This window comes from Bacteroides pyogenes (assembly GCF_014196225.1).
In the GTDB taxonomy this organism is placed as follows: Bacteria; Bacteroidota; Bacteroidia; order Bacteroidales; family Bacteroidaceae; genus Bacteroides; species Bacteroides pyogenes_A.
The window spans coordinates 173,014-230,684 of sequence record NZ_JACIDI010000004.1 but is presented as its reverse complement, the minus strand read 5'-3'; the positions used below and the strand labels follow the sequence as shown (position 1 = coordinate 230,684).

Annotated in this window: 41 protein-coding genes and 2 pseudogenes (2 of these 43 only partly in view); 24 read left to right on the top strand and 19 right to left on the bottom strand. The window is 51.0% G+C overall.

The features are described from left to right. From GGR07_RS04290 to GGR07_RS04280, 3 genes are all read right to left on the bottom strand, one after another. Positions 1-1,101: the 5' portion of an ABC transporter permease gene (locus GGR07_RS04290; RefSeq protein WP_122056475.1), read on the bottom strand. 141 nt of this gene lie to the left of the window's left edge; 1,101 of the gene's 1,242 nt are visible here — the first part of the coding sequence; it begins with the start codon at positions 1,099-1,101; the stop codon falls past the left edge of the window. Between the two features lie 12 nt (positions 1,102-1,113). Then, positions 1,114-2,373 carry an ABC transporter permease gene (locus GGR07_RS04285; protein WP_034543040.1) on the bottom strand — a complete coding sequence of 420 codons (1,260 nt, stop codon included), beginning with the start codon at positions 2,371-2,373 and terminating at the stop codon, positions 1,114-1,116. A gap of 168 nt (positions 2,374-2,541) precedes the next feature. Further along, positions 2,542-3,258, bottom strand: coding sequence for an ABC transporter ATP-binding protein (locus GGR07_RS04280; protein WP_021646076.1), 717 nt, complete (start codon positions 3,256-3,258; stop codon positions 2,542-2,544). Between the two features lie 233 nt (positions 3,259-3,491). Between GGR07_RS04280 and GGR07_RS04275 the strand changes: the two genes are divergently transcribed. Beyond that, positions 3,492-4,472 carry an ROK family protein gene (locus GGR07_RS04275; RefSeq protein ID WP_034543078.1) on the top strand — a complete coding sequence of 327 codons (981 nt, stop codon included), beginning with the start codon at positions 3,492-3,494 and terminating at the stop codon, positions 4,470-4,472. 350 nt (positions 4,473-4,822) lie between these two features. Here GGR07_RS04275 and rplS read toward each other — a convergent pair whose 3' ends face one another. After that, a complete protein-coding gene (gene rplS / locus GGR07_RS04270; RefSeq protein ID WP_021646074.1) occupies positions 4,823-5,176 on the bottom strand; it encodes a 50S ribosomal protein L19 in 354 nt (117 codons plus the stop codon). A gap of 164 nt (positions 5,177-5,340) precedes the next feature. Here rplS and GGR07_RS04265 point away from each other — a divergent pair, with 164 nt between their 5' ends. The 3 genes from GGR07_RS04265 to GGR07_RS04255 all read left to right on the top strand — a co-directional run bounded on the left by GGR07_RS04265 (position 5,341) and on the right by GGR07_RS04255 (position 10,155). Beyond that, a complete protein-coding gene (locus tag GGR07_RS04265; RefSeq protein WP_034543043.1) occupies positions 5,341-6,126 on the top strand; it encodes a 5'-nucleotidase C-terminal domain-containing protein in 786 nt (261 codons plus the stop codon). A gap of 22 nt (positions 6,127-6,148) precedes the next feature. After that, positions 6,149-6,979, top strand: coding sequence for a bifunctional metallophosphatase/5'-nucleotidase (locus tag GGR07_RS04260; RefSeq protein WP_021646072.1), 831 nt, complete (start codon positions 6,149-6,151; stop codon positions 6,977-6,979). Between the two features lie 317 nt (positions 6,980-7,296). After that, positions 7,297-10,155, top strand: coding sequence for a glycoside hydrolase family 3 N-terminal domain-containing protein (locus GGR07_RS04255; protein ID WP_122056687.1), 2,859 nt, complete (start codon positions 7,297-7,299; stop codon positions 10,153-10,155). Here the strand turns inward: GGR07_RS04255 and GGR07_RS14150 are convergent. The 3 genes and pseudogenes from GGR07_RS14150 to GGR07_RS04245 form a co-directional block, all read right to left on the bottom strand. Further along, a pseudogene (locus GGR07_RS14150) lies at positions 10,148-10,870 on the bottom strand (DsrE/DsrF/DrsH-like family protein); the annotation flags it as partial. The gene GGR07_RS04255 and the pseudogene GGR07_RS14150 overlap by 8 nt on opposite strands. An 86-nt stretch (positions 10,871-10,956) precedes the next feature. Beyond that, a pseudogene (locus GGR07_RS04250) lies at positions 10,957-12,598 on the bottom strand (FAD-dependent oxidoreductase); the annotation flags it as partial. Positions 12,599-12,971: 373 nt separating this feature from the next. Next, complete coding sequence (locus GGR07_RS04245; RefSeq protein ID WP_034543045.1) at positions 12,972-13,196, bottom strand: hypothetical protein; 225 nt, start codon at positions 13,194-13,196, stop codon at positions 12,972-12,974. A gap of 199 nt (positions 13,197-13,395) precedes the next feature. Between GGR07_RS04245 and GGR07_RS04240 the strand changes: the two genes are divergently transcribed. From GGR07_RS04240 to GGR07_RS04220, 5 genes are all read left to right on the top strand, one after another. Further along, positions 13,396-16,059 (top strand): DUF5689 domain-containing protein, encoded by a 2,664-nt coding sequence (locus GGR07_RS04240; RefSeq protein WP_021647355.1) that lies wholly within the window; start codon positions 13,396-13,398, stop codon positions 16,057-16,059. A gap of 73 nt (positions 16,060-16,132) precedes the next feature. Continuing rightward, positions 16,133-17,335 carry a DNA/RNA non-specific endonuclease gene (locus GGR07_RS04235; protein WP_081724027.1) on the top strand — a complete coding sequence of 401 codons (1,203 nt, stop codon included), beginning with the start codon at positions 16,133-16,135 and terminating at the stop codon, positions 17,333-17,335. Positions 17,336-17,348: 13 nt separating this feature from the next. Then, positions 17,349-18,380, top strand: a complete 1,032-nt coding sequence (locus GGR07_RS04230; protein ID WP_021647357.1) for an endonuclease/exonuclease/phosphatase family protein — start codon at positions 17,349-17,351, stop codon at positions 18,378-18,380. A 15-nt stretch (positions 18,381-18,395) separates the two neighbouring features. Continuing rightward, complete coding sequence (locus GGR07_RS04225; protein WP_021647358.1) at positions 18,396-21,143, top strand: carboxypeptidase-like regulatory domain-containing protein; 2,748 nt, start codon at positions 18,396-18,398, stop codon at positions 21,141-21,143. 22 nt (positions 21,144-21,165) lie between these two features. Next, positions 21,166-22,158 carry a DUF5689 domain-containing protein gene (locus tag GGR07_RS04220; protein WP_034543047.1) on the top strand — a complete coding sequence of 331 codons (993 nt, stop codon included), beginning with the start codon at positions 21,166-21,168 and terminating at the stop codon, positions 22,156-22,158. 599 nt (positions 22,159-22,757) lie between these two features. On the opposite strand, the gene GGR07_RS04215 is transcribed toward GGR07_RS04220, so the two are convergent. From GGR07_RS04215 to prfB, 5 genes are all read right to left on the bottom strand, one after another. Next, positions 22,758-25,313, bottom strand: coding sequence for an outer membrane beta-barrel family protein (locus GGR07_RS04215; RefSeq protein WP_034543085.1), 2,556 nt, complete (start codon positions 25,311-25,313; stop codon positions 22,758-22,760). 571 nt (positions 25,314-25,884) lie between these two features. After that, positions 25,885-27,180 carry an MgtC/SapB family protein gene (locus GGR07_RS04210; protein ID WP_034543053.1) on the bottom strand — a complete coding sequence of 432 codons (1,296 nt, stop codon included), beginning with the start codon at positions 27,178-27,180 and terminating at the stop codon, positions 25,885-25,887. 51 nt (positions 27,181-27,231) lie between these two features. Continuing rightward, positions 27,232-27,699, bottom strand: a complete 468-nt coding sequence (locus GGR07_RS04205; protein WP_034543087.1) for a CYTH domain-containing protein — start codon at positions 27,697-27,699, stop codon at positions 27,232-27,234. Positions 27,700-27,785: 86 nt separating this feature from the next. Next, the gene (locus tag GGR07_RS13870; protein WP_021647366.1) at positions 27,786-27,920 is read right to left on the bottom strand and encodes a hypothetical protein; all 135 of its coding nucleotides are present in this window, start codon (positions 27,918-27,920) and stop codon (positions 27,786-27,788) included. 157 nt (positions 27,921-28,077) lie between these two features. Then, a protein-coding gene (gene prfB / locus GGR07_RS04200; protein ID WP_122056472.1) for a peptide chain release factor 2 occupies positions 28,078-29,182 on the bottom strand; the annotation gives its coding sequence in 2 pieces (ribosomal slippage) (positions 28,078-29,118 and positions 29,120-29,182; 1,104 coding nt in all). A gap of 86 nt (positions 29,183-29,268) precedes the next feature. Between prfB and GGR07_RS04195 the strand changes: the two genes are divergently transcribed. Continuing rightward, complete coding sequence (locus GGR07_RS04195) at positions 29,269-32,187, top strand: M16 family metallopeptidase (protein ID WP_034543055.1); 2,919 nt, start codon at positions 29,269-29,271, stop codon at positions 32,185-32,187. 358 nt (positions 32,188-32,545) lie between these two features. Here GGR07_RS04195 and GGR07_RS04190 read toward each other — a convergent pair whose 3' ends face one another. After that, positions 32,546-34,351 (bottom strand): AMP-dependent synthetase/ligase, encoded by a 1,806-nt coding sequence (locus tag GGR07_RS04190; RefSeq protein WP_034543057.1) that lies wholly within the window; start codon positions 34,349-34,351, stop codon positions 32,546-32,548. Between the two features lie 110 nt (positions 34,352-34,461). Between GGR07_RS04190 and GGR07_RS04185 the strand changes: the two genes are divergently transcribed. After that, positions 34,462-35,529 carry a M20 family metallo-hydrolase gene (locus GGR07_RS04185; protein ID WP_021647372.1) on the top strand — a complete coding sequence of 356 codons (1,068 nt, stop codon included), beginning with the start codon at positions 34,462-34,464 and terminating at the stop codon, positions 35,527-35,529. 73 nt (positions 35,530-35,602) lie between these two features. Continuing rightward, a complete protein-coding gene (locus tag GGR07_RS04180) occupies positions 35,603-36,307 on the top strand; it encodes a hypothetical protein (protein WP_021647373.1) in 705 nt (234 codons plus the stop codon). Positions 36,308-36,723: 416 nt separating this feature from the next. On the opposite strand, the gene GGR07_RS04175 is transcribed toward GGR07_RS04180, so the two are convergent. From GGR07_RS04175 to dut, 4 genes are all read right to left on the bottom strand, one after another. Continuing rightward, complete coding sequence (locus GGR07_RS04175; protein ID WP_021647374.1) at positions 36,724-38,025, bottom strand: murein hydrolase activator EnvC family protein; 1,302 nt, start codon at positions 38,023-38,025, stop codon at positions 36,724-36,726. Then, positions 38,022-38,585: a DUF4292 domain-containing protein gene (locus GGR07_RS04170; protein WP_034543061.1), complete on the bottom strand. Its 564-nt coding sequence runs from the start codon at positions 38,583-38,585 to the stop codon at positions 38,022-38,024. Before GGR07_RS04170 ends, GGR07_RS04175 begins: the two co-directional genes overlap by 4 nt. Continuing rightward, entirely contained in the window at positions 38,582-40,345 is a 1,764-nt protein-coding gene (locus GGR07_RS04165; RefSeq protein ID WP_039973082.1) for a tetratricopeptide repeat protein, read from the bottom strand. The genes GGR07_RS04170 and GGR07_RS04165 overlap by 4 nt, the downstream gene beginning before the upstream one ends. Before the next feature lie 660 nt (positions 40,346-41,005). After that, on the bottom strand, positions 41,006-41,440 hold the full coding sequence (gene dut, locus GGR07_RS04160; RefSeq protein WP_021647377.1) for a dUTP diphosphatase: 435 nt from the start codon (positions 41,438-41,440) through the stop codon (positions 41,006-41,008). A gap of 137 nt (positions 41,441-41,577) precedes the next feature. On the opposite strand from dut, the gene GGR07_RS04155 reads away from it, so the two are divergent. Next, a complete protein-coding gene (locus GGR07_RS04155) occupies positions 41,578-42,921 on the top strand; it encodes a deoxyguanosinetriphosphate triphosphohydrolase (RefSeq protein ID WP_021647378.1) in 1,344 nt (447 codons plus the stop codon). Here GGR07_RS04155 and GGR07_RS04150 read toward each other — a convergent pair. After that, entirely contained in the window at positions 42,893-43,906 is a 1,014-nt protein-coding gene (locus GGR07_RS04150) for a GNAT family N-acetyltransferase (RefSeq protein WP_021647379.1), read from the bottom strand. The genes GGR07_RS04155 and GGR07_RS04150 overlap by 29 nt on opposite strands. A gap of 28 nt (positions 43,907-43,934) precedes the next feature. Then, entirely contained in the window at positions 43,935-44,753 is an 819-nt protein-coding gene (locus tag GGR07_RS04145; protein WP_034543088.1) for a 1-acyl-sn-glycerol-3-phosphate acyltransferase, read from the bottom strand. Between the two features lie 173 nt (positions 44,754-44,926). Here GGR07_RS04145 and GGR07_RS04140 point away from each other — a divergent pair, with 173 nt between their 5' ends. The 11 genes from GGR07_RS04140 to murC all read left to right on the top strand — a co-directional run. Continuing rightward, positions 44,927-45,343: a hypothetical protein gene (locus GGR07_RS04140; RefSeq protein ID WP_147298125.1), complete on the top strand. Its 417-nt coding sequence runs from the start codon at positions 44,927-44,929 to the stop codon at positions 45,341-45,343. A 469-nt stretch (positions 45,344-45,812) separates the two neighbouring features. Further along, a complete protein-coding gene (gene mraZ / locus GGR07_RS04135) occupies positions 45,813-46,277 on the top strand; it encodes a division/cell wall cluster transcriptional repressor MraZ (RefSeq protein ID WP_021647383.1) in 465 nt (154 codons plus the stop codon). Next, positions 46,270-47,202 carry a 16S rRNA (cytosine(1402)-N(4))-methyltransferase RsmH gene (gene rsmH / locus GGR07_RS04130; RefSeq protein ID WP_021647384.1) on the top strand — a complete coding sequence of 311 codons (933 nt, stop codon included), beginning with the start codon at positions 46,270-46,272 and terminating at the stop codon, positions 47,200-47,202. Before mraZ ends, rsmH begins: the two co-directional genes overlap by 8 nt. 9 nt (positions 47,203-47,211) lie before the next feature. Beyond that, on the top strand, positions 47,212-47,541 hold the full coding sequence (locus GGR07_RS04125; protein ID WP_021647385.1) for an FtsL-like putative cell division protein: 330 nt from the start codon (positions 47,212-47,214) through the stop codon (positions 47,539-47,541). Positions 47,542-47,610: 69 nt separating this feature from the next. Further along, the gene (locus GGR07_RS04120) at positions 47,611-49,737 is read left to right on the top strand and encodes a penicillin-binding protein (RefSeq protein WP_122056686.1); all 2,127 of its coding nucleotides are present in this window, start codon (positions 47,611-47,613) and stop codon (positions 49,735-49,737) included. Between the two features lie 84 nt (positions 49,738-49,821). Next, entirely contained in the window at positions 49,822-51,273 is a 1,452-nt protein-coding gene (locus GGR07_RS04115; protein ID WP_034543062.1) for a UDP-N-acetylmuramoyl-L-alanyl-D-glutamate--2,6-diaminopimelate ligase, read from the top strand. A gap of 35 nt (positions 51,274-51,308) precedes the next feature. Then, the gene (gene mraY, locus GGR07_RS04110; RefSeq protein WP_021647389.1) at positions 51,309-52,577 is read left to right on the top strand and encodes a phospho-N-acetylmuramoyl-pentapeptide-transferase; all 1,269 of its coding nucleotides are present in this window, start codon (positions 51,309-51,311) and stop codon (positions 52,575-52,577) included. A 25-nt stretch (positions 52,578-52,602) separates the two neighbouring features. Next, on the top strand, positions 52,603-53,970 hold the full coding sequence (gene murD, locus GGR07_RS04105) for a UDP-N-acetylmuramoyl-L-alanine--D-glutamate ligase (protein ID WP_021647390.1): 1,368 nt from the start codon (positions 52,603-52,605) through the stop codon (positions 53,968-53,970). Positions 53,971-53,995: 25 nt separating this feature from the next. Then, entirely contained in the window at positions 53,996-55,291 is a 1,296-nt protein-coding gene (locus GGR07_RS04100) for an FtsW/RodA/SpoVE family cell cycle protein (RefSeq protein WP_021647391.1), read from the top strand. A 42-nt stretch (positions 55,292-55,333) separates the two neighbouring features. Continuing rightward, the gene (gene murG / locus GGR07_RS04095) at positions 55,334-56,503 is read left to right on the top strand and encodes an undecaprenyldiphospho-muramoylpentapeptide beta-N-acetylglucosaminyltransferase (RefSeq protein ID WP_021647392.1); all 1,170 of its coding nucleotides are present in this window, start codon (positions 55,334-55,336) and stop codon (positions 56,501-56,503) included. Positions 56,504-56,616: 113 nt separating this feature from the next. Continuing rightward, a protein-coding gene (gene murC / locus GGR07_RS04090; protein ID WP_034543063.1) for a UDP-N-acetylmuramate--L-alanine ligase crosses the window boundary here: on the top strand, positions 56,617-57,671 show its 5' portion. Its footprint extends 346 nt past the window's final position; the window shows 1,055 of its 1,401 coding nt (coding positions 1-1,055); it begins with the start codon at positions 56,617-56,619; its stop codon lies beyond the right edge, outside the window.

Sequence of the window (57,671 nt, the reverse complement as noted above, 5' to 3'; positions counted from 1 at the left end):
GCCGCCGGCATTGGCATTCATCTCTACCACATGCAGCACCATCACGGCAAAGGAGATGCCGCACATGCCTGCGATAGTAGTGAGCACGATGCTTTCGGAAAGAATCTGCTGCAATATATCCTTCGGGCGCGCTCCGATGGCACGGCGGATACCGATTTCGGTCGTGCGTTCTTTCACGGTCACCATCATAATGTTCGACACGCCGATGGCTCCTGCCAGCAATGTCCCCATCCCCACCATCCAGATCAATATCCGGATACCGGTAAACAGGTTATCGACCATCGAGAACATGGCTTCGGCATTCAGATACATGAGCGCCTGCTTGTCATCCGGAGCGATGTAATGCGCTTTTTTGATGATCTGTTCCATCCCGGGCTGCACATCAGACACCTTCACACCCCGCTTCACGGTGAAGCAAAGCACATCTATCCGGCTTCCCAGATTATACGTCTGCTGCATAGTGGTAAAAGGGAGAACCACCGCTTCCGAAGCCCGCCCTTGTATGCTCATATTCCCTTCGGAAGCAGACATGCCGATAACGCGGTAATAGATGCCGTCCAACCGTATATACTTGCCGCAAGGATCCTCACCCGGGTTGAAAAGGCTTTCATATACCCGCTTCCCGATCACACAGACTTTACGCGCCTCATGGATATCCACGTCGTTGATATACCGTCCGTACCTCATATCCTGCGGTTCGATATGAAGATAATCGGGATACAGTCCCTTTACGTTGCAATCGTATTTCTTCTCTTGATACACCGCTTTACCTCCCCAACTCGATACGCTCGGGGTAATGACATCCACCTCTTTCACCTGCGAGCGGATCCGTTCGATATCCGCCGTTTCCAATTCCCACCAACGTCCTTTGCGGAACCCTTTGTACGCCTCGCCTGTTCTCCGGGCAGCCAGAAAGCCTGAGTTCGTGGCAAACCCTTCGAAGTTTTTCTTCATCATGTCTTGCATTCCCTGTCCGCCCCCGATAAGAGCCACAAGCATAAAGATGCCCCAGAACACGCCGAAAGCCGTCAGCAGGCTTCGCGTTTTGTTTCTCGTAATGGTGAGGAGAATTTCCTCGAATGTATCTCTGTCTATTTTCATACTGCTTTCGAACTAATCGGCCCTTAATGCTTCAATCGGCCGGATTCTCGCAGCTTTCCTCGCAGGGAACAATCCCGCCAGCGTGCCGGCTATAATCAGTGTCAAGGTGGCCTGTACCGCAATTCTCAAATCGACCGTCGGATCGAGAAAGACCGTTGTCGTCCACATTCCCGTATCCATTGTCTGCTTGCCGAAAACATTGTTCATCCACTCCGTTGCGCCGATACCCGCTACCATACCGACGTATCCGAAAATCGTGGTGATGGTTACGCTCTCTACGATAATGAGTCGGAGAATCGAGAAAGGTTTGGCGCCAAGCGCCTTGCGGATGCCGAATTCGCGCGTACGCTCTTTCACGGTGATCAGCATGATGTTGGATACCCCTACAATGCCGCTCAACAGTGTAAAGATACCGATCACCCAAATAGCCGTGCGCAATATCCCCATTCCTTTTTGCTGTTGCAGGTATTGCGTAAACCGATTCCAGATCCACAGCGCGCTCTTGTCGGCAGGGTCGAAGCGATGGTTGGCGGCAATCACTTTGCGATACCGCGTTTCGAAAGCCTCGTTCTGCTCTACCGATTCCAGCCCTTTGGTGGTCATCACTATATTGCTCAGCTTGTCCCCTTTGTTATAAATGGTCTGCAAGGTAGTGAAAGGGATATAAGCGTCTCTGTCTCCGCTGTCGCCCTTATCGTCATAGATGCCCACTATCCGGTAAGTAACGCTGCCCGCATTCACCGTCTGCCCCACAGGCTCGACACGCGCCTTGCCGAACAGAATTTCCGCAGTTTTCTTATGTATCACCGCCACCTTCCGGCGCTCTTTGATGTCTACTTCGTTGATGAACCGCCCCTCGATAATCTTTACCGCTTCCACCTCCGTATAATTCGGGAAAACTCCTCCAAGATCGAGGCTTACGTATTCGGAACCGAAACTCAGGTTCACACTGCCCTGCCAGACAATGCCGCCCGCCTTGATCACATGGTCGGGGAAGTGCTCGGAAGTCGCGTTCAGGTCTTTATTGTCGAGCCGGATGAATCTTCCTTCCTTCAATCCGTCATAAGACCTGGTAGTTGTGCCGGGATAAATCTTGATGGAGTTCATCGCACGCTCCGAAGAAGATTCTTCGAACGCATGAATCAACCCGTTTCCCGCTCCGAGCAACACAATCAGCATGAAGATTCCCCATGCCACGGCAAACCCCGTGAGGAATGTCCGCAGCTTGTTTCTCCGGATCGTACTGAATATTTCTTGCCAAAGGTCTATCATTTCGATTTTTCTGTGATTTTCTGTTTTCAAACTAGTCCGCACCTTCCGGCCCGGTTTTTATCGACTCATGAAACCCATTCCTTTGGAACGGATGCAGCTTCATCTTCTCTCATCGACCCCGCTGAACTCCCGTCTGCTTTTTCCTATTCATGCAGATGCGGGCTCGCGCTATTTCATCAACCCGCCAGCTCCGAAAGGAGAAGAGTCGTGCGCGGAGTTCTCTTCTATCCGTTCGATGATACCGTCTTTGATGTGGATAATGCGGTCCGTCTCGTTGGCCACTCCGCTTTCATGAGTCACCACTACGATGGTCATCCCGGTTCGGTGCAAATCTTTCAATATCTGCATCACCTCTCCCGAAGTCTTGCTGTCCAACGCTCCGGTCGGTTCGTCGGCAAGGATGATTTGCGGCTGCGTAATCAACGCCCGTGCAATGGCTACACGCTGTTTCTGTCCTCCGCTCATCTCGTTGGGCATGTGATGCGCCCAGTCTTTCAAGCCCAGCCGGTCGAGGTATTCCAATGCCAGCATATTCCGCTTCTTGCGTCTCATTCCCTGATAGAACAGGGGAAGCGCCACATTCTCCACCGCATCTTTGAAAGGAATCAGGTTGAACGACTGAAAGATAAAACCTATCATCCGGTTGCGGTACTCCGCCGCTCTCGTCTCGCTCAGGTTTTTGATCAGTACGCCGTTCAGGCAGTAATCACCGGTATCGTAATTATCCAATATCCCCAGTATATTGAGCAAGGTCGATTTCCCGGAGCCCGAAGCCCCCATAATCGAAACAAACTCACCCCGCCCGATTTCGAGATCGATGCCCTTGAGCACATGCAGAGGAGCACCGTTATAATAGGTTTTGTTGATGCCTGTCAGATGAATCATTATTTTTAAGCTTTTAGATATCTTTTATCCGTATGTTTTTCAAAGTTCGGCAATCTGCACTTCAGTATGTGCATGAGAGTTGTCAACTTTCCCATTAGACGAAAGCAATATACGAAAAGTTGCAAAGGAGCCGAACTTTTTTTAAAAAACATTTTGCTAACTCAATCTTCTTTGCGTAATTTGTGAATTATAATTAAGGAATAATTAACTAACCCTATAAATATAAAAGTATGATGAATTCAACCATGGAAAAACCCTACGTAGTAGGTATTGACATAGGCGGAACGAATACCGTCTTTGGAATTGTGGATGCGCGTGGGACCATCATTGCCAGCGATTCTATCAAGACTGCCGGGTACCCCACTGCCGAAGAATATGCGGACGAAGTATGCAGACACCTTCTTCCGCTGATCGTGGCTAATGGCGGTGTGGATAAAATCAGGGGCATCGGCATCGGTGCGCCCAACGGAAACTATTATACCGGAACCATCGAATTTGCTCCCAACCTGCCTTGGAAAGGAGTCATTCCGCTGGCCGCCATGTTCGAAGAAAGACTGGACATACCCACGGCGCTTACGAACGACGCCAATGCCGCAGCCATCGGCGAAATGACTTACGGCGCAGCGCGCGGTATGAAAGATTTCATTATGATCACACTGGGAACGGGCGTAGGTAGCGGCATCGTCATCAACGGACAGATGGTATACGGCCACGACGGGTTTGCCGGCGAGCTGGGACACGTCATCGCACGCCGCGAAGGACGCGTATGCGGCTGCGGACGCAAAGGCTGCCTGGAGACTTATTGCTCGGCCACAGGCGTAGCCCGCACTGCACGCGAATTGCTCGCCGCACGCACGGAACCGAGTTCGCTACGCGACATTCCGGCGGAAAGCATCACATCCAAAGACGTGTACGACGCAGCCGTAAAAGGCGACAAACTGGCGCAGGAGATTTTCGAGTTTACCGGCAACATCCTGGGCGAGGCATTGGCAGACGCCATCGCTTTCTCCAGCCCGGAAGCAATCGTACTGTTCGGCGGCCTCGCCAAATCGGGCGACTACATCATGAACCCGATCAAAAAGGCTATCGAAGATAATGTGCTCAACATCTACAAAGGGAAGACCAAATTGCTCGTTTCCGAACTCAGGGATTCGGACGCCGCCGTTCTGGGAGCCAGCGCACTGGCCTGGGAGTTGAAAGACCTGAAAGAATAAAGAGGCGAACCCGCCCGAAACGGACCAAAAGGATGATTTCGCGGACATGCAGCAGGATAAAATACAGTCCGCCTAAACTCCCGAGACGGACAAACAGGACGACTTCGCGTCTTCCGGTTTGAAACGGCAAACCACAGCAAGGGGCTGTCCGAAAAGCGAACCGCCCTCCAAAAGTCGGGTACAAAACTTTTGGAGGGTACTTCAAAGCCGGACAGCCCCTTACATTTTATACATCTTTCTAGCCGGACACCTTTTTTCAAACAGCCGATTAAGGGGATATTCCTCAACACCCACAAAAAAAGGAAACCCCTTTCGGAATTTCCTTTTCTATCTCGAACGAAGAGCAGGGATTAACCCAAAACTCTTTTTTCTTTGATTCTGGCTTTCTTACCGGTAAGAGAACGCAGGTAATATAGCTTAGCGCGACGAACTTTACCTACCTTGTTCACTTCGATTCTATCGATAGCCGGTGATTCGAGCGGGAAAATTCTTTCTACGCCGATTGTTCCTGACATTTTACGCACAGTAAAACGCTTCTTGTCTCCGTGACCGGAGATTTTGATAACAACGCCGCGGTACTGCTGCACACGCTCTTTGTTACCTTCAATAATACGATATGCCACAGTCACAGTGTCTCCGGCTTTGAAGCTCGGATGCTGTTTTCCGGTAGCAAATGCTTCTTCTGCAATTTTAATTAAATCCATTGTAGCTATTATTAAATTGTTTGATCGTTACAACGCAACATACCAAGCATCTCATCTCTTCTTGACAGCGATTGCGCGAAAGCGGTGCAAAGTAACGAATTATTTGTCAGATAGCCAAATGTTTTTCGTATATTTGTGCCTGTTCTAAACAAAAAGCTACAAGCATGAAACAAACTTACCGAAAGTTTCTCACGGCAGCAGTGCTGACAAGCCTGTTCGCGTTCTCTTCGTGCCATTCGCCGCGGGAAGCCGCCTCACGCTACTACGTATCCCAAGCGACGGGCAGCATGATTACCATCGACTCGGCATGGGACCGGAATCCCGACGAAAAGACAAGCAAAGTGTTGAACCCCTACAAGAAAGAGATCGACCGCATGATGTACGAGGTCATCGGGACGAGCGCCATGAGAATGGAGAAGGAGATGCCCGAAAGCCTGCTCTCGAACCTCGTGGCGGAAGTGCTCCGGGAAGCTGCGGCGCAAGTGTTGGGCAAGCCCGCCGACATGGGACTGATCAACATGGGAGGGTTGCGAAACATTCTGCCTCAGGGCGATATAACGGTGGGAACAGTGTACGAGATTCTCCCCTTCGAAAATTCGCTTTGCGTGCTCACCATCGAAGGGCGGCACCTGAAACGCTTGTTCCAATCCATCGCATCGCTGCAAGGAGAGGGAGTAAGCGGCGTCCGCCTCGAAATCAGCCGGACGGGAGAGTTGCTGAATGCAACCGTGGGCGGCAGACCCGTAGAAGACAAACGGCTCTATACCGTCTCCACCGTCGACTATCTGGCAGACGGCAACGGACGCATGGACGCCTTGCTGCAAGCAGAGAAACGCCAATGTCCCGAGAACGCTACACTGCGCAAGCTGTTTCTGGATTACGTACGGAAGCAGACTGCCGACGGAAAGGCGATTACCTCGAAGCTCGACGGGCGAATCAGTATCAGATGAACCAAACTTCAATACCGTGTATATGAAAAAATTGCATACATTACTCATCGTGTGCTTCATGTGGGGACTCGGCTTCTCCGCATCGGCACAGAAAACCAAACAGCTTATTATTCTCCAGACAAGCGACGTGCACAGCCGCATCGAGCCTATCAACCAGAAAGGAGACAGAAATTACAAAGAGGGGGGATTCGTACGCAGAGCCACCTTCCTCAACCGCTTTCGCAAGGAGAACGAACATGTACTCTTGTTCGATTGCGGAGACTTCTCGCAGGGTACACCTTATTATAATATATACAAAGGCGAGGTGGAGGTGAAACTGATGAACGAAATGGGCTACGACGCCTGCACCATCGGAAACCACGAGTTCGACTTCGGCTTGGAGAACATGGCGCGCCTGTTCAAGATGGCCACATTTCCCATCGTATGCTCCAACTACGATTTGGAGCACACTCCGCTGAAGGGGCTGGTGAAGCCTTACATCATCCTCGAACGGTCCGGGATGCGCATCGGAGTGTTCGGACTGGGGGCCAAACCCGACGGGCTGATTCCGGCGGAGAAGTGCGAAGGAGTGGTTTACAAAGACCCCGTCCGCGTGTCGAACGAAACCGCCGCCCTGCTGAAATCGAAAGGGTGCGATGTAGTGGTGTGCCTTTCGCACTTGGGCATACAGACGGACGAATGGCTGATAGCCGACACCCGGAATATCGACGTAGTGCTGGGCGGACACTCGCACACCTTCATGAAAGCCCCCAAAACGTATTTGAATGCCGACGGAAAAGAGGTACGGCTGATGCACACCGGAAAAAACGGAGTACGCGTCGGACGCCTCGACTTAACTTTAACGCGTAAATGAAACTGATTTCTTCACTGTTCATCCTGCTGTTCCTTTCGCTCACCGGATTCGTAATGAAGCCGACGCACTTTCATACACAGCTCGCGCAAGCAAAGCGGGCGGAAGAGGTCTCTCTGTCACGCAAAGCTGATAAAACAGCGAAGGCATCTGCGACACAAAAACGGCAGAAGCCGGCGCCATCTCCCGAAGCATCGGAACGCCCGCCCGGTTTATCCGCTTCCCAACACCCTTCTTCACCGCTCCTGCCAGACGGGAATCCCCGCCTGCTGCAAAAGGCGCTTCAGGACAAACGCTGCCTCCACTGGGTAGACTCGGTGATGGAAAAGCTCAGCCTGAAGGAGAAGGTGGGGCAACTGTTCATCCACACCATTGCGCCGGTGAATACCAAACAAAACCTCGCGGTGCTGCACGATGCGGTCGACACCTACGGCGTCGGGGGGCTTCTCTTCTCGGGAGGGACGCTGCAAAACCAAGCGGTGCTGACCAACAAGGCGCAACGCCTTGCCAAGATTCCGCTCCTGATTACTTTCGACGGCGAATGGGGGCTGTCGATGCGATTGCGGGGCACGCCCGTTTTTCCGAGAAACATGGTACTGGGATGTATCCGGGACGACAAACTGATTTATGAATACGGGAAAGAGATGGCGCGGCAGTGCCGGCAAATCGGGGTGCAGGTAAACTTCGCCCCGGTGGCGGACGTCAACATCAACCCCGAAAATCCCGTAATCAATACCCGTTCGTTCGGGGAAGACCCGGAGCGGGTGGCGGATAAAGTCATCGCCTATGCCGCCGGACTGGAGGATGGCGGCGTGCTGTCGGTCTGCAAGCACTTTCCGGGGCATGGCGATACGGACGTCGATTCGCATAAGGCGCTTCCGGTGCTCCCTTTCACCCGAGAGCGTCTGGACAGCATCGAGCTTTATCCTTTCAAAAGGGCCATACGCGCCGGACTGGGAGGCATGATGGTGGGACACCTGCAAGTTCCCGCCATAGAGCCGGCGCGCGGACTTCCTTCCTCGCTCTCGCGCAAGGTGGTACACGATCTGCTGGCAGGAGATCTGGCTTTCAAAGGGTTGGTATTCACCGATGCCCTCGCCATGAAAGGCGTTGCCGGAAACGACAACGTATGCGTGCGCGCCTTAAAAGCAGGCAACGACATGGTGCTGGCTCCGCGCAACCTAAAGAAAGAGATGGCAAGTGTGATGGACGCCATCGAAAAAGGCGAGCTGAAACGGGAGGAAATAGAGGCCAAATGCCGCAAAGTGCTGATGTACAAATATGTGTTGGGCCTGAAGGAAAAGCCCTACGTGCAACTCTCCGGACTGGAGCAGCGCATCCATACCCGGCAAACGGCCGACCTGATCGGCAAACTGAACCTGGCGGCAATCACCGTGCTGCACAATAAAAACCAAGTCTTACCCCTTTATGGGGACAAAGGGCAGAGCGTGGCCCTCTTGGAGGTCGGCGCCAAAAACAGCATGGACGCGCTTGCCGGGCAACTCTCGAAACACGCGCCGATCACCCGCTTTCGCCTGCGTCCGGATTTGCGGGCGGAAGAAGCGAAGCGGCTTCAAGACTCGCTTTCCGCCTACAAGCGGATCATTGTCGCCGTGAGCGAACAGCGTCCGGCTTCCTACCAACCGTTCTTCGCGAAGTTTACTCCCCATTCGCCTACCGTTTACCTGTTCTTCACGCCCGGAAAAACGATGCTGCAAATTCACCGCGCCGCAGACCGCGCCTCGGCGGTGGTACTGGCGCATACCGCCCATAAAGACGTGATGACACGCACGGCAGATGTGCTGTTCGGCAAAGCTACCGCCGACGGACGACTCTCCGCAAGCGTCGGAGGAGTGTTCCGCGCGGGAGCGGGAGTGACTGTCGGCCCGCAGACTCCCCCGCATTTTGTTCCCGAAGAGTACGGCCTTTCTTCCGCGAAGCTGCTACGCATCGACTCCATCGCCTCGGACGGCATCCGGCAGCAGGCTTATCCCGGCTGCCAGATCGTGGTGATGAAGGACGGACATATTTTCGTAGACAAGGCTTTCGGCACTCAGGCGGGCAAGGGAAGCGCGCCGGTAAGCCCCACAGACCTCTACGACCTGGCGTCGCTTTCAAAGACCACCGGAACACTGCTGGCGCTGATGAAGCTCTACGACAAAGGACGGTTCAACCTCACCGACAAGATAGCGCGCCACCTGCCTTTCCTCCGGCAGACAGACAAGAAAGACATAACCATTCAGGAACTGCTGTTCCACGAGTCGGGGCTGCCCTCTTTCATCCCTTTCTACCGCGAGGCGATCGACGACGACAGCTACAAAGGAAAGCTCTTCAGCGGCCGCAAAGACGCAAACCACACGCTTCTCATCGGTCGCGGCACGTGGGCGAATACGAAGTTCAGGTTCAAAAGCGAATATATTTCGCCCGTCAGAAAAGAGCGATACACCGTCCGCATATCGGACAAATGGTGGCTCAACGCTTCGTTCGAAAAAGCAATCAAAACGCAAATCGCCGAAGCCAAAGCAGGAGCCAAGCGGTATGTGTACAGCGACATAGGGTTCATCTTGCTGGGAATGATGGCCGAGCAACTGGCGGGAATGCCCATGGACGAGTATCTGCGGCAGGAATTCTACGAACCGATGGGGCTGGCACGGACAGCATACCGCCCGCTGCGCCGCTTCAAGCCTTCGGAAATCGTGCCTTCGAGCACCGATCTCTTCCTGCGGAAGGAGACGTTGCGCGGATTCGTGCACGACGAGGCATGCGCCTTCCACGGCGGGGTGGCGGGCAACGCCGGACTGTTCTCCACCGCGCGCGATGTGGCGAAGGTTCACCAGATGCTGCTGAACCAGGGCGAGATGGACGGGAAGCGTTACCTGAGCAAAGAGACCTGCCAGCTGTTTACCACCGAAACATCAAAAATCAGCCGGCGCGGGCTGGGCTTCGACAGGCCCGACACGCAGCGCCCCGAAAAGGGCAACTGTGCTGCCGGCACGCCCGCCGCAGCCTACGGGCATACGGGCTTCACAGGAACCTGCGCGTGGGCAGACCCGGTGAACGGGCTGGTTTATGTCTTTCTGAGCAACCGCACCTATCCCGACGCCACCAACCGCCGCCTCATGACACTCGAAATCCGCGAGCAAATCCAGCAGGCGATATACGACGCGCTGATCAGATGAACAGGTTGACGTTCGCCTTATCGGCGCGCTCCATGTACGTAGCCACGCCGCTAATCGTCACCTCATCGAGCAGTTCCTCGCGCTTCACGCCCATCACGTCCATCGACATCTGGCAGGCGATAAACTCCACTCCATTGTCCAGCGCCTGCTGCCTGAGCGACTCCAGCGAATCGATTCCCTTACGGTTCATGATATAACGCATCATCCTGCCGCCGATTCCCCCCATGCTCATCTTCGAAAGCTTCAGGTTCAACGAGCTTGAAGGAAGCATCATGGCGAACATCTTTCCGAAGATATCCTTTTCCACAGCTGGCTTCCGGAGCTTTTTAATCACGTTCAGCCCCCAGAAGGTGAAGAATACGGTTACCTTCTGCCCCGTAGCCGCCGCTCCGTTGGCAAGAACGAACGTAGCCAGCGCCTTGTCGAGATCGTCGCTGAACATAATCAGCGTTTTCCCCTTATCGTCGCACGAAGTCACCAGATTGCACGCCTTGGGCTCTCCTTTCTCTATCACCGCCACCGCTTTTCCGCCCTGCGATTCGGTAGAAACCAGATGGTTGCCCGTAGAATTGCACCATGCCCCCGCATCGCGCAGGAAACCGGGGTCGGTTGAAATAATTTCCACCCTTTCGCCCGGCGCAAGACTGTCCATCGCCTTCTTCATTTTCAGTACCGGGCCGGGGCACTGCAAGCCGCATGCATCCACACGTACCGTCACGGCTCCCCCGGATGCCGCTTTGCCTGCCGCACCGTTGCCCGAATCCGAACCGCTCCTGCCGGCATCCCCTCCGCCCGGCGTCACGGGAGCCGTAGCGGCATGATATGTCTTCAGCCCGCCCGAAAGGTTGCGCACCTGCTTAAACCCGTGCTGCGCCAATATGCGGCACGCCAGATAGCCCCTCAGCCCCACGGCGCAGAACACGTAAATCATGCTGTCTTCGGGCAGTTCCCCCAGCCTGCCGCGCAGCTCGTCGAGCGGGATGTTCACGGCTCCGGGCAGCGTTCCCAAAGCAAACTCGTCCGGTGTACGGACGTCCAGCAAAAGTCTGCCGTCGGTTCCGCCGTCGCGCAACTCCCTCCAGTAAACCGGTATCATCCTGTCGCAAATCACATTTTCGGCCACGTATCCCGCCACCGCCACCGGATCCTTTGCCGACGAGAAAGGAGGGGCATACGCCTGCTCCACCTTCATCAGGTCGTAAACCGTTCCCTGCCGTTTCAGCACGAGCGCGATCTGGTCGATCCGCTTATCCACGCCGTCGTATCCCACGATCTGTCCGCCGTATAGCCTTCCCGTTTCTTTACCGAAGGTAATCTTGATGCTCATCGGCATTGCGCCGGGATAGTATCCGGCATGCGAATTGGGGTGAACGGTAACCGAGAGATATTCGATTCCCTCCTGACGCAGACGCTTGCCGGGCAACCCCGCAGAAGCCACCGTCAGGTCGAACACCTTGGCGATGGACGTGCCTATGGAACCCTCGTAAGGGATACGCGCTCCGAGCATATTGTCCGCCACAATGCGTCCCTGCCGGTTAGCAGGACCCGCCAGATAGTTGAGCCAAGGCTTTCCGGTGATGGGGTGGCGGAACTCTATCGCGTCTCCGATGGCATAGATCGCCTCGTCCGAAGTTTGCAGATAATCGTTCACGGCGATGCCTCCCGCCTCGCCGATCGCCAGCCCTGCGGCACGCGCCAGCGAAGTCTCCGGACGTACGCCGATGGAAAGAATCACCACATCGGCGGCAATCGAATGTCCGTCTTTGAGGCAGACCTTCAGTCCGTCGTCCGTTTTCTCGAAAGACGCCACCGCCCGGTTCAGGTAAAGGTCCACCCCTTTGTCCGCCAGATGCCCGTGAACGAGCGAGGCCATGGAAAAGTCGATCGGAGTCATCACTTGGTCCGCCATCTCCACAATAGACACCTTTGCCCCGAGCGCATGCAGGTTTTCCGCCATCTCCAGCCCGATGAACCCCGCTCCCACCACTACGGCCCTGCGCGGGCGGTAGCGGTCGACGTGCCGCTTGATGCGGTCCGTGTCGTCTACATTCCGCAGCGTGAATATGCCTTCGAGCCCGATGCCCGGCAGAGGCGGGCGTACGGGAGTGGCGCCCGTAGAGATCAGCAGTTTGTCGTAAGTTTCCTCGTATGTCTCTTCACCCCGGCGGATGGCGACCGTTTTTCTCGACCGGTCGATGGCCGTCGCCTCGCTCTCCGTGCGCACATCGATACGGAAGCGCGTGGAGAATCCCTCCGCCGTCTGCACGAACAGCTTTTCGCGTTCCTCGATCACTCCGCCTATGTAGTAAGGCAATCCGCAATTGGCGTAAGAGATATGCTTCCCTTTCTCCACGAGAATAATCTCCGCAGCCTCATTCATTCTTCTGATACGGGCGGCAGTGGTAGCTCCTCCCGCGACACCGCCGATAATAATTATTTTCATAAAATCCTGTTCAAATAGTTTCCTTAGGAAATAACAATCCCGGCGGGCAAAATGTTCTCTGTTTCCGCCCTAAAATTTACTGTGATATTCTTTCTTGCCGCAACTGCAAAAAACGGCCAAAAACACGAAAATCGATCAGAATATATTTTTTAAAATATATTATTATTATATCTATATATATTATTAAGTGTTCCACAAAGCGTTCCGCCTTAAACTACGAAACCCTCGTAATAGTCACTTATACAAAATATTACGAGACTAAAAAAGCGTTCCACTTAGCGTTCCGCTTTTCCGGCGCTTTTTTCACGCCCGGCAGAGGCTTTGTTCCGACAGGAGGGAGCCTCCGTTTCGCTTCGCCGGAAGCTCCGTTTCATCAGGCAGAGCCTCCGTTTCGCTCCACCGGAAACCTCGTTTCATCAGGAGGAATCTCCGTTTCATCCGCAGGCAGAGCCTCCGTTTCGCTCCACCGGAAACCCCGTTTCATCAGGAGGAATCTCCGTTTCATCCGCAGGCAGAGCCTCCGTTTCGCTCCACCGGAAACGTTACGGCCTGCAGAGAAAGGTCCGGTTTCCACCCGACCGGGCAGAATTTTCCCCATCCGCATTCAAACCGATGAACAAACCGACATCTTCTCCTGAGCACAGCACCGAAACATCGGAACAAAAAAGCGAAAAAACGCCCGGAAACTTTGCTTGTATCATATAAACGAATAACTTTGCTTAACTATTCCGGAGCGAAAAGACAAAGCTCCGGCGATTGACTTAAAAAGATCAATTATTTTACTAAAATAAAACCATATGAGAAATTTACATTTCCTGAAACTAATCTACGGGCTTATGCTTGTAATGATCAGCACGGCTTTTGTAAGCTGTGTGGACGACAATGAAGATACTGAGGCTCCTTTCCTTAAGGTTTCTCTTACGACTCTCAGTTTTGAAGAATCGAACGGACAGCCGTCGGAAGGCGGGCAAGACGCTTTCGAAATCTCGACCAACCGCAAATGGAGAATCGCCATAGCGGAAGAAGACAAAAACTGGGTGACACTCTCGCAATACGAAGGCGAAGGCTCCGCAAGAATTCAGGTAAGCGTTCCGGGCGGAGAGGCCCGCGAAGCGATTATCGCGGTGGAAATGTTCAACAAGGTAGGACCGTTGATGTCCGAAAACGTTACCATCAAGCGCGGACAGATAGTTCCTGCAACGTTAATCTATAAAGAAACTTTCGGAACCAAGGGCGACAAAGACGCCAACAACAGGTATCCTTTTGTCGACCAGTACGACGGGTGGGAGAAATCCGGAGAGGGTTCGGCAACGGTGACTTACAAAGGCAAGGGGGCATCTCTCCGCAAGTCGGGCAAACTGAGCGAAGGCTACGAAGGCGCGTCAGGCTCAACCAAGTTGTTCTTCGGGGCGAATGCCGAGTTCGAGGTACAAAAAATCACGCTGAAAGAATCGCAGACCAACCTCCGACTGACTTTCGGAGGAAACTATTCGAAGAACAACAACGGAACTTACGACAACGAGTTCAAACCGGAGAAATTCCACTTCTACCTCAGCGCAGACGGTGAAAAATGGAGCGCCGCCGTACCTTACGAAGCAAAGAAAGCGAACGACTTCTGGGTGTTCGCCACTGCGAACTTCACGCTGGGCAAAGCAGTGGAGACGCTATACATCAAATTTGCGGCCGACGAGGCTTCGGTATTCTCCATCGACGACGTGACACTGGTTACCGGAAACGGAGGGACTGTTATCAACATGGAAGCAGCCGAGGAACCGGCTACGACTACCACCGACGCGACATCCATCACGGAAACTTCGGCCACGCTCGGAGGAACGGTAAGCAATGTAGACGAAAGCAAATTGACGGAAGTAGGCGTAGAATATATCGCATTCAGCACAGGAACCGTTACGGGAATCGACTGGACAAAAGCGAAAAAAGTAACCGCACCCAAAGCGACCGCATGGACAGTCACCATCAAAGATCTGAGCAAAGATACGCAATACGCATACCGCGCATTCGCAACGACCGCTTCGGGCACATTCTACGGAGAAACCAAGACCTTCGTTGCGACGGCTGCCTCAGTAACCCCGATCGCCATTGCCGATTTGGTGAAAAAGATGACGGAAACGGCTACAGCCGTAGATAAGGATTACACCATTGAGGGCATTATCTGCGGAGACCCGGCAGGTAAGAACTACGCCTACGGAACGTTGTATGTGATGACAAAAGGCGCGACGTCGGCAGGCAACGCCCTGTCGCTTTACAACAACAAGATAGACATTACCAAATTTGCAATGGGGCAAGAAATCAAAGTAACCCTGAAAAGCGGAACGGCAAAAATACAGAAGCGTTTCGACACCCCGCAGGTGGAAGGATTTACTGAGGACGATATCCAGATCGTATCGGCGAACAATCCCGTCGACCCGGTTAAAGTAACGGTAGACCAACTGGCTTCGTTCGTGTGTATGCCCGTAACCATCGCCGATGCAAGCACCGACCAGTCGGGAACATGGAAAGACGCAGGCTCATGGAAAAGCCATACGTTCAAAGCGGGCGGACAGTCGTTTGCAGTCTACATCAACAAGCAGGCCGTTCCCTTCGAGGGACAATCGTACTCGGCAACCACGGGAGACATCACGGGTATCGTATCTATTTTCAAAGGGGCGGGACAAATCGCGCCGCGAAACCTCGACGATGTGAAGGCGTTTGCTTCGGCCAAGCCCGTCATCGTATCGGCAACTCCTTCGTCCATACAGTTCCCGTCGACGGGAGGCAACGAAACAATCACGCTGAAAATAACGAACCAAGGAAGCAACGAACTTTCGCAGGAAGGGCTCAGCGGAATACTCTCGGCACGCATTGAGGGAGAGCGAGTGATTGTGACCGCAAAAGCCAACGAGAGCAACGAAGACGTGACGCAAAGCCTCACCATACGCATTGCCAACGGAAACAGCATCATTGTTCCGGTAAAAGTTTCGGGCAAGAAAGCCGATGGGGACACGAAGGGAGAGTTCGGTTCGATGACCCCGTTCCTCTTCGAAAACGGAGTAGCCCATTACAATGCGTGGGGAGAAAAGTTAAACACGGACATCTATTGCCTTAAGCTGGGAACAAGCAGCAAAACCGGCTCCTTCACCACAGGAGCTTTGGGAGTGACCGGCGACAAGAAACTCTCGTTCTATGCGGTTGCATGGAAAGGAAAGAGCGCGAAGGTCTACATCAGAGTGAACAATGCCGGAAGCGTGGAAGGAGGGAACATGGTATCGCCCGCCTCAAACGAGGGGGCTACAAAAAGTCAGCCCTACACCATCACGTTTACCGATGCGGACTACTATACCCTTAATCTGAAAGGGTTGACGGAAGCTTCCACAATCACGATCAGCACCGATCAGAACTTCTCCTCATCGGCTGTAAACAACAATAATGCACGCACCATCATGTGCGGATTCCAATTATATTAACGCTACAAACAGTTATCCGTCCGGAGGGCAATCACCGATGCAACCGGACGGATAGCCTTTTACTCCCGTATTAATGAAAAGATTCTCAAACAAATATAGCTTGCTCTACAACTTCGGTTTACCGGGTGTTTTCTTTCTCTGCCTCTATTTCTACGGCTGCGACAAAGGAAGTTCGGGCGACTCTCCCAAGCTGCCGAATGAGGCCCGCTGGAAGATATCGTCTACCGTAAACTCGGCCAAAGGTTCGCTTGCGCTGCTCATCACAGGAACAGCGGGAACCGCATGGAGTGCGGAGATAACCGAAGGAAGCGCATGGTGCTCGTTCGGATACAACGACGCCACCCTCACCGCGACAAAAGGAACGGTGAAGGAGGGGCTCAACGTGTTGTACGTATATTATACCACGAATAACGGAGGGGAAGAGCGCGAAGCAAAAGTCACTTTCCGGTTCGACGGGGAGGAAGCGCAAACTTTCCCCCTGACACAGCTGGCCTCTTCGCAGCAGAACCTGCCCGCTTTCGGCTTGTGGGCGGAAATTCCCGCCATGAGGGAAAATGCCGACTATCAGTACGTGACTCATTACGTTTCGCTGGACAACAAAAGGGTGCGGAACTATTCGCTTTGCTTCGACAAGAGCAAGAAAGCGGCTTTGTGGGTGGCTTACCCCATACATGCCGCTTATATGCGCACCGGCAAACGCACGGACGCATGGGCGTTCGACCCCATCATACCGGAAGATGTGCAGGCAAACTGCATCGAACGTTCGTACCGCGGATCCTACGACCGGGGACACCAGATAGCCTCAGCCGACCGTTTGAGCACCTACGAAATGAACGCGCAGACTTTCTATATGTCGAATATGACTCCGCAAACCAGCCGCCTGAATCAGGACATGTGGGCGCAACTGGAGGCTAAAGTCCGCAACAACAAATGTTCGGATACGTTGTACGTGGTAACGGGCGCTCACTTCGCACAGGGATATTCGACAACAACAGACGGCATAGGTAAACCGGTTCCGGTTCCCACGCATTACTACAAATTGCTGCTGCGCACCAAAACGGGAAAGACCGGGAAAGCGATCAAGGACTGTTCGGAACTGGAATTGCAGTCTATCGGATTCTGGGTGGAACACCGGTCGTACGGAAACATCCAGCCTCCACGTTCCATCTGCACCACGGTAGCGGACATCGAAGCCAAAACAGGCTTCAAGTTCTTCCCGCAAGTGCCGGAATCTGTGAAAAAACAAAAAGAACCCGCCAAATGGGGAATAAACTAATGAGCCGTTGCGTATGAAAAAGATATTATTAACCCTTGTGCTCCTCGCGTTTCTGACTTCGTTCAACTTCGCTCAGAAACCCTACAAGATCGTATTCTACAACCTCGAGAACTTATTCGATACCATCAACGACCCGGAGGTTCTCGATGATGAATTTACCCCGGAAGGAGCAAAAAGATGGAACACTGCGAAGTATAACAAGAAACTCGGCAATATAGAGCGCGTGCTCTTCGACATTGCCGCCGTGAACAAAGATTATCCGGCCGTGATCGGTGTAGCCGAAATTGAGAACCGGACGGTGCTGGAAGATCTGATAGCGACTCCGAAACTCATTCCGGGCAACTACCGGATCGTTCACTTCGATTCGCCCGACGCGCGCGGAGTAGACGTGGCTTTCTTCTACCGCCCCGATGTGTTCAAGATTCAAGGACAAAAACCTTTCAAGGCGGATATTCCCGAACCTGAGTTCAGAACACGCGACATCCTGTCGATGTGGGGAACGATAGACGGAGAACCCTTCTTCTTTATGGTGGCTCACTGGCCTTCGCGACTGGGAGGGAAAGAAGCGTCGGAATCGAAACGCATGGCGGTGGCACGGCAGATGCGGCACATTGCCGACTCGGTGAGGCGTGAAAACCCCGCCACGAAAGTGGTGATGATGGGCGACTTCAACGACGACCCTACCGACAAAAGCATAGCCGAAGGACTGGGAGCCAAATACAAGATAAAAGACTTGAAGCAGGGCGACTTCTACAACCCGTATGCCGAAATGCTGAAAGCCGGATACGGAACATTGGCTTATTCGGATTCGTGGAACATCTTCGACAACATCGTTGTTTCGGACAATCTGGTGACGGGCGGAACCCACACGCTGAAGCTGCAACGCGCGCGCGGTTCGAAATACTACGGAAACATCTTCCACGCGCACTACATGGAGCAGAAAGAGGGGCAGTTCAAGGGATACCCTCTGCGCACCTTCGTAGGCGATAACTTTCAGGGCGGCTTCAGCGACCACTTCCCCGTATATATCTATGTAGGCAAATAAAATAAATTAGTGCATATGAAAATCAAAACAATCCTCTTCGTGGTATTTTCTTTGATGGCATTCGCCGTTTTCGCACAAGACCGAGGCGGTATCAAAGGTAAAGTCGTATCCCGCACGACACGCAATGCCATAGAAGGCGTAAAGGTGACGTTAACGCCGGGAAACGTCACTGCCCGTACCGACGCGACGGGAAATTTCCTGTTCGAACATCTGGCAAAAGGTGAATATAACCTTACGTTCGAGACGGCGGATTTCGAATCGCTCACCTTGGCCGTACGCGTAGACAGGCTGGTAAGGGACTTGAATCAGGTAATCTTAGTGCCCGAAAGCACGCAAACGCCTATCGACGATGCGGTGTTCGCGGAGTTCGACATGGAATCGGCAGGCGACGCGCAAGTGTTGCCCTCTTCGCTTTCGGCTTCGAAAGACGTGTTCAACAACATCGCTTCCTATAAATTCAGCGAGATGCGCTTCAATAACCGGGGCTACGATTCGCAATACTCCGATGTATCGGTGAACGGAATCCGGATGAACGACGCCATGACGGGTTATACTCCCTGGTCGCTATGGGGCGGGCTGAACGACGCTACGCGCAACCAAGAAGTGACTTCGGGGCTGAACATGGGAGCCGCCGGAATAGGCGGGATTGGCGGAACGACCAACATCAACACGCGAGCTTCGCAGATCCGCAAAGGATTCCGGGCAAGCGTGGTGAACGCGAACTCGATGTACCGCTTCCGTGGCATGCTGACTTACGCGTCGGGGAAAAAAGACAACGGATGGTCGTACGCCTTATCGGTATCCACCCGACAGGGAGGAAACGACTATGTACGGGGAGTTTACTACAACGCATTCGGGTATTTCGCAGCCATCGAAAAGCAGTTCGACGACCGCCATCGCCTGGCGCTATCGGTGCTCGGCGCACCGACCGAACGCGGAGCGCAACAGGCTTCTACGCAAGAAGCGTATGACTTGGTGGGAAACAACTATTACAACCCGAACTGGGGATGGCTGAACGGCAAACGGGTGAACGCGCGCGTGCGCAACTACCACGAGCCGATTGCCATGCTGAACTATACGTTCGACATCGACGAACGCTCGCAACTGAACGTGGCGACTTCTTTCCGCTTCGGACGGAACGGCTACTCCGCGCTGACGTGGTACGGAGGCCCCGACCCTCGCCCCGACTATTACCGCAATTTGCCGAGCTTCTACCCCAACACGTATGTAGGCGCTCATTTATACGAAGCTTGGATGGCGAATACGGACAACATCCGCCACATCGATTGGGAAAACCTGTACAACATCAACCGGAACCAACCGGTAAATCCTCTTTACGGGACGGGACGCCGCTCTATCAACATGGTGGAAGAGCGTCACGCCGACCAGCTGGACTGGAACCTTCACACACAGTTCTCTCACTTGTTCCGCGACAACTCGAAAGTGAAAGGCGGACTGAGCCTGCGTCGCAACCGCACGGAGTATTACAGCAAAGTGAAAGACTTGTTGGGAGGCGATTACTGGATAGACATAGATAAGTTTGCCGAACGGGACATGGGCGGCCTCGACCCGGTGAAGTATCAGAACAACATGGATTATTACGCCAAGCACGGACATGCGCAAGCCGTGAAGAAAGGCGACAAGTACGGATACGACTACTACGGCAACATCATAGATGGCCGCGCATGGGTAGACTACAACATCGCCAGCGGAAACTTCGGCGTGAACATGGGCGCGGAAGTGGGACACACGACTTTATGGAGACACGGAATCTGGAAGAAAGGGCTGTTTCCCGACAACTCGCAGGGCGACTCGAAGAAAAAGAACTTCCTGACCTACAAGTGGAAGGCAAACTTCAGCTACAAGCTCTCGGCGGGACACTCGCTCAACGCCAACCTCTTCTATATGGAGAACGCGCCTTCGTTCCAGTCGTCTTTCGTATCGCCGCGTACCCGCAACGACATAACTCCGGGACTGACGCTCGAAAAAGTGTTCGGAGCCGACGCTTCGTATAACCTGCGCATAGGAGACATGAAAGCCCGCATCTCCGGCTACTACACCAAATTCATGGATCAGTCGAAAGTGCTGTCTTACTACGACGACGTGGCAATGACGTTCTCCAACTTCGCCATCAGCGGCATCGAGAAACAGCATTTCGGACTTGAAGCCGCCGCCACGGTGCCTCTGTATGCAGGGCTTTCGCTGAACGGAGCCGTAAGCTGGGGACAGTTTACCTACGACAACAATCCGGACTTCGTGCAGATTCAGGACAACAGCGGCGTGGTGAAGAATGAAGGAAAGGTGTACTGGAAAAACTTCCGCGTGGAGAGCACGCCGCAGACGGCTATGAACATCGGTCTGTCGTACCGCGGACGGAGAAACTTCTTCGCTTCTGTGGACCTGAACTATTACAACAACATGTATTTGTCGATGAGTCCGCTCTACCGTACCGACGCCGTACTGACACCGGGCATGACGGCGGAAGACATCATCAGCATACGCAAGCAGGAGAAGTTCGACAAGGCTCACGTGCTCAACGCAAGCGTAGGCAAGAACTGGTACATCCGCCGCGCGTATACGCTCGGGTTCAGCCTCGAAGTGAAGAACCTGCTGAACGACCAGGACATCAAGACCGGCGGATACGAACAGATACGCCTGCTGAAGAATAAGGAGGAAGCGTATCAGAAGTACCAGCCGTTCGACTCGAAGTATTTCTACATGTTCGGTACTACCTACTACATGAATGTTTATCTCCGTTTCTAAGGATAAGTAAAAAAGGACAATTATGAACAAGATATTGAAACTATGTATGATTATAGCGGCGGGGCTGAGCATAAGCAGTTGCTATAACGAGTTTGAAGAGCCGGCTCCCGCCAAAGTCTGGACCAAGGCGGACTTTGCCGGAAGCAAATACATCTCTATCAGGGATCTCAAGCAACTCTTCTATGCGGCGCACGGAAACTCCGCCGCCAGTCTGGGGAAAACGCTTGAGATAACGGAAGATTACGTAATCGGCGGACGGGTGATTTCGAGCGACCAAGCCGGCAATGTGTACAAGTCGGTGTACATCTACGACGACGCGTCCGAATCGGCCATCGAGCTGAAACTGATGGTGAGTAACTATGTGTCTTTCCCTGTGGGGCAGATGGTATTTGTGAAAGCCAAAGGACTTGCTGTCGGCAATTACCGGTATATGCTGAGCGTGGGCGGCATGCCTACAAAGGATGATATTGCGAAAGGCTATGCCAACAGAAACATCGAACAGTCTCTTTTCGTGAATCGCCATATCTTTAAAGGCGAGATAGTGAAACCGACCGCAGCCGATACGCTTGTGGTAACGGCAGACAACTACAAAACGAAGCTGAACGACGACGCGTTGGGCCGCCTCGTGCGTTTCGAAGGACTGACTTATAAGGAAGGAATATTCGACAAAGACAGGTATCCGCAATATCTGGAGACGCTCTACCCGAAGGGATCCACCACGGCGCAATACACCAATAAGTATTACGTCGAAGAGGGGTTGCCGCCCACATACGCATACAGCTACAACGGCGCCCACTACTACGGTTCTTCGGTGTTCGGCTATGAAGGTACGGACATGGATAGCGGCAACTATATCGTGCGCGTAAGCGGATATGCCAACTTCGCGCTCCATCCGCTTCCGACGAACGGAGCAAAAGGAGATATTACGGCTATCTATACGAAATATTCCTCAAAAAGCGGCGGGTTCGTGAAATACCAACTGCTGATCAACAGTTTCGACGACATCCGCTTCTGAAGGCAGAAAGCGTCTGCTTTACACGGACAAATAAAGATTACTTGCCAAAGAAGTATCTCGCGTTTGCCTGAAAGAAAGAAGCTGTAAAAACTCAAATGCAACGAAGACAAACTTCCGGTCTGAAACCGGATATCTTCGGTTGCTGTAAGAATAGCCCTGTTACTACTTCAGCATGAAGTTTGATGGTTTTGATGAAGCTGATTCCCGGTCGCTTCGCAAAACTTTCATTAAGGACGTAGCCTAATGCAAAAACACAAAGTGTGGCTATCAGATATACAGATTTGAGACAAGTATATTTATAAAACAACCGCTATCAAAGGGATGGAGTTCTCTTTGATAGCGGTTTTGTCTTACAAATGATAGCGAATTTTAGACTCAGTTTCATTATGACATACCTTCTTGAGGGTTTTGATGAAGCTGATTTCCGGTCGCTCCGCAAAACTTTCATTACCTCTCTTACAATCCGCCACCTTTCCGGCTGTGCGCGATTTAGTTTAGCAGTTATGTGCATATACGAACTTACCCAAGAATACGTTAATGTTGGTAAACTTGGGTAAGACTTTACAGATATTGTTTGGCGAAATACTTCCCCGCAACGGTCAGCGTTGTCCGCCGCCATCGTTGTTCCCGCCGCTTTTCACATCGTCGTTGGTAATGCTGCGCGCTGTTTTCTTCACGCTCGCCTGCAATTTGCCCATCCGGTAGCCGATGGTGAACCCGAAACGGCGGTCAGGATAGCGGTATGAGTTACGCGACAAGAAGTTGACTCCCTCCGTACGATTGGTATAAGTCCGGTATTCTTGAAGGAAGTTGTTGCAAAAAACATTCAGCGTCAGGCGGTCTTCCTTCAGGAAAGAACGGGTGAGCGACAGACTGTAGTAATTGTATCCCGACCCTCTGCCTTGCAGGTTGATGTAGGGCGTACTTCCTCCCGCGTTCAGGCTCGCGCGCAACTTCAGAGGGAAAGTATGCTGAATGCCCGAATGGAAAGAGCCCGTCCAACCGTAGTTGTGCAAACCCTGCGCAGGGCTTCTCATATCATTGTAGCTTCCGTAAGCGTTCAGGTAGAAGCGTGTCTTGGGAGAAAGGTTCCAGTTGAAGTAAAGGCTCAACCCCGTGTCCCTGCTTTTCCCGATGTTGGCGTATGTGCTGTACAAAGCGCCCCGGGGCGCCAGATGCGTGGGATCGTTGTCGAATATCTCTCCTTCGGGAGCGGTAATCAAACGGGTTACATTCTGTATGCCGTTGTTGTTGAACGAGTGGTTAAGCGACAGGTTGATGTTGAGCTTCGGTCCGAAACTGCTGTAGGAGAATTGGAAAAAGTGGCTTTTCTCGCTCTTCAGGTCGGAATTTCCCTGACTGATGAACATGGGGTTCTGATTGTTGAAATACGGATTCAGGCTCCAGATTCCGGGCCGCCAGATACGCAGATTGTAGGCCAATCGCAGGTTCTGCGTCTTCCCCACCTTCATGCCGAGCATCACGGAAGGCACGATATCGCTGAAATCGGCACGGAAATCCTCACCGGGACCTACGAGATACTTCACCCGCTGTATGGTCTGTTCGTAGCGCAACCCCGGCTTGAAAGAGAAGTCTTTGTACTTCAGCGTATACCCCCCATAAGCCGAAATGATGTGGTTCAGGTGGCGGTAATCGCTGCTGCGCGAATCGCTGTACACGTAATCCTCGTTTCCCCCGACGGCCTCGAACAGATTGTTTTCGCTCGCATTCCGCCGATAGATGTATTTCACTCCCCCTTCCACCGTATGCATCTTGGCGATGGGCGTCGTGTAGTCGACTTGGAAGGTATGTTCCGTAGTACCCGTACTTCCATCCGAACGGACGTTTGTCAGTTGCAGGCGTTTGATCAGTTCTTCCCTCTGCGCTTCGGGAAATATATCCAGATAAACATTGTAATAATCGTTCCCTCGGGGTTCCATGCTCGTTTTATAAGAAAGGGTGAGCATCCGCTCTTTGTTTCTGCGCGAAACGCGCTGGTAATCCACGCTCCCGTCGATCGAGTACCACGAATACTTTCCCGAATGATCGGTACGGAAGCGGTAGGCAACATCTTGATGATTGGCTCCGTACATCACGGTCTGACTGCTTCCGGGAAACTTGTTTTTGCCTCCATACATGCCGAAATTGACAGAGAGCAACCTCAACGTGTCTATTTCGTAGCTCGCTTCCAGATTCCCGTAAAGGAAATTCCCTTTCGACTTATTGGAGCCTTCGGATATCAGATATTTCTCCGTATCCGATTCATAGTTTTCGCGATAACTTTCCGAGTAGCTGCGCGGGTTGTTGTGGTAATTGAGGTTATAGTTGACAGCCATTGTAAGTTTGCCCCGCTTTATCATCCCATAACGGCTGATTCCCCATCCGTTGTTGGTGACTCTTCCGTTGACGGTTGCCGTATAGCCTTCGAATCCTCCGGAAACGGTCACGATGTTCAGCACTCCTCCTACGCCCTCGGCATCGTACTTGGCTCCGGGCGAAGTAATCACCTCGATGTGCTTGATGGTATTGGCAGGCATGCTCTTCAACACCTCTTTGGGGTTGGCGCTCATCATATTGTTCGGCTTCCCGTTCACGTGTATCTTGAATTTGCTGCTGCCGTTCACCTGAATGTTATCTTCACCGTCTACGGTCACCATCGGCACTTTGCGCAACATCTCTATCACGGTGTTCGACTTCGAGTCGGGATCGTCTTCCACATTGTAGGCAATCTTGTCTACCTCCACCTTCACCAGCGGCTTCTGCGCCACGACCTCCACCCCGCCGAGTTCTTTGGTGGCCTCCGATGTATACAGAGTACCCAAATCGACGTTCTTCTCCTTCTCGGTGAGCACGAACTCCTTCCGCGCGGTTGTCTTGCCGATAGAGGAAAGAGTGATGAGGTAAGTGCCGGGCATGGCGGTCATCTTCTCCTGAAACTTCCCGTTCGCTCCCGTGACAGCCATTTTCACCACCTTGTCGGGCATGTTTTTATTCACGATCCGGATGGTCGCGTATGGTTCTCCCTCATGCGTAAGCGAATCCACAAGCACTCCTTTCACCGTGTACGTGTGAATGGCCGCCTGTTGCGCAAAGCTATCGGATGAGATAAAGAAAAAGAAACATAAAAGCAGCAATAGTAGCAGTCTGTTTTTCATGATAAAATATATTTGGTTGCATTTCATACCGATGCCGCCAATATCGGCAAACCGGCTCTGTCGGCTCCAAAAATAGTTGATTTTCTTTTTATTACAAGTTTATGTGTCGTTAAAAAAAGGGAAAACACCTCAACAAAACTGCAAAACGCCGGAGGAGACAACTACCGGAAACTGTTTGTGTACATGGCAGACGCTGCAAAGAAACGGCAAAACGCCGGAGGAGATAACTACCGAAAACTGTTCGTGTACATGGCAGGCGCTGCAAAGAAACGGCAAAATGCCGGAGGCAACCGGTTTCTCCCCTCTCGAACAAGGCCCGATGAGCGGGGAGTATGCTTCCGCCGTAACGGACATATATGCTTGCCGCGGTGTCCATATATACTCACCGTGGTAGCCATATATACTCACCACGGTAGCCATATATACTCACCACGGTAGCCATATATACTCACCACGGTAGCCATATATACTCACCGACGCTAACCATATATGTCTACCTCAACGCCGAAACGTACCCGCAAAATCAGAGAAACAACTGCCGGATAACAGGAACGTTTCGCCGTTCTTATGATCAGAGATAAAAGAAACAAAGCAGCAGCAGGTTCGCACCTATCACCGTGCCGAATCCGCCAAGAATCCAAGGACGCAGTTTGCTCCCTCTGCCGGCGAAGAACAGGGCGTAGCACATATTCACCAGCATGCTGCTGACAATAGCCTGCATGCAGCAAGCCGCAATAATCAGAATCGTTACGCCCCCTGTACCTTGCAACAGGTTCAGGATAAACGGAGTAATATCGCTGAATCCGGAAATGAATGAAAGGAGCTGCAACCCTCCCGTGCCCGCATACACCAGCGTATAATGGGTTAGAACGGTAAAGACCACAAAAAGTACGGAAAAGATCAACGCTACCTTAAACTCCAAGGGGTTACTGCTGTCTTCCTCTTCTTCACCATCTACTCCGGCAATATCTCCATTCTGCCGCCGCGAATGGATGAACCACGCCGCCGAAGCGGCTACTGCCGACATGATGAGGAGATAAGGATAAATGACGAGAAAAGCCTCCCGGTTGAAAATCAATATGAGAATCAGAAAACGCAAAAACATCATACTGATAGCCAACAACATGGCGGCAACGTATTCGGTCGCTTTTTGTCCCGAAACTTTCCGACTCCTGCGCGCCAGCACGGAGATGGTGGCGGTGCTGCTGTACAGTCCGCCCAGAATGCCCACGACAAGCACTCCAGATTTGCGGAATACATACCGCTTAAGCAAATAGGAAAGGTAGGAAATGCCCGAAACCACCACCGTTGCCAACCAGATGGAATAAGGGGTGAGGCATATGCCCGGAATGATGTCGGTGTCGGGAAGCATCGGCAGAATAATGCCGCTGATGGCAAGGAACTTTGCCAGCGTTATCATTTCGTCGCTTTTCATACGCTGGGCAAGCTCGGTAAAGGTATGCTTCAGCTCGGTGAGCAAAAGAACGGTGACCACTATCAGCACATAGAACCACGAGGGCTGGGTGGCTACGATGGGAGCGATGCAGTAAGTGATGAGGGCGATAATGATGGTAGTGACCCCGAAAACGTTGAATTTCGACTGTTTGACGTAATAGTTCATCCCCAGCAGCATGCCCAGAACGGCGCCGCCGCCCATAAACAGCCTGAGCCCCGAAGGGTCGAGTATATAAAGCAGATAACCGAGAATGCCGATGAAAGTAAATGTACGGTCGGTTCCGAAGAGCGTCGTTTCCCCTTCGCGCTTGAGGCTGATGCGCCGTTGGGACAGCCCGATAAGAAGAGAAAAGAGGGTTACCAACACGAAAGTGACGAACTCCTGAGGCAAATAATCGTATAGTTTCTCCATACCATCTCGTTTTTAAGTACGGAGACAAATATAGGGTTTATTTGGCAATAATCACCAAGTCTTGTACGGATTCTTCATGAGCTGCGAGTTGTAGTAGCGTATGTCTCCGGTCACCTCCTCGTCGATGAAGGAGGGCTTTACAAACGCTTCTTCTTCCGATCCGAGTTCGACCTCCGCAAGAATCAGCCCTTCGTTGTCGCCATGAAACTCGTCGACTTCGAAAACGTGAGGCCCGCTACGCACCAGATAGCGTGTCTTGTCGATCATGCCCGCTTCGCAAAGCTGCATCAGCTCGACGGCTTCGGACAAAGGCAATTCTTTCTCCCACTCGTAGCGGCTGGCGCCCGAAGCGTTGGAAGCTCCCTTGATGGTGAGATAACCCTTCCCTTCTCGGATACGAACGCGCACCGTGCGGCCGGAGGAGGCGCAGATATACCCTTGCGTAATCCTGTCGTGAGCGAAAGCCTGCGACTTGAACTCACCGGAAACCAAAAACTTACGTTCTATTTCTTGTGCCATAACGGTATGCATAGAAGCAAAAACAACAGAGGATATGGATGCCTGTCGCAAATGCGCACAATCCTTCCATATCCCCTGTAGCTGTTTTATCCGAGGAAGGAGAACGATATCATCAGAAGCAATGCCAGAATAAGCAATGCGATAAAAATTATTTTCATCACTTTCCGCGCCTGTTCTTCTTCCTTCTTGCTGCGTGCTCTTTTCTTTTTGCTTTTACCCATAATACATCAGCTTTAAAGTTCAACGCTAACAAAGTAAAAACAAATCCATAAACTTTCCAAAAATAACTCCTTCTTTTTTCAAACCTTGCTTACAGCCCGTCAGGCAGTTCGTTATGATTACGAGCATGCAAGCTGCGAAAGCATCGGGCGAAAAGCGTTATTCGGAACTCATCAGGTAAGCTTTGATAAAGTCGTCGATCTTGCCATCCATCACTCCGTTCACATCCGAAGTCTGATGATTGGTGCGGTGATCCTTCACCCGGCGGTCGTCGAACACGTAGCTCCGTATCTGAGATCCCCACTCGATCTTCTTCTTTCCCGCCTCTACCTTTGCCTGCTCCGCCATGCGGTGTTGCAGCTCCTTATCGTACAAGATGGAGCGGAGTTGGCGCATAGCGTTCTCGCGGTTCTTCGGCTGGTCGCGCGTCTCGGTATTTTCAATCAGGATTTCTTCTTCCTCCCCGGTGTACGGGTCTTTGTATTGATAGCGCAGACGAACGCCCGACTCCACCTTATTCACGTTCTGTCCGCCGGCTCCGCCGCTTCGGAACGTGTCCCACGAAATACGTGCAGGCTCGATGCTCACCTCAATGCTGTCGTCTACCAACGGGGTGACGAATACCGAAGCGAACGAAGTCATACGCTTTCCCTGCGCGTTGTACGGAGAGACACGCACCAGCCGGTGCACCCCGTTCTCCCCTTTCAGGTAGCCGTAGGCGAAATCTCCTTCGATGTTGATGGTACAGGTCTTGATGCCCGCCTCGTCTCCTTCCTGAAGGTTGGCGATGGTGGCTTTATATCCGTTTGTTTCGGCATAGCGGAGATACATACGCATCAGCATCGACGCCCAGTCCTGACTCTCCGTGCCTCCGGCTCCGGAATTAATCTTCAGCACACAGTCCATCTGGTCGGCCTCTTCGCGGAGCATATTCTTGAGTTCCAACGCTTCCACTGCCGCGCTTGCCTTCGCATAAGCGGCATCCACTTCGTCCTCCGTCACCAACTCCTCCTTACAGAAATCGAAAGCCAGAGCCAGTTCGTCGGCCAGTGTACGCACTTCGTTGTAACCGTCTATCCATTTTTGCAGGTCTTTCACCAGCTTCATCTGAGCTTCGGCCTTCTTCTGGTCGTCCCAAAAGCCGGGAGCCTGCGTCCTCAATTGTTCTTCTTCGACTTGAATTTTCTTCCCGTCGATGTCAAAGATACCTCCTCAGCGCATCCGTGCGCTCTTTCACGTCTTTAAGTTGCTCGATAGTGATCATTGTATATCATTTTTTTTTGATTTGCCGGGCAAAGATAAGGAAAAATCCGCTACCTTTGTTTCTGTTACCTAAATGTTATCGCTATTATGAATAAACTTTTCAAACAATCATGCCTGTCGCTTTTTCTTTTGTTAGCAGCGGGCGCATGTACTTCATCGGGAAAGTACGACTATGAAACAGTTCCCAACGATCCGCTGAAAGCCCGCATCTACACGCTGGACAACGGATTGAAAGTTTATCTGACGGTCAACAAAGAAACTCCCCGTATCCAAACCTATATCGCCGTACGGGTAGGAGGAAAGAACGACCCCGCCGAAACCACCGGACTTGCCCACTACTTCGAGCACCTGATGTTTAAAGGAACCCGGCAGTTCGGCACGCAGAACTATGAAGCCGAAAAGCCGTTGCTCGACGAAATAGAACGGCAGTTCGAGATCTACCGCAAAACGAAAGACGAGGCAGAGCGCAAAGCCATATACCGCGTCATAGACAGTCTTTCGTACGAAGCCTCCAAGCATGCCATCCCCAACGAGTACGACAAGCTGATGACCGCCATCGGATCTACCGGAACGAATGCCTACACATGGTACGACCAGACCGTGTATCAGGAAGACATTCCGTCGAACCAAGTAGAAAACTGGGCGAAAATTCAGGCCGACCGCTTCGGAAACAACGTGATACGCGGATTCCATACCGAACTGGAAACCGTGTATGAAGAGAAAAACATGTCGCTCACGCGAGACATGAGCAAGGTACAGGAAGCAATCTTCTCCTCGCTTTTCCCCAAGCACCCCTACGGCACGCAAACCGTACTGGGCACGCAGGACGACTTGAAGAACCCCTCGATTACGAACATCAAGAACTATTACAAACAATGGTACGTGCCCAACAACATGGCAATCTGCATGTCGGGCGATCTGGATCCGGAAGCTACCATCGCCATTATCGACAAGTATTTCGGGGAGATGAAGCCGAACCCCGAACTGCCTGCGCTCAACCTTCCTAAAGAGGAACCCATCAACGAGCCTGTCGTCCGGGAGGTGTTGGGGCTGGATGCCGAGATGGTGGCGCTGGCATGGAGATTCCCCGGAGTTTCCGATAAAGAGTACGAGACCATGCAGGTCATCTCACGTGTTTTGTACAACGGGAAAGCAGGGCTCATCGACCTGGACCTGAACCAGCAGCAAAAAGTGCTGACCGGATACGGATACTTAATGGGGCTGAGCGATTACTCCGCGCTGATTCTGGGCGGAAGGCCCAAACAAGGGCAGACGCTGGAAGAGGTCAGAGACCTGATGCTGAAAGAGATAGAGAAACTGCGCATGGGAGATTTCGACGAAAAAATGTTGGAGGCCAACATCAACAACCTGAAGCTGTATGAACTGCAAAGAATGGAGAACAACGACGGTCGGGCCGACATGTTCGTCAGATCGTTCATCAACGGGACTTCGTGGAGCGACGAAGTGACAGCCCTCGACCGCATGGCTAAACTGACCAAAACGGATATCGTCGATTTTGCCGGCAAATATCTCAAAGACACCAACTATGCCATCGTATACAAAAAGCAAGGAAAAGACCCGAACGAGAAAAAGATGGCCAAACCCGAAATCACTCCGATCGTAGCCAATCGAGACACGGCAAGCGCTTTCCTGAAAGAGATACAAGAAAGCAAAGCGAAACCCATCGAACCCGTATTCCTCGACTTCGAGAAAGACATGGACCGCCTGAAGGCGAAATCGGACATTCAGGTGCTTTACAAACAGAATACGGTGAACGACCTCTTCCGGCTCATCTATGTATTCGACATGGGCAACAATCACGACAAAGCGTTGGGAACGGCCTTCGATTATCTGGAATATCTGGGAACTTCCGAACTCACCGCCGAACAAGTGAAGAGCGAGTTCTACCGGCTTGCCTGCAACTTCTCGGTAATGCCGGGCAACGAACGCACCTATGTCATGCTGTCGGGGCTTAACGAGAACATGCCGGCTGCCATGAAGCTGTTCGAAGCACTGCTGGCTGACGCACAAGTGAACAAAGAAGCCTACACCAATCTGGCGGCGGATATTCTGAAAGCACGGACCGACGCTAAGCTGAACCAACGGCAGAACTTCACGCGCCTGATGAATTATGCCCAATACGGACCGCAGTCGCCCTCCACTCACATGCTATCAAAAGAAGAATTGGAGAAGATGGATCCTCAGGAACTGGTCGACCGCATTCACAGGCAGAACAGTTACAAGCACCGTATCTTATACTACGGGCCGAGCAGCAAAAAAGACCTGCTGAGCACCATCGACCAGTATCACCGCGTGCCGGAAACGCTCCTCGACATACCGCAGGGCAACGAATTCCCGTATCTCGCCACTCCGGAGACGAAGATACTGATCGCTCCCTACGAGGCGAAGCAGATTTACATGGCGCAGGTATCGAATATGGAAAAGAAGTTCGAACCGGAATTCGAACCGTCGCGCGAGCTCTACAACGAGTATTTCGGCGGCGGAATGAACTCCATCGTATTTCAGGAAATGCGCGAAACGCGCAGCCTGGCATATTCGGCATGGGCTTCGCTGAACCAGCCCAGATACCTGAAGTATCCTTATACGATATATACGCAGATCGCTACGCAGAACGACAAGATGATGGATGCAATCCGTACGTTCAACGAGATAATGAACCAAATGCCCGAGTCGGAGACAGCTTTCAAACTGGCAAAAGACGGGCTGATAAACCGCTTGCGCACAGACCGCATCATCAAAATGGACATTATCTGGAGCTACATCAACGCGCAAGACCTCGGCATGGACAAGGACAGCCGCATCAAGCTGTATAACGATGTGCAGAAAATGACTTTGAAAGACGTTGTGGAGTTTCAGAAGCAATGGGTGAAAGGACGTAACTATGTGTACTGTATCTTGGGCGACAAGAAAGAGCTGGATATGGAAAAACTGAAGGAAGTAGGTCCTGTGGTAGAGCTTACTCAGGAGCAAATATTCGGATACTAACCGAGAAGGCAACCGCAAACCGGGGTCTCCGCAAAGCCATAGCTGCAAAACGTTTCGTTTGTACGCCGGGCATTGCGGAGACCCCGCTGTGTTATCGGCCTCCGGCGAAGCAGCAGGCGGCGGAGCAATAAAGGGCGATTGCCTGCCGCAGGTTGCCGCCACGCCGAACAGAAAGCAATCACAGGACATAAAAACAGAAGCTCTGCCGCGAAACGTCAGAGCTTCTGTTTAAGCCAAACGGAGCCTCCGGCGGAACAAAACAGAGCCTCTGACGAAACAGAGGATTATTCCGGAAATCCGCAGGCAATACGTTCATCCGCAAAGGCTTCGCGTCTCACGGACGTACCGCCCGCACCCACTATTCCTCATACATCTTGTCGATAATGTCCTTATAGTTCTGGGCAATCACGGCACGTTTCAGCTTCAATGTATTCGTAAGCTCTCCGCGCTCCATGCTGAACGGCTCGGGAAGGAGCGTAAACCGCTTGATCTGCTCGTAATGGGCAAAATGCTGCTGCAACGTGTCGATACGCATGTCGTACAGTCTCTGAATGGCAGGATGCCGCAGAAGTTCTTCCATGTCTTTATATTCGACACCCTTTTTCGCCGCATACTCTTTGAGCAAGCCGTATACGGGAACAATGAGCGCGGAAACAAACTTGCGCTGGTCGGCGATAAGAGCTATCTGGTCGATGTAGCGGTCTATCACGAGTTTGGTTTCGAGCACCTGCGGAGCGATGTACTTCCCGTTCGATGTCTTGAAAAGGTCTTTGATGCGTTCCGTCAGGAAGAGCTCCCCGTTCTTGATATACCCGGCGTCGCCCGTATGGAACCATCCGTCGGCGTCGATGGCCTTAGCCGTCACGTCGGGCTTTTTGTAATACCCTTTGGTGATACTCTTGCCGCGCAGCAGGATCTCATTATCCTTGCCTATCTTCACTTCCAGACCGGGCAGGGGAACGCCCACCGAACCGATTTCGTAACCTACGGGCAGCGTGCACGAAACGGTGGCGGTAGATTCCGTCAGCCCGTAGCCGACAATCATGTTGATTCCTACCGAGCGTACGAACTCATTGATCTCATCGGGCACTGCCGCACCGGCTGTAGGAAAGAAGTTCCCGTTTTCGATACCGATGGTTTTCTTCAGCAACGAGTAGATGGTCTTTTCGTAAAACTTATATTTCAGCTGGTTCATCACGGGCGGTGTCTTTCCGAAACGAAGATACTCCAGATTGTGCACCCTGCCCACTTTGAGGGCATCGAGCATCAGCGCCTTCTTCAATCCCGTAGTTTCCCGTATTTTCTCCTGCACGCCGTCGTAAACCTTTTCCCAGAAGCGAGGCACACCGCACATCACAGTGGGGCGGATTTCTTTAATGGTGGTTTGAATATCCGTCGGCCGCAGATTGATGCATATCTGCACTCCCTTGTGGATGCAGAGGTAGCACCACGCTTTCTCGAAGACGTGCGTCAGAGGCAGGAAGTTCATCGACACGTCCTTATCGGACATCGTGGTGAGACGCTCGTCGTGGGCGCGAAACTGCTCGAGATAGCACGAGTGATGCAACATCACCCCTTTAGGCTCTCCGGTAGTGCCCGATGTATAGAGGATATTCGCAAGGTCGTCATACGAAGACCTCGACGTACGGTCTTCTACCGCGGCATTGTGAGGAAGCCCTTCGCCCATCGCCATGAACTCATCGAAGTAGAGCGACGAAACGTCGCGCGGATCTTTCACAACCGAGCGGTCGAAAATAATCAGCTGCTTCAACGACGGACAAAGGCCGAATATGCTGAAAGCAGCGTCGTACTGGAACTGCTCGCCTACAAAAAGGAAGCGGATGTGCGCGTCGTTGATCATATATTGCGCCTGAACGGGAGAGCTCGTGGCGTAGAAAGGAACCGTTACGGCGCGGTTGGCGAATGCCGCAAAATCGACATAAAACCACTCGGGCTTGTTCTGCGAGAAGATACCGATATTCTCTTCTTCTTCCACTCCCATCGCCACCATCGCGTTGGCGGCTTTCCGTACGGTTTCGGAAAACAGATTCCACGAAACGGGAATCCATTGTGCTGTCTCGTAGTCGCGGTATTTCAAAGCTACCTTTTCGCCATACTTTTCGGCGCGACGATGAACCAAGACAGATAGATGATGATAAGTCATACTCATTCTATTTAAATATTGCTGCAAAGGTATTGGTTTTATTTCAAACTATTGCTCAAAAGAACTATCTTTGTGCAAATATTAAAATGAATCTAAAGTAAACCGACCGAATGAAATATGATATTTCGTCTATGACGGCAGAAGCCGTCGGACTTCTCAAATCGCTGATCGGCATACCCTCCGTCAGCCGTGAAGAAACGCAGGCGGCAGACTTTCTGCAAAATTACATCGAGGCGGAAGGCATGCAGACCGGACGCAGGGGAAACAACGTGTGGTGCCTCAGTCCGATGTTCGACCTGAAGAAACCGACCATCCTGCTCAACTCCCACATCGACACGGTGAAGCCCGTGAACGGATGGAGGAAAGACCCGTTCGTCCCGCGCGAAGAAAACGGGAAGCTCTACGGGCTGGGCAGCAACGACGCCGGAGCGAGCGTGGTTGCTCTGCTGCAAGTTTTCTTCCGGCTCTGCCGCAGTGCGCAGAGCTACAACTCGATTTACCTGGCTTCCTGCGAAGAAGAGGTTTCGGGCAAAGACGGCATAGAAAGCGTACTGCCGGGACTTCCTCCCATTGCTTTGGGCGTGGTGGGCGAGCCTACCGGGATGCACCCCGCCATCGCCGAGAAGGGGCTGATGGTGCTCGACGTCACAGCCGTGGGAAAAGCGGGGCATGCCGCGCGGGATGAAGGAGACAACGCCATTTACAAAGTATTGGACGACATCAGGTGGTTTCGCGACTACCGGTTCGAAAAGGAGTCTCCCCTGCTGGGGGCGGTGAAGATGAGCGTTACAGGCATCAGTGCGGGCACGCAGCACAACGTGATTCCGGATCGATGTACGTTCGTGGTAGACATCCGCAGCAACGAGCTCTATTCCAACGAAGAGATATTCGACGAGGTGCTGAAGCACATCGCCTGCGATGCCAAGCCCCGTTCTTTCCGCCTCAACTCCTCGCGGATAGACGAGAAGCACCCCTTTGTACAGCGCGCCGTGGCGGCGGGGCGTGTTCCTTTCGGCTCTCCCACGCTCTCCGATCAGGCGCTGATGACATTCCCTTCGGTGAAGATGGGACCGGGACGCTCTTCGCGCTCTCATACCGCCGAAGAATACATCGTGCTGAAAGAAATCGAAGAAGCCATCGGGATTTATTTAGAGATTTTGGACGGATTACAATTGTAAACGTGCGGATTATGAAATTCTTTTTCTATCTTTATCGCCGTTATAACAAATTCGGTATACTAATTTTAAATTTATGAGTATCAGTAAAAGCTTTCTGAAAATCGCGTTCTTCGCTTTGTTCCTGCTGACGGCAGTCTCGGAAGGATACGCGCAAAAATCAAAGAATTCATTCGTCGCCTATTCCGTTTTCGTATCCAACACGCTGGATATCACGTGGGATCTTCCCGAAGGGTTTACCGATCTGCGTTCGTCCACCGTATGGGGGCCGCAGGAAGGAAACTCCGAAAAGATATACGACGCGATGCTCCGCTCCAAAGACGAGCACTGCATCATCCTCTATCCCGGCGTACGCCCGATGTTCTACCACCTGCAACTGAGCGGCGAAGCGGCTTCGCCATTCTACCAGTTGCGCGAAGAGTTGGCGGCGGCCTCCAGCGAAACGGGCCTGACTGAGGCAGAGCTTAATTCGCGCATCATGGCTATCGAGAGCGGAGTTATCAAAGACAGCCTCAACGCCGATGCCATCTACATGGCCGAGCTCCCTCTTGTCAAAGCCTACAAGGGCAAATACCCTTATTGCATCAGCATTTACACCTACAAGAAAGGACAGCCCTCCATGTTTTTCAAGTGCTTCCTGACAGAAACCGGCAAGAAAATGGAGAACGACTACCTCAGCCGGCTGTTTAAGGCGCTGAAATACCGCAACGACGAGTGGGCTTACAACGAAGACACTTATCTGGAAGAAAGCTACAAGCTCTTCCTGAGGGTCAGGGAGTAAGGGGGTTGACACTACCGAAGAAAGTTCGCAAGATTGCCTGAAGCAACTTTTGCGTTTCACAGAGAGGCTCCTTTGCATCTACCCGGGGAAATTCCCACATTTGCATAAAGGAAATTTGTACTCGCCTAAGAAAAATTTTCGCGTTTGCCTAAAAACAGCATTTAGACAAACGCGAAAATCGTTTCAGACAGACGGGAATTCCGCCATATGGAAAAACATTGCCGGAACATCGGAACGCATACCGGATTGAAGCTGAAAAAACGGATGCATCGCCCGGAGAGCAGGACAGCCTTACCCCACGAAATATCAAAACTTGGCACATGAGGAGTATGAACCGCCGGAAACGTCTGTTCTTGCTTTTCCAAGTTTTCGCACAGCCTGCTTCAAAGTAATCCGCAGAATCGTTGCATACAGGTTCATCTGTTCAGCCAAGGTTCGGGATTCAGTTTCTCTTTTTCGCGGCGCAACTGGAAATGTAGCACAGTGCGTCCGTTGTCTGCCCCATCGGAGAAAATCTGCCCGATGGTTTGTTTCGTTTTCACCGTATCGCCCGACTTCACGGAAGTGGAAGCAAGGTTACAATAGACAGAGATGTAGTTGCCGTGCCGTATCAGCACATTGAACAGTCCGTTCAGCTGAAATACCGCAGCCACTTTGCCGTCGAAGATGGCACGCGCCTGTGCGCCCGGCTTCCCTTGTATGTCTATTCCCTTATTATCGAGTTTCACGTTTCGGAGTCCCTCCACCGTATACTGCCCGTAACGGCTGGTTATGATGTAAGGTCCCGAAATCGGCATGGGGAGACGTCCTCTGTTGGAGGCAAAGTTGCTCGACAATTCGCGGTCCGCCTTACTCATACGGTATGACTCTAATGGTGTCGACTTCGGCTTCGAAGCAGTTCCTGCGGCAGACGCGTCAGCTTTCTCTCCCGCTTTCCGACGGGCGGCGGCTTCACGACGCGCCTCTTCTTCCGCACGCTTGCGGGCACGCTCTATTTCTTCCGCAATCAATTTGTCGATACGGGCGTTCAGTTGAGCGGCTTCCCGCCTCTTCTTGGCAAGTTCGTTCTGCAATCCTTTTTGCTTCTTCTGCAAGCCTGCCACCAGCACACGCTTCTCTTTTTCCTGAGCCTCCAGCTTCTCCTTTTCGTTTTCGCGTTCCTTCAGGAGTTTCTGCTTGGCAAGCTTGACCTGCTGCCGCTCGGCCTTCTTTTTCCGCACCTGCTCTTGTTTCTTCAGAATTTCCTCACCCTGCAAACGCTGATAAGTGGCATACTCGCGCACGTAGCGCATACGTCTGTACGTCTGCCCCAGATCTTTGGCAGAAAAAATGAACATCAACTTCTCTTCGATGGACTTGTTTTTATAGAGATATTGCACCGAGGCTTCATACTTCGTTTTCTTCTCTTTCAGATCACGCAACAGGCTGTTCAACTGCTTTTCCAAGCTCTCCAACTCACGGTCGATGGCATCCACATCCCGGTTGATTACCGAAATATACCGTTTTCGTTCCTCAATACGGCCTGTCAGCGCAGACAAATTACGCAATTGGCTTCCCACATCTTTCTTCGTGCTCTTCAACAGCGATTCGCTGTCGGCTATCTGTTTCTGCAAAGCGCCGCGCCGGTTCTCCAACTCCCGGATCAGTTTGTTCGACTGAGCCGACAGCGGGATGCCCCACCCCAAACACACCAACAAGAACACAAAAAGATGTTTCATCGTAATAAAGCTTTCAACATTTGTATTAAATCATCTACGGGAACCTCCTCATATCTGGCTCCGAGTTCGGTAGGATTCATTGCAAACTCCCTGTCCGAGAAATCGTAAAGCCGGATCTTGGCTTTGTCCAGCGAGGGAAGCCCTAACTTTCTCCCTGTCAGTTCCGATTTGCCGCCGGGCAAAGATGCGTCGAAAAGTATCTTCTCCAACCGCGCGAACTCCACCTCTTTCGAGAACCGGCTTCTGAGCTCTTCCCTTGTGGCACGAACGAAACGTTTGTTCATGCGGTCTACCAGAAGCACCTCATCGGGAGTAGCTTCGATGCGCGCCACTTCGACACGGAACAGAGGCATCAGGAATGACAATTGCATCCGCTCCCTGCTTTTCAGTTTCATGCTTCCGCCCACAGACATCTCCCCGTTCCGCCCCGGAACCGTCAGTTGCAACTTCGACGACAGATACCGAGAAACCTGTCCCTCCGGAACAGTCAGGCGCTTCGTGCTTTTACATCCGGCGAGCGACAACATTACGACCAGCAAAAGATAAATTCCCTTTTTCATTCGGCAATATATTTCTTTTTTTCTATTTTTTGTTTCAGTGTTTTCGATTTGCTTCCCATCTCCAAGGCTTGCTTCCAATACTTCAAAGCCCCTTCCGCATCGCCCGTCATGTAGTAGATGTCACCGCAATGCTCCACTATCACATCGCTCTTCGCACCATCGCCCTTCATCGCATTGTCGATGTAAATGCGCGCCTGCGAGTAGTTGCCTTTCTCAAAAAGAATCCACGCATACGTATCGAGGAAAGTGGAATTGTCCGGCTCTGCCTTGATGGTTTTATAGCTCATCTCCTCCGCCCTGTCAAGGTCTCTCCGTTCTACCGACAAGTAATAGGCATAATTGTTCAACGCACTGATATTGGAAGGGTTGTACACCAAAGCCGAATCATAAGCGGCATACGCCTCTGTCATCTGCTTTTTGGTGTGATACATATCGCCCATCATGGCATAAAAGTCCGAAATCAATTCCTTCCGCGTATCGGGAGTAACATGCTCCAACGCCCGCCGCACCACGTTCAGCACGCTGTCTGTCTGTTCCGCCTGATTGTAGGCGATAGCCAAATAGTAATAAAGATCCAAAGCATCGGGAGTAGCTTCGATGCCCGGTTCGCAGATTCTGATAATCTGCCGGTAATCTTCTTTCTTCACGGCAGAGCTTATTAGCATCAGCCTCGCAGCCTTGTTGGCCGGGTCGAGGTTCACCACCTGCTCCAAAACCGGAACGGAAGCCGCCTCCATGTTCTTTGAAAGCAGGTATTGCGCATAGAGCATCGGAATCTGGGCATTCTCCATATCTTGCCTCATGAGCCTGTCGAACAGGGCAATGACCTTCGTACTGTCTTTGCCCGCTTGCTCGCTCTCTACGATAATCTGGCGCATCACATTGACTTTTGTCAGATCGTCCACCTTTTTGTTCAGCAACAACATGTCAAGCTGCCGGTTGTACAAATCTTTCTCTCCTTTCTGCTCGTAGTAAGATGCCATGGAGAACACAGCCATCGGATTGTCTGGTTCTATAGCCAGTACTTTTTGGTAGGTATCGTAAGCTTCCTCCAACCTCCCGTGCTGGAGGTAAACATCTCCTAAAACAACCTGATACCGCAAGTCCATCGGATACTCCTGCACCAGACTTTCTATCTCGCGAAACGCCTTTTTGTCATCTTTCATCTGAAGATAAATGCGAAACTTCTCCATAGAAAGCTGTTCGTTCTTTCCCGTACGCTTTTCCAAACGGTCGAGAGTAGAAATCATCCGGTCGTATTTCTGTTGCCGCCCGTAAAGATCGAGCAGATTGAGCAACGGTTCCTGCTTGTCGGAAAACCGTACCGACATCTGTTCGAGCAGCTCCACCGCCTTATCCGTTTCGTTCTGTTGCCGATAAAGCGCAGCCAATGCCTGACTGTACCAATAGTTGCCGGGAGCGTTCAGTACCGCCTTTTCCAAAGCGGCCTGCCCTTGCGGGATCTGACGCAGAAGCATGTAATACTGGGATATTTCATAGAGTGCGGAGGCTGCATAGGGATCGATTTCCAAACAATGCTGCAACATGCCGAAAGCAGGAGCATACTCTTTTTTTGCTCTCAGGCGAACAGCCTCCAGAAAGAAATAGTCATATTTCCGTTGCTGTTCGGGCGACAGTTCTTTAGAAGCATCCGCTACTTCAGCCGCTTTTTTCTTGTTGCCTGTCTTCACGGTTCCGGCAGTTCCGCAGGATACCAGCAATAATGTCGCAATAATCAGACAGCTTATATTTCTTTTCATTTTCCAGCTCGTTTTTTCTTTTTGAATTCTTTTCTCCATAAGAGGTTAACTCTTCTCAGCCACTATTTATTATTCTCTCCCGCCTTTAAAGGAGTCATCCGATTTGCTTATCCACCTCCTCCGCCTGCACCAATCACCTCACCCTGGCGAGGGAAGCAAAAGCCTGAGTTCAACCAACCACTGCTTTCGTCGAACATCGGCTACTGCTGCAAAACCCTTTGCCGGTGGTCCGAGTCAAGGGAAGCAAAAACCTGAGTTCGATCCACCACTGCTTTCGTCGAACATCGGCTACCGCTGCAAAATCTTTTGCCGGTGCCCGAGTCAAGGGAAGCAAAAACCTGAGTTTGACCAACCGCTGCTCTCGCCGAATATCGGCTATCGCTGCAAAACCCTTTGCCGGTGGCCGAGTCAAGGGACGGCTTTCATTGATTAATAGTCAGCCTCACCGACTATTGCTGCAAAAAGATTCGCAAACCTCCGAATCAATCGACAGCATGCATGGGCTATATAATCAACCCCACCGACTTCCGCCGCAAAACGCTTCACAAACGTTCCGAGTGAATCGACGGTTTTTATTGATTAATAGTCAGCCTCACCCGACCGTTGCTGCAAAAAGATTCGCAAACCTCCGAATCAATCGACAGCCTGCACTGACAATGCTCAGCCTCTTCCGGTATGTCCGAAACCTCCTTCGCCTCTTTCCGTCTCATCGAGTGTCTTAACTTCCTTCCACACGGCCTGCTCGTGCTTGGCTATCACCATCTGGGCAATCCGCTCCCCGTCTTCAACCACAAAAGTCTCGGAAGAGAGGTTGACCAGAATGATGCGTATCTCTCCACGGTAATCGGCATCAATCGTTCCCGGAGAATTGAGCACGGTAATCCCTTTCTTAACAGCCAGTCCGCTACGAGGACGGATCTGTGCTTCAGTTCCCGCAGGAAGAGAGATATACAATCCCGTAGGAATGAGGCAGCGTTCCAAAGGTTTCAGGGTTACGGGTTCGTGCAGATTGGCACGGATATCCATTCCCGCAGAAAGTTCGGTGGCGTAAGCCGGAAGCGGATGCTTCGATTTATTGATTACTTGGATGTTCATTCTTCACAAGTTTACTATTTAACGGGCGAAAATACAAAAAATGAGCTGAAAATTAGCTAATTTTGCAGTTAATTTAAGTTGGCGGGGCGATTGGGGAACAAGCAAAAGCCCCCTCTTGACCAAATAAACGGGAAACAATGAATTGGAAACAGCTAATATCAGCCAGACGCTTCGGAATGGAGGAATTCCATCGGGAGCGGGAAGAGAATCGTTCGGAATTTCAGAGAGATTATGACAGACTTATCTTTTCGGCTCCCTTCCGCAGGTTGCAGAACAAGACACAGGTATTTCCGCTGCCCGGAAGTGTCTTTGTACACAACCGACTGACGCACAGCCTCGAAGTCTCTTGCGTGGGGCGATCTTTGGGAAACGATGTGGCGAAAGCGATCCTGAAGCGGCAACCCGAACTCCGGGACTCTTATCTCCCGGAAATCGGTTCCATCGTATCGGCAGCTTGTCTGGCGCACGACTTGGGCAATCCTCCTTTCGGGCATTCCGGCGAACGGGCCATTTCAACATTCTTCTCGGAGGGAAAAGGACAGTCTCTGAAAGAAAGGCAGCCGGACGGGCAACAGCTTTCGGCGGCTGAATGGGAAGACCTTATACACTTCGAGGGAAACGCGAACGCTTTCCGGCTGCTGACCCACCGGTTTGAAGGACGGCGCAAAGGAGGCTTTGCCATGACTTATACGACGCTTGCCTCCATTGTCAAATATCCTTTCTCCTCAAGCCTTGCGGGCAAAAAGTCGAAATTCGGTTTTTTCACCACCGAAGAGGAGAGCTACCGCAAGATAGCCACCGAGCTGGGATTGACTCTGCTCAACGAGCATCCGTTGAGGTATGCACGCCACCCGTTGGTTTTTCTGGTGGAAGCGGCGGATGACATCTGCTACCAGATGATGGACATAGAAGACGCTCATAAGCTGAAGATTCTGACTACGGAAGAGACCAAACAACTCTTCATGGGCTTTTTTGAAGACGAACGGATAGAGCATATCCGGGAGACGCTCGGCATCGTGAGCGACACCAACGAGCAAATCGCCTACCTCCGTTCTTCGGTCGTCGGACTGCTCATACGCGAATGTACCCGCGTCTTTCTGGAGCATGAGCATGAGATATTGGCGGGAACCTTCGAGGGAGCACTCATCAGGCATATCGCAGGAAAGCCGGCAGAAGCATACGAATATTGCGCAAAGGTTTCGCTGGACAAGATATACCGTTCGCGCGACGTTCTGGATATCGAGCTGGCAGGTTTCCGCATCATCAGCACCCTGCTCGAACTGATGATAGATGCCGTTACCTCACCGGAGAAGGCATACTCCAAGTTGTTGATCAACCGCGTATCGGAACAATATCGCATAAATTCGCCCGTACTCTATGAAAGAATACAGGCGGTACTCGATTACATCTCGGGCATGACCGATGTCTTCGCCCTCGATCTTTACCGGAAAATCAACGGCAACAGTCTTCCTGCGGTGTAACGACCTTCGGGGTAAACACTTCTCCACCTTTGTCGGGCAGCCTCAGCGCATCCGGATGATTCTCGATGAACGTCTGGATGTGCCGGATTCTTTTTTCTTCCAGAATCTCGTCCACGGCAATCAGTATGCCGGTTTCTTCCACCTCGCCGAACTCGTGATTGACGGCTGTGCCGAACATACGCATCGTGGGGCTTAGGCTCATATAAGCATTCACCAAAGGAGGAATATTATATCCCAACTTACGTATCTCTCCGTTCAATATCTTATAATCTTCTTTGAAAGAGTCTTTACAGAACAAAGCCCTTAACTCTCTTTCCGGAGTTTCCGGTTTAAGCGGATCAATAGGGGCTATCAGCCGTTCTTTGTCGCAGAAGTGTTTTTTCAGGAAATAAAGAATCATGTCTCTTCCGCGACGGTGATAGCTGGGATACATGGTGACTTTGCCGAAGAAGTATTTCACATTGGGCATCACCACGGTGAGAGCTCCAAGCCCGTCCCACAGATTGTCGAGGGCGAAGAGTCCTTTGCTCCCTGCACGGGTGGACTGGTATTCGAGCGTGACAAACGAGCGTCCCAACTCGATGGTTTGCGGCAAGTATTCTTTTATGAAAACATCCGAGAAGCGAAACATGTGGGAGGTTGCGAGAACGGGAGCACCCTCGCCATTAAAGCGCACATCGGTTCCCAACAGATAGCGGTAGCCGCCCAGTATCTCCTCCGCTTCGGGATTCCATACGATAAGCTGCTTATACGGATGCTCCATCGTATCGTATTCGTCAATATCTAACGAAAGACCGGTTCCGCCACCGGCAGCACGGAAAGCTATTTCACGCAGACGCCCGATCTCCCGCATTACGTTGGGAGCGGTTTGATGAGTAATAATATAAATCTGATTATTGCTTTTATTGGTCATTCGCAAGCGTTTGTCCTCCGTCAGCTCCGCCTTCAACAGCTCTTTACCTACCGGTTTGATAATTTCTTCCATGCGCCTTATTATAGTTGTTCGATCATGTTTATAATTTATATACGATGTTCTTTACATATTCCGCCCACTGAGCAGGAGTCTTCGAGCTATCGAACGTCTGCCAGGGAATCGGTTTGCCAAAAGTGACAGTAAAGGTTTTATGGCGGTTTTTAAACATTTCATCCGCCAGATAAAGCATAGCGATATTAAACTTAATCCCCAATGCTTTACAAGTATTTGCCAGATTGTAGAAGAAGTCGGAGTTCCTGCCTTCGAAATATACGGGAACGACATCCCGGCGGGTCTGTACGCTTTTCACAACAAAGGTCTTCTTCCACTCCGGATCGCGGATAATTCCCTTTCTGCGCCGCGAGCAAAGGCCGGCGGGGAACATGATCAGTTGATCGTCGGAACGGAATCCGGCTTCTACCATTCGGGGAAAGTCTTTCGCCTGTCTTCCCGTCTTGTTTATGGGGATACAGAGCGGAGCCAGACCGTGCAGGTTCATCAACAGGTCGTTGACAAGGTATTTCACTTTGCCATCGTAATGCCGCCCCAGCACATAACCGAGCGCTACTCCGTCCTGTCCCCCCAACGGATGGTTGGACACGAAAGTGTACAATCCCTCTTTCGGAAGGTTTTCAATGCCTTTCACATTGACTTTCGCATCCAGAAATTCCATGCAGGCTTCCAGAAAGTCTACTCCTACCTTATCTCTCGAATCATTCAGGAATACATTAATTTCGTCCTGATGAACAATCCGCTTCAAATAAGAAATGAGGAACTTTGGGATATATTTATAATACCTTGGGGCCTTATCCCGCAGTATTTTATCCACATCAATCAGAAACAATGAATCATCAGTCATCTTTTTTTTATGAAAATGATGGTACAAAATTAACGGTTCTTTTTTATTATTCGCAAAAAAACAACAGAAAATATATAAACCGGCCAGTATTCCCGGCGTTGCGGCTCTTCCAAACCGATAAGACAACAGGAGATTAGCCCGAAGGCTCCGACACCCGAAAGCAAAACGAGCGTTTGGCTGCACAAATAACGCTCGCCTTCTCGCTCACTCCCTCCGGCCAGCGTTTCAGCAGGGTTAAGGACAAAAGAAATGAGGCAAAAAGAAGAAACCGCCAACTTTGTAACTGCACAAACGGGGGTGATGGAAGACTGCTTTTTCTTGCCGAAACTTCAAGCCTGCAAAACACCATCCGCCTGAGAAGATTTTCCCGTTTGTCTCCAAGAGAGCTTTTGTTTAAACAAAGCAAAGCTTCATTTAAGCCAAAGAAAACACTTGTCCAAACAAAGCAAAATTTCATTGAAACAGAGAAGGGACTTTCTTCAGGTAAATTAAAAGCCCATTCATGCAGAAAAGAATACTTGTTCAAACAAAGAAAAGCTCCATTTAAACCAAAGAGAGCATTTGTTCAAACAAAGGAAAGTCCCATTTAAGCCAAGGAGAACATTTGTTCAAGCAAAGAAAAGTTTCATTGAAACAGAGAAAGGCCTTTATTCAGGCAAAGTAAAAGCCCATTCACGCAGAAAAGAATACTTGTTCAAACAAAGAAAAGCTCCATTTAAACCAAAGAGAGCCTTTGTTCGGCCAAAGCAAAAGCTCTATTTAACCAGAAAAGAGCCTTTGTTTCACTCAATGCGGGAATTTCCCGGGCAGATAATACTCCCTTTCAGTCAGAAAACACAAGGTTGAAAATACCGGAAAATCGACAATCCGCCTCTTTAAAAAAGACGAAACAACTTGTCCGGGGAGCAGATGTATCGCTCCTCCTACGACTGAAAAAGAGAGCACCGGCAGCGCTTTTAACACTCTGTTCAAAACTTCCATGAAATATTTCGTGGTTTTTTGTGGGGAATTGTGGGGAAATGATTAATTTTACCGTCGCTTATTATATATAAGGTATATATGATACGTTTTTTGGGTAATATTGAGGCGAAGGCAGACACCAAGGGAAGAATATTCATACCCGCTGCGTTCCGGAAACAACTTCAAGCTGCTTCCGAAGAGAGGCTTATTATGCGAAAAGACGTGTTTCAAGACTGCCTGACACTCTACCCCGAAAGCGTATGGAACGAAGAATTGAGCGAGCTCCGAAGCCGCTTGAACAAATGGAGCAGCAAGCACCAGCTGATATTCAGACAGTTCGTCAGCGACGTGGAAGTGGTAACCCCCGACAACAACGGACGCATACTCATACCGAAGCGGTATTTGCAGATATGCAACATCCACGGTGACATACGCTTTATCGGGATCGACAACAAAATAGAGATTTGGGCAAAAGAACGGACTGAACAGCCCTTTATGCCGCCCGAAGAATTCGGGAAAGCACTGGAAGAGATTATGAACGACCAACAACCGGAAGATGAATAAAGACGAGCAGACATACCACATACCCGTATTACTGAAAGAAAGCGTAGACGGAATGAACATCCGCCCCGAGGGGATTTACGTAGATGTCACCTTCGGCGGAGGAGGACACTCGCGCGAGATACTCTCGCGCCTGGGGGAAGGCGGGCGACTGTTCGGCTTCGATCAAGACGAAGATGCCGAACGGAACATCACGGAAAACCCGCAATTCACTTTCGTGCGCAGCAATTTCCGCTACCTCCGCAACTTCCTGCGCTACCACGGCATAGAGCAGGTAGACGGCATCCTGGCCGATCTCGGCGTGTCGTCGCACCACTTCGACGACAGCCAACGGGGTTTCTCGTTCAGGTTCGACGGCGAACTCGATATGCGCATGAACAAGCGGGCGGGGCTGACTGCCGCAGACGTGGTGAACACATACGACGAAAGTCGGCTGGCTGACATTTTCTACCTCTACGGGGAGCTGAAGAACAGCCGCAAACTGTCGGCAACGCTCGTGAAGGCACGCGGCGCAAAACATATCCGCACCATCGGAGAGTTTCTGGAAGTCGTCAAACCTCTTTTCGGACACGAACGCGAGAAAAAAGAACTGGCAAAAGTGTTTCAGGCGCTTCGCATCGAAGTGAACCGGGAGATGGAAGCCCTGAAAGAGATGCTGCAAGCCGCTACCGAAGCGCTCAAACCCGGCGGCAGATTGGTTGTCATCACCTACCACTCGCTGGAAGACCGCATGGTAAAGAATGTGATGAAAACGGGGAACGCAGAAGGAAAGGCCGACGTAGACTTTTTCGGCAACCTGAGAACTCCCTTCCGCCTTATCAACAATAAAGTGATTGTTCCCGGCAAGGAAGAGATAGAAAGAAACCCGCGCTCGAGAAGCGCCAAGCTGCGAATTGCCGAAAAGCAGCAAAAACCGTCAAACGAATAACCGACCGCTATGGAAGAAGAGAAGAAAAACAAGCGCACTTCGCTAAAAAGCATCTTAGGAGGAGACATTCTGGCTGCGGACTTTTTCCGCCGGCAGACCAGACTGCTGGTACTCGTGATGGCTTTTGTCATTTTCTACATCCACAACCGCTATGCCAGCCAGCAGCAGCAGATCGAGATAGACCGGCTGAAAAAAGAGCTGACAGACATTAAATACGATGCGCTGACACGAAATTCGGAGCTGATGGAAAAAAGCCGCCAATCGCGCATCGAAGAGTATATATCGAGCAAAGAAAGTGATTTGCAAACGTCCACCCATCCTCCTTACCTCATCAAGTAAGCTGCGCGCGGGCGATTTGTAGAAACAAAGAAAAAAGAAAAAACCGTGGCTGTAAACAAAAGAAATATAATGACCCGTTACTTCTTCGTCATCGTCGTGATGGCGGCGGTCGGCATAGCCATTGTTGTCAAGGCGTCTTTCACCATGTTTGCCGAAAGACAGTACTGGCAGGAAGTAGCAGACCGCTTCGTGAAAGAGAACGTGACGGTGAAGCCGAACCGGGGGAATATCATTTCGTCCGACGGCAAGCTTATGGCAAGTTCGCTACCGGAATACAAGATCTATATCGACTTCATGTCGGGCGAGAGAGACGAAAAGAAGAGAAAAAAAGATCAGGCGCGCCGGGACTCTGTCCTCAAAGCCAATCTCGATTCAATCTGCATCGGGCTTCACAAAATCTTCCCCGACCAAAGCGTGGCGCATTTCAAAGCGCATCTTAAAAAAGGACGGCAGGCGAAAAGCCGCAACTACCTGATTTACCCCAAACGCATTTCTTACATACAATACAAAGAAGTAAAGCGCTTGCCTGTCTTTTGCTTGAACCCATACAAAGGGGGATTCAAAGGGTTGGCTTTCAACCAACGCAAGAAACCTTTCGGTTCATTGGGATCGCGTACTCTGGGCGATGTGTATGCCGACACGGCCAAAGGAGCGAAAAACGGAATCGAACTTGCTTTTGACACTCTTCTGAAAGGGCGCGACGGACTGACACACCGCCAGAAAGTGATGAACAAGTACCTGAATATCGTAGACAAAGCGCCCGTAGACGGTTGCGACCTGATTACAACACTGGACGTGGGCATGCAGGACATCTGCGAAAAGGCTTTGGTAGACAAGCTGAAAGAACTGAATGCCAGTGTGGGCGTGGTGGTGCTGATGGAAGTGGCAACCGGCGAGGTGAAAGCGATTGTCAATATGATGAAGGCGAACGACGGAGCATATTACGAGATGCGCAACAATGCCATCAGCGACATGCTCGAACCGGGTTCTACATTCAAAACCGCTTCCATCATGGTAGCGCTGGAAGACGGGAAAATCACTCCGGACTATATCGTGGATACCGGCAACGGGCAAAAGCCGATGCACGGGCGTGTGATGAAAGACCACAACTGGCATCGGGGAGGTTACGGCAAGCTGACGGTTACAGAGATTCTCGGCGTTTCTTCCAATGTAGGTATTTCTACAATCATCAACAGCTTCTACAGCAGCGATCCGCAAAAGTTTGTAGACGGGCTGAAACGCATGAGCATCGACCGACCACTTCACTTGCAGATTGCCGGAGAAGGCAAACCCAATATCCGGGGACCGAAAGAGCGTTACTTTGCAAAAACTACGCTTCCGTGGATGAGTATCGGTTATGAAACACAAATCCCGCCGATAAACATTCTGACTTTCTACAATGCGATAGCCAACAACGGTGTGGCTGTCCGTCCGAAATTCGTTAAGGCTGCCATAAAAGACGGCGAAGTAATCAAAGAATTCAAAACAGAAGTAATCAATCCCAAGATATGCTCGGACAAGACATTGACGCAAATCCGGGAGATTCTGCAGAAAGTGGTGAGCGAAGGCCTCGCCAAGCCTGCGGGGAGCAAACAGTTCCACGTCTCCGGCAAAACGGGAACAGCGCAAATATCACAAGGTGCAGCCGGATATAAAACAGGAAGAACCAACTATCTGGTCAGCTTCTGCGGATATTTCCCTTCGGAAGCTCCCAAATACAGTATGATTGTCTCCATACAGAAACCCGGGTTGCCGGCTTCGGGCGGGCTGATGGCAGGAAGCGTGTTCAGCAAAATAGCAGAAAGAGTGTATGCCAAAGATTTAAGGCTCCCGCTCGCGTATGCCATCGATACAAACGCTGTGGTTATCCCTGATGTGAAAGTCGGCGAAATGAAAGAAACCCGCAGGGTGCTCGAAGAGTTGAAAATAAAAACGCAGGGAAAAATCGACGAATCGGGCAAGAAGATATGGGGAAGCGCGCATGCCGCTCCGCAGGCAGTAGTACTCGAAAGCCGTAGCATGATGCAAAAGTTTGTGCCGAGTGTCATCGGCATGGGAGCCAAAGATGCGGTTTACCTTTTGGAAAGCAAAGGGTTGAAAGTCCGCCTTGTGGGAGTAGGCAAGGTAAAAAACCAGTCGATAGCCAACGGAACGACAGCAGTGAAGGGACAAACCATCACGCTTACATTGAATTAAAAAAAGAGTCCGGTTGATACATCCGAACAATAAGCAATGCGGCAGGTCAACCGGATATCGCCAAATATAAATAAAATCGGAAAGATGATATTAAAAGAATTACTGAAAGCCATACAACCGGTACAAATAGCCGGAGATCCGAATATAGAAATCACCGGAATCAATATCGACTCCCGCCGGGTAGAAGACGGGCATCTGTTCATGGCGATGCGCGGAACACAAACCGACGGGCATGCCTATATTGCGGCAGCCATTGCAAAAGGAGCGGTTGCCATTCTCTGCGAAGAGATTCCGGAAAGCCGTAAAGAAGGGGTTACCTATGTTCAGGTGAAAAACAGTGAAGACGCTACAGGCAAGCTGGCTACATGCTTCTATGGCGACCCTACCTCGAAAATAGAACTGGTAGGCGTGACCGGAACCAACGGAAAGACAACAATCGCCACCTTATTATATAATACGTTTCGTTACTTCGGATATAAGGTCGGCTTGCTTTCTACGGTTTGCAATTATATCGACGACGAGGCAATTCCAACCGAGCATACCACCCCCGATCCCATTACCTTGAACCGCCTGCTGGGACGAATGGCAGACGAGGGGTGCAAGTACGTGTTTATGGAAGTGAGCTCGCACGCCATCGCGCAAAAGCGCATCAGCGGACTTAAATTTGCGGGAGGAATCTTCACCAACCTGACCCGCGACCACCTCGACTATCACAAAACAGTGGAGAACTATCTGAAAGCCAAGAAGAAGTTCTTCGACGACATGCCGAAAGATGCGTTCAGCCTCGTCAATCTCGACGACAGGAACGGATTGGTGATGACGCAAAACACGCGTTCGAAAGTATACACCTATTCACTGAGAAGCCTCAGCGACTTCAAAGGAAGAGTATTGGAATCGCATTTCGAAGGAATGCTACTCGACTTCAACAACAAGGAAATAGCAGTCCGGTTTATCGGTAAATTCAATGCGTCCAACCTGCTGGCCGTATTCGGCGCTGCGGTTCTCTTGGGTAAAAAAGAAGAAGAAGTGCTCGTTGCTCTCAGCACGTTGCATCCGGTTTCCGGACGTTTCGAGGCCATACGCTCTCCGCAGGGGTTCACTGCCATCGTGGACTATGCGCATACACCGGACGCTCTTGCAAATGTGCTCAACGCCATTCACGGAGTGCTTGAAGGGAAAGGAAAAGTTATCACAGTAATCGGAGCGGGAGGCAACCGCGATAAGGGGAAACGCCCTATCATGGCAAAAGAGGCGGTGAGAAACAGCGATCGCGTAATCATCACATCCGACAATCCGCGTTTCGAAGATCCGCAAGAGATTATAAACGACATGCTTGCCGGACTGGATACCGAAGACAGGAAAAAGACAATCAGCATCGTCGACCGGAAAGAAGCTATCCGTACCGCCTGCATGCTGGTAGAGAAAGGAGATGTGGTACTCGTAGCCGGAAAAGGGCATGAGAACTATCAGGAAATAAAAGGGGTGAAACATCACTTCGACGATAAAGAGATATTAATCAGCTGTTTCAACGGTTAATGAACAGCATTAACTACTAATAATTACGCAACAAAATGTTATATTACCTATTCGACTGGCTACACAAGCTCAATTTTCCCGGCGCAGGAATGTTCGGCTACACCTCGTTCCGCGCGCTGATGGCGGTCATCCTCGCTTTGCTTATTTCAAGTATCTGGGGCGATAAGTTTATCGATCTGCTAAAAAAAAAGCAGATTACGGAAACACAAAGAGATGCTGCCATCGACCCGTTCGGAATCAACAAGGTGGGGGTACCGAGCATGGGGGGTGTCATCATCATTGTAGCCATTCTTATCCCCTGCCTCTTGTTGGGGAAGTTGCACAATGTGTATATGCTGCTGATGCTCATTACGACCGTATGGCTGGGATCACTCGGATTTGCTGACGATTATATCAAAATATTCAAAAAAGACAAAGAAGGGCTGCATGGTAAGTTCAAGGTCATCGGTCAAGTAGGGTTGGGACTCATCGTAGGGCTTACTCTGTACCTAAGTCCCGATGTGGTTATCCGTGAAAATATAGAAGTCCATCATCCCGGGCAAGAAATGGAGGTGATACATGGAACCAATGATTTAAAATCGACAAAAACCACCATTCCTTTCTTCAAAAACAACAACCTCGACTATGCAGACCTGGTTGCTTTCATGGGCGATCACGCGCAAACTGCAGGATGGGTATTGTTTGTCATCATCACCATATTTGTCGTAACCGCAGTTTCGAACGGCGCCAATCTGAACGACGGTATGGACGGAATGGCTGCCGGAAACTCGGCAATCATAGGGGCTACGCTGGGAATACTGGCATACGTGTCTTCACACATCGAGTTTGCCAGTTACCTCAATATCATGTATATTCCGGGCACAGAGGAGCTGGTTATCTACATCTGTGCCTTTATCGGAGCTTTGATAGGTTTCTTGTGGTACAATGCTTATCCGGCACAGGTTTTCATGGGAGATACCGGTAGTCTGACCATCGGAGGGATCATCGCCGTATTCGCCATCATCATCCATAAAGAACTGCTCATCCCCATTTTATGCGGAGTGTTTCTGGCGGAGAATCTTTCAGTCATCCTGCAACGATACTATTACAAAGCAGGCAAACGGAAAGGAGTAAAACAACGATTGTTTAAACGGACGCCCATCCACGACCACTTCCGGACATCGATGGATCTGGTGGAATCAGGATGCTCCGTCAAATTCACCGGACCGAACAAGCTATTCCACGAATCGAAGATTACCGTACGTTTCTGGATCGCAACCATCGTGCTGGCAGCCATAACCATTATTACATTGAAGATTAGATAAAAGAATCATATAAGAAAGCTTTCAGATGAATACAGGAAATACAGAAAAGGAAGCAAAGAAACAGCGGATAGTCGTCTTAGGAGCGGGTGAAAGCGGCGCCGGTGCAGCCGTACTTGCCCAAACGAAAGGGTTCGATACTTTTGTTTCAGACACATCGTCCATCAAAGCCAGATACAAAGAGTTACTGGACAACCACGGGATTGCTTGGGAAGAGAGGCATCATTCCGAAGAATTGATTCTAAATGCTGATGAGGTGATTAAGAGTCCCGGAATTCCAAACGACGCTCCTTTAATTCGTAAACTGAAGTCTCAGGGCATCCCCGTTATTTCCGAAATTGAGTTCGCCGGGCGCTATACGGACGCGAAAATGATTTGCATTACCGGGTCAAACGGGAAAACAACGACAACTTCATTGATCTATCATATTTTCAAGAGTGCAGGGCTCAATGTCGGTCTCGCAGGAAACATCGGCAAGAGCCTGGCTCTGCAAGTAGCCGAAGAAGAACATGACTACTACATTATCGAATTGAGTTCGTTTCAGTTGGACAATATGTATAATTTCCGCGCCAACATAGCCGTACTGATGAATATCACCCCCGATCATCTGGACCGGTATGATCACTGCATGCAGAACTACATTGACGCCAAATTCCGCATCACCCAAAACCAGACCTCCGATGATGCCTTTATATTCTGGAACGACGACCCGATCATCAAGCAAGAGTTGGCCAAACACGGATTGCAAGCCCATCTTTATCCATTTGCCGCAGTCAAAGAGGAAGGAGCCATCGCCTATGTGGAAGACAATGAAGTGAAAATAACCGAGCCTATTGCATTCAACATGGAGCAGGAAGAGCTGGCACTTACGGGGCAACACAATCTATACAACTCTTTGGCCGCCGGTATTTCGGCTAATCTGGCAGGTATTACGAAAGAGAATATACGTAAGGCGCTTTCCGATTTTAAAGGTGTAGAACATCGGTTGGAGAAAGTCGCCCGCGTACGCGGCATCGATTTTATAAACGACTCGAAAGCAACCAACGTAAATTCCTGTTGGTACGCTCTTCAAAGCATGACGACCAAGGTAGTCCTGATCATCGGCGGAAAGGATAAGGGGAACGATTATTCCGAGATCGAAGATATGGTGCGGGAAAAATGCTCCGCACTGGTATATCTGGGACTCCATAACGAAAAACTGCACGAATTCTTCGACCGCCTCGGACTTCCGGTAGCCGACATACAAACCGGAATGAAGGATGCGGTAGAGGCGGCCTACAAGCTCGCTAAAAAAGGAGAGACCGTTCTATTGAGCCCTTGCTGCGCTTCATTCGATCTGTTCGATAGCTACGAAGATCGTGGAGACCAGTTCAAGAAATACGTAAGAGAACTTTAATAACAACCATTAAATCAGTAAAAACGTGGATCTATTAAAAAACATATTCAAAGGAGACAAAGTGATTTGGATCATTTTCCTCTGTCTCTGTCTGATTTCCATTGTCGAGGTGTTTTCTGCCGCGTCTACACTGACTTACAAAAGCGGCGACCATTGGGGCCCAATCACACAGCATTCCGTAATTCTGATGGTAGGCGCCGTGTTGGTGGTGCTGATGCACAATATTCCATACAAATGGTTTCAGGTATTTCCTGTGTTCTTATATCCGATCTCATTACTTCTATTGGCTTTCGTTACCATAATGGGTATTGTTACGGGTGACCGTGTGAACGGAGCCGCCCGCTGGATGACATTTATGGGAGTGCAGTTTCAACCGTCGGAGCTGGCAAAGATGGCTATTATCATAGCCGTTTCCTTCATCCTTTCAAAGCGGCAGGATGACGAAGGGGCCAACCCCAAAGCATTCAAGTACATTATGATCATCACCGGAATCGCTCTTCTGCTGATTGCGCCTGAAAATCTCTCCACCGCAATGTTACTATTCGGCGTAGTGTTCATCATGATGTTTATCGGAAGAGTGGCTGCCAAAAAACTCTTATTACTGGTAGGGGGAATCGTATTGATAGGAGCCATCGGCGTAGGGACCGTAGTAGCCATTCCCGCGAAAACATTGCACAACACTCCCGGTCTTCACCGGTTGGAAACATGGCAGAACCGTATCAAAGGCTTCTTCGACAAAGAAGAAGTTCCCGCAGCCAGATTCGATATCGACAAGGACGGGCAAATTGCGCATGCCCGCATTGCCATTGCCACCAGCAATGTAGTAGGCAAAGGGCCGGGCAACTCTATACAACGCGATTTCCTGAGTCAGGCTTTCTCCGACTTCATATTCGCCATTGTAATTGAAGAGATGGGGTTGATCGGAGGGATATTTGTCGTTTTCCTCTATCTGTGGTTATTGATACGCGCCGGGCGAATCGCCCAAAAGTGCGACCGTACGTTCCCTGCTTTTCTGGTCATGGGAATTGCCTTATTACTGGTATCGCAAGCCATATTGAACATGATGGTTGCCGTCGGCTTGTTCCCGGTAACCGGACAACCCCTGCCTTTAATAAGTAAAGGTGGGACAAGTACATTAATCAATTGCGCATATATCGGAATGATTCTGAGTATAAGCCGGTATACAGCCCGATTGGAAGAACAGAAGGCGCACGACGCCCAGATACAGATGCAGATAGAAGCCGGTACGGCAGAATCGCAAGCGCAAACCGCTGTGGAACCTACTTCGGAAATGCTGAATAACGATTCGAAGTTTGAATAAAGTGCCTAAACTAAAAATAAACCTATATAATATATAGTGTGTATGAACAAGTGCGAAAACAATCATAACCCGGCTTCGCCATTAAGTAATGACGGAGCCGATCTCCGGATCATTATCAGTGGTGGCGGCACAGGAGGACATATCTTTCCGGCGATATCCATCGCGAACGCCATCATGGAGTTGCGTCCGAATGCCAAAATCCTTTTTGTAGGAGCCGAAGGACGCATGGAAATGCAGCGGGTTCCGGATGCCGGATACGAAATCATCGGGCTGCCGGTTGCCGGCTTCGACCGGAAACATCTATGGAAAAATGTGGGCGTACTGTTCAAATTGGTACGTAGCCAGTGGAGGGCACGGAAAATTATTAAGAACTTTCGCCCGCAAGTAGCGGTAGGAGTAGGAGGATACGCCAGCGGTCCGACATTGAAAACGGCCGGAATGATGGGAGTGCCCACACTCATTCAGGAGCAAAACTCTTACGCCGGAGTAACCAATAAGTTGCTGGCACAGAAAGCTAAAAAGATATGTGTAGCCTATGAGGGGATGGAAAAGTTTTTCCCTGCGGATAAAATCATCATGACCGGGAATCCTGTGCGGCAAAACCTGACAAAAGACATGCCGCTGAAAGAAGACGCGTTGCGCTCTTTCGGATTGACACCGGGGAAAAAGACCATATTGATTGTAGGAGGCAGTCTGGGAGCGGGAACGTTCAACCGGACTTTAACCGCCGGATTGGAGAAGATTCGGGCAAACAAAGAGGTTCAGTTTATATGGCAAACCGGAAAATATTATTATCCGCAAGTGATGAAAACGGTGCAAGAAGCCGGAGAAATAGCTAACCTTCATATAACGGACTTCATCAAGGACATGGCAGCAGCATACGCTGCGGCCGACTTGGTTATCTCCCGCGCAGGCGCCGGATCTATTTCAGAGTTCTGCCTGCTGCACAAACCCGTAATTCTGGTTCCTTCACCCAATGTAGCCGAAGATCACCAGACACAAAACGCATTGGCACTGGTGAATAAAGAAGCTGCCATCTACGTAAAAGACAGCGATGCCGAACAGAAGCTGATAGAAACGGCAGTGATCGCAGTGAACAACGAGCGGAAACTGAAAGAGCTGAGCGAAAACATTGCCCGGTTGGCGCTACCCGATTCTGCACGAATCATTGCACAGGAAGTACTGAAACTGGCAGAACGGCGCGACAGATGATACAAAAGGCACAACTTCCGGTTCGACAGCAATGGAATCTGAAAACGTGATGAAATAAGCCTTGCGAGCTTCAGCAAATAAAAAGTTTAATTATAAAAAGAATAAATTCATTGATGAATATTGAAACCATAGAATCAGTTTATTTTGTAGGTGCGGGAGGGATCGGCATGAGTGCGCTTGTACGTTATTTCCTTTCCAAAGGAAAAACGGTGGCAGGATACGACCGGACCGCTACCCCTCTGACAGAAGAGCTTATCGCGGAGGGCGCACAAATACATTATGAAGAGAATGTCGATTTGATTCCTCAGGCATGCAGGAATAAAAAAAGTACATTGGTCGTATTGACACCTGCCGTTCCGGAAGACCATGCAGAGCTGACGTATTTCCGCAGCAACGGATTCGAGATACAGAAGCGTGCCCAGGTATTGGGAACGATTACTCACTCGAGCAAGGCCTTATGTGTGGCAGGTACACACGGAAAGACCACCACTTCGAGCATGGCTGCGCATTTATTGCATCAGTCGCATGTGGGATGCACGGCTTTCCTCGGAGGAATATCAAAGAATTACGTAACCAACCTGTTGCTTTCACAAGAAAGCCCTTACACAGTGATCGAGGCAGATGAGTTCGACCGCTCTTTCCATTGGCTTTCTCCTTACATGTCGGTCGTTACTTCCACCGACCCCGACCATCTCGATATTTACGGAACAGCGGAAGCCTATCTGAAGAGTTTCGAGCATTACACAAGTCTCATCCAACCGGGAGGCGCCTTAATCATCCGCAAAGGGATATCACTGCAACCTAAAGTAAACGACGGCGTACGCGTGTACACGTACTCGCGTGACGAAGGAGACTTTCATGCCGAAAACATCCGCATAGGGAACGGTGAAATCTTTATAGATTTCGTAGCGCCGGATACCCGTATCAACGACATTCAATTGGGAGTGCCCGTAAGCATCAATATAGAGAACGGGGTAGCTGCTATGGCATTGGCTAACCTGAACGGAGCCACCGACGAAGAAATCAAACAGGGAATGGGCAATTTCCGAGGGGTAGACCGCAGGTTCGACTTCAAGATAAAGAACGACCGGCTTGTATTCCTCAGCGATTACGCTCATCATCCTTCGGAAATAAAACAAAGTGTGCTCTCGATCCGCGAGCTGTATAA

Bases quoted from the DNA above. Each gene is read 5' to 3' on its own strand.
- GGR07_RS04285 (WP_034543040.1), bottom strand. From the start codon at position 2,373: ATGATAGACCTTTGGCAAGAAATATTCAGTACGATCCGGAGAAACAAG.
- GGR07_RS04280 (WP_021646076.1), bottom strand. From the start codon at position 3,258: ATGATTCATCTGACAGGCATCAACAAAACCTATTATAACGGTGCTCCT.
- GGR07_RS04275 (WP_034543078.1), top strand. From the start codon at position 3,492: ATGAATTCAACCATGGAAAAACCCTACGTAGTAGGTATTGACATAGGC.
- rplS (WP_021646074.1), bottom strand. From the start codon at position 5,176: ATGGATTTAATTAAAATTGCAGAAGAAGCATTTGCTACCGGAAAACAG.
- GGR07_RS04265 (WP_034543043.1), top strand. From the start codon at position 5,341: ATGAAACAAACTTACCGAAAGTTTCTCACGGCAGCAGTGCTGACAAGC.
- GGR07_RS04260 (WP_021646072.1), top strand. From the start codon at position 6,149: ATGAAAAAATTGCATACATTACTCATCGTGTGCTTCATGTGGGGACTC.
- GGR07_RS04255 (WP_122056687.1), top strand. From the start codon at position 7,297: ATGGAAAAGCTCAGCCTGAAGGAGAAGGTGGGGCAACTGTTCATCCAC.
- GGR07_RS04245 (WP_034543045.1), bottom strand. From the start codon at position 13,196: ATGGGGAAAATTCTGCCCGGTCGGGTGGAAACCGGACCTTTCTCTGCA.
- GGR07_RS04240 (WP_021647355.1), top strand. From the start codon at position 13,396: ATGAGAAATTTACATTTCCTGAAACTAATCTACGGGCTTATGCTTGTA.
- GGR07_RS04235 (WP_081724027.1), top strand. From the start codon at position 16,133: ATGAAAAGATTCTCAAACAAATATAGCTTGCTCTACAACTTCGGTTTA.
- GGR07_RS04230 (WP_021647357.1), top strand. From the start codon at position 17,349: ATGAAAAAGATATTATTAACCCTTGTGCTCCTCGCGTTTCTGACTTCG.
- GGR07_RS04225 (WP_021647358.1), top strand. From the start codon at position 18,396: ATGAAAATCAAAACAATCCTCTTCGTGGTATTTTCTTTGATGGCATTC.
- GGR07_RS04220 (WP_034543047.1), top strand. From the start codon at position 21,166: ATGAACAAGATATTGAAACTATGTATGATTATAGCGGCGGGGCTGAGC.
- GGR07_RS04215 (WP_034543085.1), bottom strand. From the start codon at position 25,313: ATGAAAAACAGACTGCTACTATTGCTGCTTTTATGTTTCTTTTTCTTT.
- GGR07_RS04210 (WP_034543053.1), bottom strand. From the start codon at position 27,180: ATGGAGAAACTATACGATTATTTGCCTCAGGAGTTCGTCACTTTCGTG.
- GGR07_RS04205 (WP_034543087.1), bottom strand. From the start codon at position 27,699: ATGGCACAAGAAATAGAACGTAAGTTTTTGGTTTCCGGTGAGTTCAAG.
- GGR07_RS13870 (WP_021647366.1), bottom strand. From the start codon at position 27,920: ATGGGTAAAAGCAAAAAGAAAAGAGCACGCAGCAAGAAGGAAGAAGAA.
- GGR07_RS04195 (WP_034543055.1), top strand. From the start codon at position 29,269: ATGAATAAACTTTTCAAACAATCATGCCTGTCGCTTTTTCTTTTGTTA.
- GGR07_RS04190 (WP_034543057.1), bottom strand. From the start codon at position 34,351: ATGACTTATCATCATCTATCTGTCTTGGTTCATCGTCGCGCCGAAAAG.
- GGR07_RS04185 (WP_021647372.1), top strand. From the start codon at position 34,462: ATGAAATATGATATTTCGTCTATGACGGCAGAAGCCGTCGGACTTCTC.
- GGR07_RS04180 (WP_021647373.1), top strand. From the start codon at position 35,603: ATGAGTATCAGTAAAAGCTTTCTGAAAATCGCGTTCTTCGCTTTGTTC.
- GGR07_RS04175 (WP_021647374.1), bottom strand. From the start codon at position 38,025: ATGAAACATCTTTTTGTGTTCTTGTTGGTGTGTTTGGGGTGGGGCATC.
- GGR07_RS04170 (WP_034543061.1), bottom strand. From the start codon at position 38,585: ATGAAAAAGGGAATTTATCTTTTGCTGGTCGTAATGTTGTCGCTCGCC.
- GGR07_RS04165 (WP_039973082.1), bottom strand. From the start codon at position 40,345: ATGAAAAGAAATATAAGCTGTCTGATTATTGCGACATTATTGCTGGTA.
- dut (WP_021647377.1), bottom strand. From the start codon at position 41,440: ATGAACATCCAAGTAATCAATAAATCGAAGCATCCGCTTCCGGCTTAC.
- GGR07_RS04155 (WP_021647378.1), top strand. From the start codon at position 41,578: ATGAATTGGAAACAGCTAATATCAGCCAGACGCTTCGGAATGGAGGAA.
- GGR07_RS04150 (WP_021647379.1), bottom strand. From the start codon at position 43,906: ATGGAAGAAATTATCAAACCGGTAGGTAAAGAGCTGTTGAAGGCGGAG.
- GGR07_RS04145 (WP_034543088.1), bottom strand. From the start codon at position 44,753: ATGACTGATGATTCATTGTTTCTGATTGATGTGGATAAAATACTGCGG.
- mraZ (WP_021647383.1), top strand. From the start codon at position 45,813: ATGATACGTTTTTTGGGTAATATTGAGGCGAAGGCAGACACCAAGGGA.
- rsmH (WP_021647384.1), top strand. From the start codon at position 46,270: ATGAATAAAGACGAGCAGACATACCACATACCCGTATTACTGAAAGAA.
- GGR07_RS04125 (WP_021647385.1), top strand. From the start codon at position 47,212: ATGGAAGAAGAGAAGAAAAACAAGCGCACTTCGCTAAAAAGCATCTTA.
- GGR07_RS04120 (WP_122056686.1), top strand. From the start codon at position 47,611: ATGACCCGTTACTTCTTCGTCATCGTCGTGATGGCGGCGGTCGGCATA.
- GGR07_RS04115 (WP_034543062.1), top strand. From the start codon at position 49,822: ATGATATTAAAAGAATTACTGAAAGCCATACAACCGGTACAAATAGCC.
- mraY (WP_021647389.1), top strand. From the start codon at position 51,309: ATGTTATATTACCTATTCGACTGGCTACACAAGCTCAATTTTCCCGGC.
- murD (WP_021647390.1), top strand. From the start codon at position 52,603: ATGAATACAGGAAATACAGAAAAGGAAGCAAAGAAACAGCGGATAGTC.
- murG (WP_021647392.1), top strand. From the start codon at position 55,334: ATGAACAAGTGCGAAAACAATCATAACCCGGCTTCGCCATTAAGTAAT.